Raw genomic sequence first — 43,022 nt, forward strand, 5'->3', positions numbered from 1 at the left:
CGCTGCTGAATCTGGACGAGCAGCCCGCCGAGGTGCTCGCAGAAATCCGGGAGCGGATCGCCGCCTACGAGAGCCCGCGCGACTACTACATCAAGCGTCTGGCCGAAGGGGTTGCAACCATCGCCGCCGCGTTCGCGCCGGAACCGGTGATTGTGCGGATGTCTGACTTCAAATCCAACGAGTACGCCAACCTCCTCGGCGGACCCGCCTATGAACCGCACGAGGAAAACCCGATGATCGGCTTCCGCGGCGCCTCACGGTACCTTGAACCGTCTTTCCGCGACTGCTTCGACCTGGAGTGTGAGGCCTTGTCCTTCGTGCGCAACGAGATGGGCCTGACCAACGTCAAGCTGATGATCCCGTTCGTGCGCACCGTGGACGAAGCCAGCGGCGTGATCGACCTGCTCGCGGAGAACGGCCTGCGCCGCGGCGAGAACGGCCTTGAGGTCATCATGATGTGCGAGCTTCCGTCCAACGCTCTGCTGGCCGATGAGTTCCTTGACTACTTCGACGGCTTCTCCATCGGCTCCAATGACATGACCCAGCTGACCCTGGGCCTTGACCGGGACTCCGCGATCGTGGCCGGCAGCTTCGACGAGCGCGACCCTGCCGTCAAGAAACTCCTGAGCATGGCCATTAAGGCATGCAAGGCGCGCGGCAAGTACGTGGGCATCTGCGGCCAGGGACCCAGCGACCACGCAGACTTCGCCGAATGGCTGGTCGAGGAGGGCATCGACTCCGTCTCGCTGAACCCGGACACCGTGGTGGACACCTGGATCCGGCTCGCCGGTGCGGCTTCCGCTGCCGGTGTCGGCGCCCCGGACACCGCCGACGCAGCAGTCAGCTAGGGGTTCCGGCGCCGAGGCCGCAGGACAGGTTCGGGCCTGTCCCGCGGCCTCTTTGCTGTCCGCGGTGCCCGCCCGGATTGAGGCGCAGGACTGCTCCGCTGGACTTTTGCACAGCGGAGCGTCGGCGCCGCCGTTGTTTGGTCCATTGAGGAGCGGCAGTGCAACGCGGTTAGCTGTGGGGATCAGCGTTCCGCACCAATGACGTTCAGGACACATCGTGACTTTGCAGCAGGACCGGGCCAACGGCGCCCCAGGATTTTGGACCTCCCCCACGACCAGCGTCCGGGTGGAGGAGCTGCCGGCTGACCCGCCGTGTCCGGAGGAGTGCCACTTCTGCTCCGGTCCCGAGACCGATTGACCAGGCCGGCGCCCCGGCCCGGCGGACACATTTCGCCGCCCGGGAGAAACCGCCGGTAGAATCGGGGCGACCCGCTACGCCGCGGGAGCACCATGCCGAGCCGGGAAGGGGAGGGGTCCGTGCGCACAGCTGCACCGTTCCACGCCCTGCGCACGGTTATGGTCGCGCTCACCGTCCTGTCTCTTGCCGCCGGCGCCCACGCACTGTCCGGCGGCGCCCTGCCCGCCCCCGGGATCCTGCTGGCCCTGCTGGCCCTGACCGGGCTCGCCGCCACCGCCGCGACCCGGCTGAAGCTGAACCTCCCCGTCTTGGCCGCCCTGCTCGGCGCCGGACAACTGGTGCTGCACGAGGCCCTTACCGGCTTCAGCGGCCACGCCGTGAGCGCCGCCGCAACGGCGCCGGCCGGCAGCGTCCTGCCGCACCACTTCGCCCCGGTCCCCCTGTCCGCAGACACCGGCGGCCAGCTCGCCGCGGCCGGTCGGCACGCTGGCCCGGGCATCGACTCCCTTCTGATGCTGGCCGGCCACGCGCTGGCAACGCTCCTCTGCGCGGTTCTCCTTGCCAAAGGCGAAGACGCCCTCTGGTCCCTTGCGGCGTGGCTTCGTCCGCTTCTGCGGCTTCCCGCAGCGGCGACGCCCGACGCCGTCGCGGTGCCGTTGATCACCGGCTGGCCGGCAGCGTCGGCGCCACTGCCGAGGCGGAATCTCCGGCGCGATTGCCGGCGCGGGCCACCCGCCGCCGTCGTATCTTCCTGACACCTCCTGGCCGCGGCCCTGCCTGCCGCTGACGCCTCGCGCCCGAACGCCTCGCCGATGCCGTCACCACCGCCGCGCCTCTCACCCATTTTGTGTGCCTGCCCCTGCGCGGCGCACCCCTGAAAGGCAACCCCCGTGAAGCTTTCCCGCACCTCCGCTATCCGCCGCTCCGTCACCGCCACCGCTGTGGCCGGCGGAACCGCTGCGCTGATGCTCGCCGGCATGTCCGGCGCATCGGCCCACGTCGGCGTCACCCCGGATAAAACCGACGCGAACTCCTACGCCCTGCTGACTTTCGGCATACCGCATGGCTGCGATGACTCCGGCACCACCAAAGTGACCATCACCCTGCCTGCCGAGCTCAACGACGCGCAGCCAACCGTCAACCCCAACTGGACGGCAGCGAAAGTCACTGAGCAACTTCCCGAGCCGAAGAAGCTTGCCGATGGCACGTCCATCACCAAGCGGACCAGCCAGATTGTCTACACTGCCAAGGCGCCGCTGGAGCCCTCCCTCCGCGACGCCCTGGTGCTCTCGGTGAAACTGCCCGACGCCGCAGGGCAAACGCTGTACTTCCCCACGCTGCAGAACTGCGAGGTGGGCCAGACCGACTGGTCGCAGCTCCCCGCCGAAGGGCAGGACCCGCACTCGCTCAAGGCACCGGCACCAGCGGTAACGGTCACCGCGGCCGCCGCGGCGGACGGACACGGCGTCCATGCAGCGGGTGTCCCGGACGCCACCCCGGAGGCAGTCCAGGCCGCTGCAGTGACGGACGACGGCGCCCAGGCCCGCAGCTGGGCCGGTTTGGTGGCCGGCGTCGGAGGCCTGGCCCTCGGCGGCCTCGCCCTGGCACGCAACCGGAGCAACTCCGTTCCGTCCCGCGCCTCGGCTCCTTCCTCCGCACCCAAGGACTAGCTGACCTCGATTGATGCCCGAAAATCACAATCCGGGCATCAATCGGGCGCCGCCGTCGTGGCGTCGTTGACTCAGGCCACCAACGGGATGAAGGTGGTGCAATGACGGCTCAGCGATTCACCTCCAAACTGCTCCTGACGACGGCGGCAGCCGCGGCAGCACTCGTGCTCGCCGGTTGCGGCACGGGCACCCCGCAATCCCAGACCTCCAGCACGCAGGCCTCCAGCACACCGGCGCCCAGCGCCGCGGTGTCCTCGGCCGCGGCCCCCACCAGCCAGCCCGTGGAGACCCCCACGAGCGCCGCCCCCGCCACATCGGCGCCAGCAGCCGCGGTCTCCACACCGGCCGCCGGTCCTGCGCTGTGCAAAACTGCCGGCCTGACCGCCGCCACCGATGCCACCGGCGGCGGCGCGGCCGGCAGCGTCTACATCCAGCTGATCCTGACGAATTCCGGCACCGAGGCTTGCCTGCTGAAGGGCTTCGCCGGGGTCTCGCTCACCGCCGGCCCGAACGGCGAACCGATCGGCGCCCCCGCCGCCAGGGACGCATCCACCCCCGCCGCCGGCGTACTGCTCGCCCCCGGCCAGGGCGGAACTGCCACGCTGCGCTATACGCAGGCCCGCAACTACGCCGACTGCACAGTGGTCCCGGCGGCCGGGTTCCGGATTTACCCGCCGGAGGACACGGAATCCCTGTTCATCGCCGAACCGCATGACGCCTGCAGCAATGCCGGCACCAATGTGCTGAGCATCCGGGCGTTCTCGGCCAAGTAGCACCCGCACCACCTCCGCCGGAGGGCCGGGATACCGCCCGCCAAATACTGTCGCTGCCGTAGGGCATGATGGAGGAATGAAGGGGCAGGAGCTAGCTGGCGGCACACTTGAGGCCGAGGCCATGGACCGGTTCAGCCGGCCGACCCGGGACTGGTTCCTCGGCGCTTTCACTGCGCCCACACCGGCGCAGAACGGTGCCTGGAATGCAATCTCCTCGGGCGCGCACGCGCTCGTGGTTGCCCCCACCGGATCCGGCAAGACCCTGGCCGCGTTCCTCTGGGCGCTGGACCGGCTGCTGGTGGCTGCCCCTGCCGAGCCGGAAGAGCTGCCCGGCCTGGCTCCTGCGAAGGGTGGCCGCCGGAAGGCCCCCAAGCGCAAAACCCGGGTGCTGTATATCTCGCCGCTCAAGGCGCTCGGGGTCGACGTCGAACGCAACCTGCGCGCCCCGCTGATCGGCATCACCCAGACCGCCAAACGCCTCGGCATGCCCGCGCCGCTGATCACTGTGGGCGTCCGGTCCGGGGACACCCCGGCGTCGGACCGCCGCGCCCTGCTGAGCAACCCCCCGGACATCCTCATCACCACGCCTGAATCCCTGTTCCTGATGCTCACCTCCAAGGCGCGGGAGACCCTCGCCGAGGTGGACACGATTATTGTCGACGAGGTCCACGCCGTCGCGGGCACCAAACGCGGCGCCCATCTGGCCGTATCGCTGGAACGCCTCGACGCGTTGCTCCCGAAACCTGCCCAGCGGATTGGGCTCTCCGCCACCGTGGAGCCCAAGGAACTGGTGGCCCAGTTCCTCGCCGGTTCCGCGCCGGTGGAAATTGTGGCCCCGCCCTCGAAAAAGACCTGGGACCTGACAGTTTCCGTCCCGGTGGAGGACATGTCGGACCTGCAGGGTGCCGCGGGTGCCTTCGACTCCGGCCCGGCGTCCGGACTGCAGCCGCAGGCCTCGATCTGGCCCCATGTCGAGGAGAAGATCGTAGACCTGGTGCTCGCCAACCAGTCCACGATCGTGTTCGCGAACTCCCGCCGGCTCGCCGAACGCCTTACCGCCCGGCTCAACGAGATCTACGCCGAACGGCAGCTGATGGCTGCCGCGGTCGGCGGGGAGGCTGCCGGCGCAGCACCCGGTGGCACTCCAGCAACCCCTGCCTCCACCGCGACCCCGGCGCACATGATGGCGCAGGCAGGGAGCACCGCCGGTGCAGATCCGGTTCTGGCCCGCGCGCACCACGGCTCGGTGTCCAAGGACCAGCGGGCCCTGATCGAGGACGACCTGAAATCCGGCCGCCTGCGCTGCGTCGTCGCCACGTCCTCCCTGGAACTCGGCATCGACATGGGCGCCGTGGACCTCGTCGTGCAAGTGGAGTCCCCTCCGTCCGTCGCCAGCGGGCTGCAGCGGGTAGGCCGCGCCGGGCACCAGGTGGGCGAGATCTCCCAGGGTGTGCTGTTCCCCAAGCACCGCGCCGACCTGGTGCACACCACCATCACGGTGGAACGGATGCTCGCCGGAAAGATTGAACGGCTCTACGTGCCCGCCAATCCACTGGACATCCTGGCCCAACAGACTGTGGCGGCCGCGGCCCTGGGGTCCATCGATGTGGAGGACTGGTTTGCCACGGTCCGCCGGTCAGCACCCTTCGCTTCGCTCCCCCGCTCCGCGTTCGAGGCCACCCTGGACCTGCTCGCCGGCCGGTACCCTTCCGACGAATTCGCAGAGCTGCGGCCCCGGATCGTCTGGGACCGCAACGCTGGCACGATCGAAGGCCGGCCCGGCGCGCAGCGGCTGGCCGTCACCTCCGGCGGCACCATCCCCGACCGCGGGCTTTTCGGCGTCTACATCATCGGCACCGAGGCGGAAGGCTCCGCTTCTCCCGGCACCGCAGGCGGCGACGGCCGGGCGGCGAGCCCGGCGGCGGCCGCAGCGAAAGGCGGCCGCCGGGTCGGCGAACTCGACGAGGAAATGGTCTACGAATCACGCGTCGGTGACGTGTTCGCCCTCGGTGCCACCAGTTGGAAGATCGAGGACATCACCCACGACCGGGTCCTGGTCTCGCCTGCCTTCGGCCAGCCGGGAAAGCTTCCGTTCTGGAAAGGCGACTCGCTCGGCCGCCCGGTGGACCTGGGCCGGGCCCTGGGTGCCTTCGTGCGCGAACTCGCCGCGTCCGACGTCGGGCCCGCCACGGAACGCTGCAAAGCCAGCGGACTGGACGATTTCGCCGCCAACAACCTGATCCAGTACCTGTCCGAACAGAAACTGGCCACGGAAGTGGTTCCGAGCGACACCACCCTGGTGGTGGAACGCTTCCACGACGAACTCGGCGACTGGCGGGTGGTGCTGCACAGCCCGTTCGGCATGCCGGTGCACGCGCCGTGGGCCCTCGCCGTTGGGCAGCGGCTGCACCAGCGCTATGGCATGGACGGGTCCGCGATGGCCGCTGATGACGGCATCGTGCTGCGCGTGCCCATGATGGAGGACGAACCACCCGGGGCGGAGCTGTTTTTGTTTGATCCGGAGGAACTTGAGCAGATCGTGACGGCGGAAGTGGGCGGCAGCGCCCTGTTTGCCTCCCGCTTCCGTGAGTGCGCCGCACGGGCACTGCTGCTGCCGCGGCAGACCCCCGGCAAACGACAACCGCTGTGGCAGCAGCGCCAGCGCTCCGCCCAACTGCTGGACGTCGCGCGGAAGTACCCCACGTTTCCGATCGTCCTCGAGACCGTGCGGGAATGCCTGCAGGATGTCTATGACCTTCCGGCGTTGAAGGACATCGCCGCGTCCGTCGAACGGCGCGAGCTGCGGATCCTGCAGACCACCACCCAGCAGCCGTCCCCCTTCGCCAAGTCCCTGCTGTTCGGCTACGTGGCACAGTTCCTCTACGAGGGCGATTCTCCGCTGGCCGAGCGCAGGGCAGCGGCGCTGGCGCTGGATTCGACCCTGCTCAACGAGCTCCTGGGCCGGGTGGAACTGCGCGAACTGCTCGATGCCAAGGTCATCGACGCTACCGAACTGGAACTGCAGCGGCTTGCCCCCGACCGGAAGGTCCGCGGGGTGGAGGGCGTTGCGGATCTGCTCCGCCTGCTGGGCCCGCTGACCCCGGAGGAAGTCGCGGCGCGGCTCGAGGCGGCCTCGACCGTCGCATCTGATGCCGTCGTGGCGGCTGTGCCGGCCGACGCCGGGCCGGCCGTGGGAGCGGACGCGACCGACGCCGGGCCAACCGTGGCAGCCGACGCGACCGACGCCGGGCCAACCGTGGCGGCGGACGCGGGAGCTCCGCTCGCCGATGCCGCCGGGCACCTCGCGGCACTCCGGCGTGCCAACCGCGCCATCGTGGTCAATGTCGGGGGTGCCGAGCGTTACGCCGCAGTGGAGGACGCCGCCCGGTTGCGCGACGCCATCGGCGTCCCGTTGCCTATGGGCGTTCCGCTGGCCTTTATTGAGCCGGTCGCCGACCCGCTGGGCGATCTCGTCTCGCGCTATGCGCGGACCCACGGGCCATTCACCTCGGCCGAGGCCGCCGCCCGGCTGGGACTTGGCGTCGCCGTCGTCGGCACCGCGTTGAAGAGGCTCGCCGCCGACGGTCGGGTGGTGGAAGGCGAGTTCCGGCCGCACGCCGCACCCCCGCCGGCTCCGGAAGCCGACGGCACCACCAGCGCCCCTGACCCGGATTCCACTACCACCAACGGGACCCAGCCCGCTCCCCCGGCCCCGTCGTTGACCGGTCTCAGCGAATGGTGCGACGCCGAAGTCCTGCGCAAACTCCGCCGCCGCTCGCTTGCCGCACTGCGGGCCGAGGTGGAGCCCGTGGATGCCTCTGCCTACGGCCGCTTCCTGCCGGCCTGGCAAAACGTTCGCGTGCCTGGCCAGCGCGGGCAGTCGGCGCTGCGCGGACTGGACGGAATCATCACAGCAGTGGACCAGCTGTCCGGGGTACCTATTCCGGCCTCGGCCTGGGAACCCCTTGTCCTTGCCGGCCGCATCGTCGATTACCAGCCCGCCATGCTCGACGAGCTTATGGCTGCCGGCGAAGTGCTCTGGTCCGGTGCGGGTGCCCTCCCCGGCAATGACGGCTGGGTGAGCCTCCATCTGGCTGATGCTGCCGAGTTGACCCTGAACCCCGCCATCGACTTCGAGCCGGGTGACGCCCAGCTCCGGCTCCTGGACCACCTGCGGAACAATGGCGGCGGCTACTTCTTCCGGCAACTCACCGACGTCGCCGGCGGGATGGATTCGGTACTCAGCGACCAGGACGTCGTTTCCGCGCTCTGGGACCTCGCCTGGGCGGGCCGGATCACCGGCGACACGTTCGCGCCGGTCCGGGCAATGATTGCCGGCGGCCACACTTCGCACCGGCAGGTTGCCCGCGCGCCGCGGGCACGTGCCCCGCGGCTGAGCCGGCTGGGCCGCGCCCACGGCACCGGTTTGCTCGGATCCCCCGGGCTGACCGGCGGGAAGTACGGCTCCGCAAGCGGCACCGCGCCCACTCCGCCGCTGGCCGCAGGCCGCTGGTCCGCACTCCCCGCGCCCGAGCTGGATGCCACCATCCACGCCCGGGCCACCGCTGAACTTCTCTTGGACCGGTACGGCGTCATCACCCGGGGCTCGGTCATGGCGGAAAACATCCTGGGCGGTTTCGGCCTGATGTACAAAGTCCTGGCCCGACTGGAGGAAGCCGGCCGGTGCCGCCGCGGTTACTTCATTGAGCACCTGGGCGCGGCCCAGTTCGCTGTTCCCGCCACCGTGGACCGGCTCCGCTCGTACGCCGAGGACACCCAGCTCCACAAGCCCGAGCCCGTCGCGTTGGCCCTCGCAGCGACGGACCCCGCCAACCCCTACGGCGCCGCCCTGCCTTGGCCTGCCCTCAACGTCGAGGCGGGAACCGGCCACCGCCCGGGCCGGAAGGCCGGAGCCCTGGTGGTACTGGTCGACGGCGCCCTGGTCCTGTATGTGGAACGCGGGGGCAAGACCCTGCTCGCCTTCAGCGAGGACACCGAGGTGCTCGCAGCAGCCGGCGCGGCCCTGGTGGGTGTGGTCACCCGGGGCGCGGTAGACAAACTGATCATGGAAAAAGTCAACGGCCACGGCATCCTCGATACCCCCGTCGCAGCGGCACTGGCCCATGCCGGGGCTTACTCCACGCCCAAGGGGCTGAGAATCCGTGCCTGAGGGTGATTCGGTCTTCCGCGCAGCCGCCCAGCTTCACGCGGCACTGGCCGGCCAGCAGCTGACCTCCTCCGACTTCCGAGTGCCCCGGTTCGCCACCCTCAAACTGGGCGGCTGGACCGTGATAGAGGTGATCCCGCGCGGCAAGCACCTGCTCATGCGGCTGGAAGGCCCGGCACGGCCGGGATCCAGCGGACCGGCGGAGCCGCAACGTCTGACGATTCATTCCCACCTCAAGATGGAGGGCACCTGGCAGGTGTACCCGCCGGGTGGCCGCTGGCGAAAACCCGGATTCACCGCCCGCTGCGTGCTGCGCACCGCCGCGGCGGACGCCGTCGGCTTCTCACTCGGCATCCTTGAGGTGGTCCGCAGTTCAGAGGAGGACTCTGTCGTGGGCCACCTTGGACCGGACCTGCTGGGTCCGGATTGGGACCTGGCCGAGGCGGAACGGCGGATCCGCGCCGCGCCGGACGTGCCGATCGGCGTCGCGCTGCTGGACCAGCGGAATCTGGCAGGGATTGGCAATATCTACCGCTGCGAGGCCTGCTTCCTTTCCGGCGTGCACCCGGCCACCCCGGTCTCGGACGTGCCGGACATCGCCGCCATGATCATCGACGCCAAAGTGCTGCTGGAAGCCAACCTGGGCCCCGGCCGCCGGACCACCGTCCTTAACCAGCGCGGCGCCATCGTGGGCCGCAGCTCCGGATTGCCCGGCTACTGGGTTTACCGGCGCGAACACCAGCCCTGCCTGAAGTGCCGGACACCGGTACGGCGCGGCGTCCTGGCCAAGGCCACCGGCACCGAAGAACGCGACATCTACTACTGCCCCACGTGCCAGCCGTCCCCGGGCACCGGCCCGGCACAGTAACCCCGCGACGCGGAAACGACTCCGCGACACCCTAAGTTCTGACGGCGCCCGAATACCAGTCTCGAACGGACTCGTGCGCCGCGCGGAGAACTTCGGGCATCGTCAGCATGGTGGAGGGCCGGCCGGGAAGTGGCATTCGTGCAGGGTCGCGGACCTTGGGCCTGGTGCATTTGGCCAGGACCCGGGTCGCGGACCTTGGGCCTGGTGCATTTGGCCAGGACCCGGGTCGCGGACCTTGGGCCTGGTGCATTTGGCCAGGACCCGGCGTCGTCCCACAGAAGGGCTCCGGGCAGGGCTCAGGTCGCGGCTCAGGGGACGGCGGTTGCCGGATCGGCTGCCACCCCGGCGGGCACCGCCTTCTCCGGCTCCGGCACGGTGAACCGCGGCAACAGCAATTGCACCAGCGGCCCGATCGCCAGGGCGTAGAGCACGGTTCCGATGCCGACCGAACCGCCGAGCAGCCACCCCGCGGCGAGAACGACGATTTCAATGCCGGTCCGGGACGTCCGCACGGACCAGCCCGTCCGCCGGGCGAGCCCGGTCATCAGGCCGTCCCGTGCACCGGGCCCCAACCGGGCACCGAGGTAACAGGCGGAAGCAATGCCGTTCAGCACAATGGCCCCGGCAAGCATTCCGGCCTGCCCACCGAGGTGGGAGATTCCGGGAATCACGGCGAGCCCGACGTCGGCAAAGACGCCCACCAGCACGGCGTTGCACAAGGTGCCCACCCCCGGCCACTGGCGCAGGGGAATCCACAGGAGAAGCACCAGGAAGCTGACGATCACCACCACGGTGCCGATGCTCAGCCCGGTTTTGACCGCGAGGCCCTGGTGGAACACATCCCACGGGTCCAGGCCGAGTCCGGCACGGATGAACATGGCCAGGGATATGCCGTACATGGCGAGGCCGACAAAGAGCTGAAAGAGCCTGCGGGTCATCATGCCACCCATCCTCTCCGAGAACTGGCCTTGTAATCCATAGCCAGTTTGAAATACTGGTCCTATGCCAGGATCGCTCAGTCCCCGTTCGCTAAACCGGCTGCTCGGCCGATGGAACCGCGGCACGGGCGCCGCCTACCGGGAACTCGCCGACGTCATCCGCTTGCTGGTCCTCGATGGCCGCGTGCCGCTGGACGTCGCGCTGCCCAGCGAACGGGCCCTGGCCGAAACACTCGGCACCAGCCGGACAACCGTCACCGCCGCCTACGCCCAGCTGCGCGAGCAGGGTTTCCTCAGCAGCGGGCAGGGCAGCCGCGGCCGGACATGCATCCCGCAAATCACTCTTCCGGGGGGTGGCAACGGCGGCGGGGCACACCTTAGCGGCGCCCCGGGCCTGGCCGTTCCCGACGGGATCCTCGACCTCGCCTACGCCTCGTTGCCCGCCAGCGGCGAGGTGGTCCACCGGGCCTTCGCCTCCGCCCTGACCGAGCTTCCGGCGCTCCTGCCCGGCTTTGGTTACGACGCACTCGGGGTCCGCCCGCTCAGGGACGCCATCGCACGGCACTATGCGGCGGCCGGCGTACCCACCACCGCGCAGCAGATACTCGTGACCTCCGGTGCCCAGCACGCCCTGAACATCGTGTTGCGTACACTGGCCGGACGGGCTGACAAGGTCCTGGTGGAGCATCCCAGCTACCCCAATGCGCTTGACGCCATCCGGGCCGCGGGCTGCCGGCTGGTTCCGGTGGCCATGCCGGCCGCGCGCGGCGGGACCCGGTCCGATCCGTCTTCGGGCGGCCGCCCGGGCTGGGACGTGGCGGCGATCGAAACCGCGCTCTTGCAACAGCGGCCGGCGATGGCCTACGTGGTTCCCGACTTTCACAACCCCACCGGCCGGCTGATGTCCGATCCCCAGCGCCGCCGGCTGGTCCGCGCCGCGGCCACAGCCGGAACGATTCTGGTAGCGGATGAAACCCTCCGGGCGTTGAACCTCGACGGCGCCGAGTCCACACCGCTGGCCGCCTTCAGCCCCGCCGTCGTTTCCATCGGCTCGCTCAGCAAGTCGCACTGGGCCGGCCTGCGGACCGGATGGATCCGGGCCGAGGAGCCCCTGATCCAGCGCTTCGCCGCAGCGCGCACCACCATGGACCTTGGCGGCCCGGTGGTGGAACAGCTCGCCGCGGCCCATCTGGTTAACGCTTTGTCCGAGCCGCTCCCGGCCCGGCTGGCCACGCTGCGGGAGAACCGGGACGCGCTGCTGGACCTGATCGCGGAACGCTTGCCGGGCTGGCAGAGTGAACGGCCCGACGGTGGGCTGTCCGTGTGGTGCCGGCTGCCGGCCCCCATCAGCACGGCCCTGGCGGTGGTGGCCCCGGACTTTGGCATCCGGCTGGCGGCCGGCCCCAGGTTCGGCACCGGCGGTGCCTTCGAGCACTTTCTCCGGGTGCCCTTCACGTTGCCCCCGGACCAGCTCCACACCGCGGTGGAGGCGCTGCGGGCAGCCCAGTGCCGGGTGGAAACTTCCCCGCAACTGCGCAGCAGAACAGGACCCACGCCGGCGACAGCCATCGCCTGACCCCGGGCCCACCCGCCCCCGAGCCCCCGCCCCCGCCACCACGCCCACGCCCACGCCCCGGCCCATTTCGACGGTTCCCTGCCCACCCGACGCTGAGAACCATCGAGTGCGCAGGGAACCGTCGAAGCGGCGGAGGAAACGGTGTAGGTGGGTACGGCAAAGTAGAATGGACCGGTGATGCAATCCCCTCTGCCCGTGCGCGACGGCGTCAACGCGACCCGTCTCCGCCTTCCGGACGAGGGGCCGTGGGACACCGCTCTGGACTACATGATGCACCGCTGGGGGCACATCGACCCGCAGGGCATCGAGGACCGCTTCGATGCCGGCGAGATCGTGGGCGCGGCCGGCATCCCGTTGGACCGCAGCACCCCGCTCCGGCACCACACGTTCATCTGGTACTACCGCACGCTGCCGCCGGAGACCCGCATCCCGGTGGAACTGAGGATCCTGCACCAGGACGAGAACCTTCTTGTGGTGGACAAGCCGCATTTCCTGCCCACCACCCCCGGCGGCACCTACATCCAGGAGTCGGCGCTGGTCCGGCTCCGGAACCAGCTGGGGCTGCCAGACCTGATCCCCATGCACCGGCTGGACCGTATGACGGCCGGAATCCTGCTGTTGTCCACCAATCCCGAGACCCGGGGAAACTACCAGGTGCTTTTCGAGAAGCGCCAGGTCCAAAAGGAGTACGAGTGCGTGGCCGCGGCCCACCCCGCGCCCGGACACCCTGCCGTCGACTTCCCCATAGTGGTCCGGAACCGGATGACCAAGTCCCGCAGCTACCTGCTCGCCGAGGTGATCGACGGCGAGCCCAACGCCGAGACGAGGATTGAGCAGCTGCGGACCTTCGACGGACCCGCCCCGGAAGCACCCGACGGCGGCCCCGCCCGCCGGGCCGTGTACCGGTTGGAGCCGCACTCGGGCAAGACCCACCAGCTCCGGGTGCACATGGCCTCGCTGGGGCTGGGAATCGTCAATGACGCCTTCTACCCGGAGCTGCTGGACAAGGCTCCGGACGATTACTCGAAGCCGTTGCAGCTCCTGGCCCGGGGGATCCGGTTCGTGGACCCCATCACCCGGAGGCCGGTGGAGTACCGCAGCGGACTGGAACTCAGCGAGGCCGGCTGAGGCTGCCACAAATCTGACCCGGGACGGTAAAATCCGGCATGGACCGGAGCGGAGCCGGAAGTGCGGTACCTTGTGCCCATGGACTTCGGCAACGCTGACAGCTGGGGGGACGCGATCTATTTCTGGATCATCCCGGTTGTCATGGGCGATGCCCTCTTCCCGCCCATCCCGTCCGAGATGGTGGTCATCACCGGCGGTGCGCTGTCCGCCATTGGCCGGGCCAACCCGTTCCTGGTGGTGCTCCTCGCCGCCGGAGCGTCCTGGTTCGGGGACATCCTGGTGTTCCAGCTCTTCAAACGGCGCCTGAGCCATGTCCTGGACCGCTGGCGGTGGGGCCGGGCGTTCCATCAGGCCGTCCATTCGGCTCTTGGCAAGGCGGGCCGGTCCACCACATACGGGGCCATCATCGGTATCCGCTTCATCCCGGGCGGACGGCTCGCCACGACTGCCGCCGCCGGGATCGCCAACGTCTCCACCCGCGGATTCAGCCTCTGCGCGGCTCTGGGCGGACTGCTCTGGGCCAGCTGGTCCGTCGGCCTCGGCTACGCGACCGGTGCGGCCACCGGGTTGCCGTTCTGGGCGAGCTCACTGATCGGCGTCGGCGTAGGCGTCGTGATCGGCGCCGTCGTGGGCATCATTGTCACACGCAAGCGCGGCAACCGCTCCCCCGTGGTCGACGGGCCCGACGAGGAGCTGGACTTCTAAGTCCGGCAGCCGGCTCCTAGACGGGCGCCCAGCGGCCACGGTTGCGCCGGAGGACCAGCAGGTTCCCGGTCACCGCGACGCGTTCGACGGCGTCGCGCATCATGGCTGCCGACTCCAGCGCCTGGCTGTTCTCACCGCTGTGCGAGGTGGGCTCCACGAGGAAGCGCAGGTTCAACTGCGGAACGCCGCCGGCCAGGTCCAACTGGTTCGCCTCGACATGGTGCCGCGTCTCCAGCGCTTCGACGGCGGCGGCCATAACGGCCTCGGGCAGGGTGCCCGGCTTGAGCCCGGTAATCTTCAGTCTGGTCTGGAACGACGGCATACACCTACCCTATCGGGACGTGCCGCCGGACCCTGCCCGGCCTAGCCGGTGTTGCGCAGGCCCGCCGCCACGCCGTTGACCGTGATGAGCATGGCGCGCTGGAGGCGTTCGTCGATCTCACCGTTGGGCATGTCCTCCCCGGCGGACTCGGCACGCACCCGGCGCAGGAGCTCCACCTGGAGGTAGCTGATCGGATCGAGATATTGGTCGCGGATCTCCAGTGAACGCTTCAGGGTGGGCTGCGCATCGAGCAGCAGGTTCTCGCCGGTCAGGTTCTGGATCTCGCTGACAGTCAACTCGTACTCGGCCCGGATGGCGGAGAAGAGGTGGTGCAGTTCCGCCGGCACCAGGGTGGACACGTAGTAGCCGGCGATATCCATGTCCGTCTTCGCCAGTGTCATCTCAACGTTGGAGACCACGGAGCGGAAGAAGTGCCAGCCGTCCATCATCTCCACCAGCTGGGCGGCGTTGCCTGCCTCGCGGGCGGCCCTCAGCCCGGAGCCCACACCGAACCAGCCCGGCACGATCTGACGGGACTGGGTCCAGCCGAACACCCACGGGATGGCCCGCAGGCCTTCGAGCCCGGCCCCCGAATCGGGCCGCTTGGATGGCCGGGAACCGATATTGAGCGACCCCAACTGTTCCACCGGGGTGGATGCCACGAAGTAGGCCGGCAAATCGGGGTCATCGATCAGCGTCCGGTACCGGTCGAAGGCAGCATCGGAAATGATATCCATGACGTACCCGTAGCGTTCGCGCTGATCCTCCGAGGTGCGCGGGGTGCGGTGCAACGCCGAGCCCTGCAGTACCGCCGCCAGCGATAGCTCCAGGTTCTCGCGGGCCAGCTCAGGCAGGGAGTACTTGTCCGAGATGACCTCACCCTGCTCGGTGAACTTGATCTCGCCTTCCAGCACCCCGTTCGGCTGGGCCAAGATGGCGTCATAGGTGGGCCCGCCACCCCGGCCCACGGAACCGCCGCGGCCGTGGAACAGGCGCACCCGGACGCCGTGTTTCGCCGCGATGTCCCGGAGTTTGCGCTGGGTCTTGTGGATTTCCCACTGGCTGGTCATCACGCCGGATTCCTTGTTGGAGTCCGAGTAGCCCAGCATGATTTCCTGGACGTCCCCGCGCAGCCGCACCAGCTCGCGGTAGGAGGGATCGGAGAGCAGCTCGTCCACGATCTCGGCCGAGGCCCGCAGCTCCTCCACGGTTTCCAGCAGCGGAGCGAAGCCGATCCTGGCATACGGGTCAGCGCCGAAGAGATTGACCAGCCCGGCCTCGCGGGCCAGCACGGCGGCGGCCAGGACATCGTCGGCGCCGCGGGTCATCGAGATGATGTAGGTCTCGATCACGTCCGGGCCGTAGGTGCGCAGCGCCCGCCGGATCTCGCGGAAGACGTCGTAGGTGCCGTCGGCCGCGCCGTCGAGCTTGATCGGGTGGCCGGAAAGCGGGCGGCGGGAGGCGAGCTCTGCTCCCAGCACCTCGATCCGCTCCGCCCGGCTCAGCTCGGTGTACCGGAGGCCGGGCCCGCCGAGGCGGTCCATCAGCTGCCCCACGGCGTCGTGGTGGTAATCCGCGTGTTCGCGGATGTCCAGGGTGGCCAGGTGCAGCCCGAAGGAGGCGATGGCGCGGCGGGCCCGGGCCAGGGCGCCGTCGGCGGCGAGCGCGGCGTGGTGGTTGCGGAGCGAGCGCTCCAGCAGGCCCAGCTCGGTGAGGAGCTCCGCGGTGGCGGCGTAGTCGCGGCCGGGCTCGTGCGCAGACCCGGCCGCGACGCGCCGGGCGGTGTTCAGCAGCTTGGCCTTGATGCAGGTGAGCTTGAGCCGGTACGGCTCCTGGGCGTTGAGCTCCAGGACCCGGCGGTCCAGACCCGGAAGATTCCCGAGGTCGACGTCGATCGAGTCGAGCAACGCCTGGTCCGCACCGGCGAGCGCCGTTGAGTTGGACAGGATGGAAATCAGTCCGTCAATGAGGCCGATACTGATCCGGACTGCATGCTGGTTCTGGATCTGCAGAATGTCCCGGGTGACCGCCGCGGTGACGTTGGGGTTGCCGTCCCGGTCACCGCCGATCCAGGAACCGAAACGGATGGGCGCCCGTTCTGAGGGAAGGGTGACGCCGTGTTCGCCGAGCAGATCGGAGAAGTCCGAGAGCATCTCCGGCAGGGCGTCGCCCAGGATGCCGGTGAGGTAATAGATCGCGTTGCGGGCCTCGTCCACCGGAGTGGGCCGGACCTGGCGGAGTTCATCCGTCTGCCACATTTGGTCGATCACTTCCGCCAGGTGGCGGTCCTGCCGGCGTCGTGCGGCGGTGTCCTCCGCCGTGCTCTCAGCGAGGATGTCCGAGAGCCGGCGGACCTTGTCAAGGACGGACCGGCGGGACGCCTCGGTGGGGTGCGCGGTGAAGACCGGCCGGACATCGAGTTCGTTCACAACCTCCTGCAGGACCGCCGGGCCGGCTTGGCCGGCGACGTCGGCGACGGCTTTGGCCAGCCAGCCGTCCTTTTCCTGCCGGGTGCGCAGGCCCCGGACCCGGTGTACCTGCTCGGCTGCGTTGGCCAGATGGAAGTAGAACGCAAACGCGCGGACCAGGTCGGTGGCCTGGTCCAACGGCAGCGACCCGAGCAGTTCGCGGACCTGGGCGACGACATCATAGGAACTCCACGGGCCGGTCGCATCTGCCCCGCCGCGGGCAGCTTCCTTGGATTCCTTCGTCAGCAGACGCACCTGCTCCACCAGGTCAAGAAGTTCCGGGCCGTGCTGGCGGACCAGGGATTCGCCGAGAAGAGTGGAGACCCGGCGGACATCGGCGCGCAGCTCGGCGGCAAGATCGGCGGCGGAATTCGTTGCAGTGTCGGCCATGGAAACAATCCCTCAGGGTTGGACTTGGCTCGTACACTGCGCTGGATACTGTGAGCCGGGTTACTTGTACCCATGGATGCTACCCGGCCTCCGGCCCCGCGGGGAATCCGCCCCTGTTAGCCGGGCGTCCGGCGGAGCTCGATCCGTCCCTCGCTGATCCGGGTCTCATAGGCGGGCTGCGGGCGGGTGGCCGGGCCCCGGACGACGCTTCCGTCGTCCAGACGGAACGTGCTTCCATGCCAGGGGCACGTGACGCAGCCGTCAGCAATATCCCCCTTGTCCAGGGGGCCGCCCATGTGGCTGCACACACTGTCCAGGGCCTTGATAGCGGAACCGGATCGGTACAGGAGCACCGAGACTTTGCCCACCTCAACCTTGCGGTGGCCGCCGTCGGGCAGGTCGCCGTCGTCAAGCACCGGCGTCCACTGCGACGGTCCGTTCCGGTCAGCCGTCTTGTTCACGTTCACCGCGTTGGCGTAACTGAGGTGGCCGCCGAGGAACCCGCCAAACATCAGGATGCCAAACCCTGCCAGGCCGAAAGACTTGCCGAGCCCGCGGTGTCCCGCCACGCGCGCCACCGCAGAAGCGGTATACAGGCCGAGCGCTACGGTGTTGGCCGCGGCGTGCACCAGGCCCACCCGGCGCGGCTTTCCCTGGGTATCGGACCAGTCGTTGAGGCCGGTTGCCGCCGTGGGAACAGCGCCAGCGATGCCCACCCACACGAGGAGGTCGGCTGCCGGCTCCGACGCCTTGCCGCCCACCGTATCCAGGATCGCCGCCATGCTCCAGGCGCCGATGGGAATGTCGGTGAGGAGGGGGTGGACCGGATGGCCGATGATGGTGCCGCTGAGAATGTTCCGCACAGCACGCGGGTGCACCGCTGTGCCGACGGCCCCGGACACGGCGGCCGCAAACCCGTCCAACCGGTCAAAGCGCTCAATGGAAGCGACAAGGGAATCTAGCGGGTTCATAACGGCTCCTGTGCCTTGGGGCTGGGATGGGACTGCGCAGAACGGGGTGCTCCGTGTTGTCCATCGGAGAAGTCACGGTTGGAAGGACGCGCTGCCGGGCGGCAGATGGACACAGTGTTCCACCCTCCCGCGGCGGGATCAAGGCTCAGGAGCTCACCGGGCAACTTTGAAGGTGAAGTCCGCGTTGCCGAAAGCCCCCCAGAGCCGCAGCCAGACCGGCAGCAGCATCTCCGTGCCACGGGCGGTGGTGATATCGGCCAGGTCGATGATGTCCCGGCGGCCGAGGTCCGCCAGCAGTCGGGCTGCCACCGTCTTGGTTTGCGGAGCCTGCGGCGGCCAGGGCAGGCAGGGACCCCATACCGCTGGTGGCGTTGACCATCACCTCGCTGCCGGCCTTACCGGCCGCCGCGGGATCCCGCGGGATCCCGTGGACAGACTGGTCTATGTACCATGAAGCTATGACGCCCGCCGCAGCCACAGCCTTCCTGGCCGCCGGATCCCTGGCCATGCGGACCCCGGCCGGGCAGGCCAGGGACAGGACCAAGGTGACGGCTTTCCGGCTCTTTTATGCCCACGGCCTCCGGGCAGCCGGCATCGACACAATCATCGCTGAATCCGGGGTGGCCAAGGCCACCTTCTACAAGTACTTCCCAGCCAAGGACGACCTGATCCTCGCCTACCTCGAGCAGGTGGACGGCGTCTGGACCGGGCAGTTGCATGCCGCCGCCGAGGCCGCAAGCCTGGAAGGAACCCGTGACCATCGCACCCACCGGTCCTGACGCCCGCTTCGCCCGCTGGCAGCGTTTCCGCAAGAACCGCAACGACGCCCTTGCCGGTGAGTACGGGTGGCTCACCCTGACGTCGTTTTCGTGGTTGACGGAGAGTCCGGCCGCCGTCGACCTCGTGCCAGGCGTGTGGTCCACGGACGGCACCACGGCGTTTCTCACCGCCGCCGCCGCCGACGGGCTGACGCTCGTGGACACCGGCGGCGCGGTGGACGGCACCATCAGCGCGGGGCTGTCCGACGAGGAGTCCCTGATGTGGGTGCAGTTCGGCGGGCCGGACGGCCGGCAGGTTGTGGTGGAGCTCGCCATGCGGGCCGGCCGTTACGCGCTCCGGACCCGGGATTCGCAGTCGCCGGTGTTCACCGGGTTCGACGGCGTCCCCACCTTCGACTACCGGCCCGACCTCGTCGTTGAGGCGCGTTTCCACCCCAACCCGGAGCCGGTGGACATGCCCATCGCCACCGCCAACCCGCTGGTGGACGGGGTGCACCGCTCGGTGGGCGAGCTGGTGTTCCGGCTGCCGGGCAAGGACCACGAGTTCCGGCTGCAGGCCGAGGAGGAGAAGCTCGGCGCCCTGACGGTAACGTTCCACGACGAGACCAACGGCGCAGGGCCGCCCGACAAGGCAACGGCCGAATGGCGGAAGGTCTCCACCACCCGGCCGCGCGTCGATGATCAGGGAAATCTTACGGTGATCCTGGACTTCAACCGCGCCATCAATTACCCCAGTGCCTTCACCCCCTACGGGACCTGCCCCATGCCGGTGAAGAACAACAGCCTGGACTGCCGGATCGAAGCCGGGGAAAAGGACCCAGTATCTTTCTAGTCCGCGGCTAGACGATCGCGGACACCCCGGTCACCGCCCGGCCCACGATCAGGGTGTTGATCTCATATGAACCCTCGTAGGTGTAGATCGCCTCGGCGTCGGCGAAGATCTTGGCCATGCGGTAATCGGTGACGATCCCGTTGCCGCCCAGCAGCGACCGGCCCATCGCCACCGTCTCGCGCATCCTGGCGCTCACATAGGACTTCGCCAGCGCCACCTGCGGCATGTCCGCCGCGCCGGCATCCTGCAGCTGCGCGATCCGGACCATCATCCCCATGCTCGCCACCGCGTTGCCGAGCATCGTCACCAGCTGCTGCTGGACCAACTGGAACTTCGCCAGTGGCCGCCCGAACTGCCGGCGCTCGACGGCGTACTGCCGGGCGACGTCGAATGCCGCCAGCTGCTGCCCCACACCCTGCCAGGCCACCATGATGCGTGAACCGCGCAGCAGTTCGTTGGTGTCCTCGAAGCTGTTGATCCCGGCAAAACGGTCTGCCTCGGCCACCTGGACGTTGTGAAAGACGATGTCGGCGTTCTGTACGGTGCGCAGCGCGATTTTATTCTCGATCCGGCTCCTGCTGACCCCCGGCAGGGTGGCGTCGACAATGAAACCGCGGATGCCGCCGCCGGCCTCGTCGCGGGCCCAGACAAGCATGTAGTCGCAGAACGTCCCGTTCCCAATCCACCGCTTGACGCCGTTGAGCACCCAGGTGTCACCGCCGTCGGGCGCTCCGCCGGGAACGCGGCGGGCAGTGGTCTCCATGCCGCCGGCGACGTCGGACCCATGCTCCGGCTCGGTCAGCGCAAACGCCCCGGTGGTCCGCAGGTTCGCGGCGTCCGCCAACAGGCGCGCCTTCTGCTCCTCGGAGCCGAATCCGTAGAGCGACTCAACGAAGAGATCGTGGTGGACCAGGAAGAAAGTTGCCAGCGACGTGTCCACCCGGGTGATCTCCGCGATCACCAGCCCGGCGAACAGGTTGCTGTAGCCGCGTTGTGCCGGCGCGCTGAGCTCCAGGGCCGCCAGTTTGGGCAGGATGTGCGCAGGGAACTCGGCCTTGTTCCACCAGTCCGCGGCGAACGGCGCCACCTCGCGGGCCAGGAATCCGCGCAGCTCGGCCAGCTTCGCCTGCTCCGCGGCGTTGAGCATCGACTCGAAGCCAAAGAAGTCCGCAGTGGGCAGCCCCGCAACCGGATCAGCGGCAACCGGCGGGTCACCGAGCCCGGCCTGCATCACTTCGGCCCCATCCGGATGGCCCCGTCAAGGCGGATGGTCTCGCCGTTGAGCATCGCGTTATCAACGATGTGGGCGGCCAGGTTCGCGTATTCAGCGGGCCGGCCCAGCCGGGACGGGTGCGGCACCTGGCGCCCCAGGGAATCCTGCGCCTCCTGCGGCAGCCCGGCCATCATGGGCGTCTCGAAAATACCCGGGGCGATCGTCACCACCCGGATGAGCGACCGTGCGAGTTCCCGGGCGATGGGCAGCGTCATGGCGTGCACTGCGCCCTTGGAGGCGGCGTAGGCCGGCTGGCCGATCTGGCCGTCAAAGGCGGCAACGGACGCGGTGTTGATGATGACGCCGCGCTCCGGACCGCCCAGTCCGGTCACGGCCGGTTCGGTGGCGGCCATCGCGGCGGCCGCCAGGCGGATGACGTTGAAAGTCCCCACCACGTTAATTTGGATGACCTTGTTGAAGGTTTCCAGCGGCAGCACGCCGTCACGGCCCAGGACCTTGCCGGGCGTCGCGATCCCGGCGCAGTTGACCACGATCCGCAGCGGACCGAGGGCGGCGGCGGCGTCGACGGCGGCTTGGACCTCGGCTTCGCGGGTGACATCGGCGGGCACGAAGACCGCCCGGCGGCCCGTCAGCTCCGGACTGTCGCCCCGGGGGGCCTCCGGCTTATTGCCGCCGGCGTTCGCGTCAGCAGCGGGCCCGGCATTCAGCTCCGCGGCGAGCGCATCGCCGGCGGAGCCTGGCAGGTCCACCAGCACCACCGAGGCACCGGCAGCGAACAGCCGACGCGCCGTCGCTGCCCCCAGGCCCGAGGCCCCGCCCGTAATCAGCGCAACTGTACCTTTGATGTCCATGCATCCTCCTTGATGTGGCACCGGAACCCGCCACGACACTGCGGGCAGCGTCCTGAACCGACGGGGAACGTTAGTTAGTGAATGTTAACTGGAATGGCCGCTTAAAGCACCTTTGCCCCGCAACGCACGGCCGCTACTAGGCTGGACCCATGATCCCCGCCGACCTGCCCGCCGTCCCCGACTGGTCCTTCCGGGCCGACGAGGCGGCCCGGTCGGTGACCAGATTGTTCGGGCAGCGGCTCTTCTTCCTGCCGGGCACCCATATCGCCGCAATCGAGCGACCGTCCGGCCGGGTCAGGAACCTGGGTCGGCCTTGGCACTACTGGTGGCAGGCGCACTATGTGGATTGCCTCGTGGACACCGGACGCCGCGAACTGGGCCCGGCAGGCAGCCCCGGAACGCGATTCGACGGCGCGCACCGGCCCAGCGCCGGCCGGCTTGCCTCCCGGCTGGTCACCGGTATCCGGCTCCGCAATCTCCTCACCGTCGTCAACGGCTATTACGACGACATGGCCTGGCTGGCGTTGTCCACGCTGCGCCTGGAGGGCCTCGCGAGGGACAGCCGCAAGAAAGCCGGCCGCCGCCGCAACGCCAGGGTCCTGCGGAGCCTCACGCTGCAATTCGCGTCGGCCTCCACGGACGACCTCGGGGGCGGCATCTTCTGGAGCAAGAAGCGCGATTTCAAGAACACTCCGGCCACGGCGCCGGTGGCGTTGTACTACGCCCGGACCGGCGATGCGGCCAGGGCGCAGGCCCTGCAGGACTGGCTGGACGCACGCCTGCTCGACTCCGAACAGGGCCTCTACCGGGACGGACTCCGGATCGCTCCCGGCGGCGAAGTGGTGCTGGAAAGTGCCATCTACACCTACAACCAGGGCCCCGTGCTTGGTGCGCTGCTGGAGCTCGGCGGCGCCACCAACCTGGCCAGGGCCGCCGCACTCGTGGCGTCCGTAGCGCGCTCTCTTACCCTCCCGGCGTCGGTTCTGGGCCGCCACGTCCAGGTGCTGCGCTGCGAGGGCACCGGAGACGGCGGTTTGTTCACCGGCATCCTGGGCCGTTACCTGGCCCTCGCCGCCGTCGATGGGCGGCTGCCGGCGGAGACCCGGGCGAGCGCCGCGGCCCTCGTGAACGACACGGCCGCCGCCCTCTGGGCCGGCCGCCGGGCTCTATCGGCACAGGAGCCCCTGGCCCGCGGGGGAAACCGGCTGGTGTTTTCCAGCCGCCCCGAAGTACCGGCGAGGCGCGCCTACCCGGCGGGCGCCGCCGTCGAACTATCCACCCAGCTGCAGGCCTGGATGATCCTGGAGGCCGCTGCCGCCATTGCCGGCCGGAGCAGGGGCCCGGCGGCCCGGGCGCAGGCGAAACCGCCGGAGCGGCCCGCCGGATCCGCCACCAATTAGGTCACGCAATAGTTTCGTAATTGATGTGATCCTCATCACAAATGGGCCGCTCAGCTTGGTTGCTTAGGTTTGGCTAACCTACAGTTTTTCGTAGTGAGCATGCCCTAACTTCCCCCGCTCACAGGGGGCTAGGGTTCCCAAGACCTTCCTCCAGAAAGCAGCCCCATGAAGATCCGCACCAACGCGCTGGCAGGTATCGCACTTGCCGCCACCGCCGCGCTCGGCCTGGCCGCCTGCGGCTCCGGCGCCTCCACCACTTCCGGCGGCAGCGCCGCCGCTGACGGCAAACCTGCCGGTGAGATCACGGTTTACAACGCCCAGCACGAGTCCCTGACCAAGGAATGGGTGGACGCCTTCACCGCGGAAACCGGCGTCAAGGTCACCATGCGGCAGGGCTCGGACACCGAGATGTCCAACCAGATCATCCAGGAAGGCCAGGCCTCCCCCGCCGACGTCTTCCTCACCGAAAACTCCCCGGCCATGGCCCAGGTCGAAAACGCCGGACTCTTCGCCGATATCGACAAAGCCACCGTCGACCAGGTGCCCGCCGAATTCCGCCCGTCGACCAACAAGTGGACCGGCATCGCTGCCCGCTCCACCGTACTGGTCTATGACAAGGCCAAGCTGAGCGAAGACCAGCTGCCGGCCTCCATGCTGGACCTGGCCAAGCCGGAGTGGAAGGGCAAGTGGGCGGCGTCGCCCTCCGGCGCCGACTTCCAGGCCATCGTCTCCGCGCTGCTGGAACTCAAAGGCGAAGCCGCCACCGAGGAATGGCTCCAGGGCATGAAGGAAAACTCCAAGGCCTACAAGGGCAACAGCACGGCCATGAAGGCGGTCAATGCCGGCGAAGTCGATGCAGCACTGATCTACCACTACTACTATTACGGCGACCAGGCCAAGACCGGCGAGAACTCCCAGAACGTCACCCCGCACTACTTCAAGAACCAGGATCCGGGCGCCTTCGTGTCCGTCTCCGGCGGCGGTGTGTTGAAGTCTTCCAAGAATGCCGCGGCGGCCCAGGCCTTCGTCAAGTTCATCACCGGCAAGAAGGGCCAGGAAGTCCTCAAGAACGGCACGTCCTTCGAATACGCCATCGCCTCCGACGTTCCGGCCAACGAGAAGCTTGTCCCGCTTCCGGAACTGCAGGCACCCACGGTGGACCCGGCCAAGCTCAACTCCGCAAAGGTCACCGAGCTGATGACCAAGGCGGGACTGCTGTAACCCAAGTGAGTACCAAGCTGGCGGCTCCCGCACCATCCGGGGGCACGACGACGGCGGGCAGGGGCAAAAGCCCCCGCCCGCCTTTCGGCGTTTCTGTTATCTCAGTCCTGGCGGTCCTGATCGCCCTCTTCGCGCTGATTCCCCTGGGCTATGTCATTGTCATGACCGTGGCCACCGGATGGGAAACGGCCATGGAACTGATCTTCCGGGAACGCGTCGGCATGCTTCTGCTGAACACGGTGCTGCTGATGCTGATCACCGTCCCGCTGTGCCTCATCCTGGGTGTGGGCGGCGCGTGGCTGGTGGAGCGCACCCACCTGGTGGGGCACACCTGGTGGGCCGTACTGCTCGCAGCCCCCCTGGCCATTCCGGCCTTCGTCAACAGCTACGCCTGGGTCTCCGCAGTCCCCTCGCTCGAGGGCCTGTGGTCCGGCGTGCTGATCGCCACCCTGTCTTATTTTCCGCTGGTCTACATTCCGGCCGCGGCCACGCTGGGCCGGCTGGATCCGGCCATTGAGCAGTCCGCCGCGTCCCTTGGCCTGGGCGCCTGGCGAACCTTCTTCCGCGTCGTGCTGCCGCAGCTGCGCATCGCGATGACCGGCGGGGCGCTGTTGGTGGCCCTGCACCTGCTGGCCGAGTACGGGGCGTTCGCGATGATCCGGTTCGATACCTTCACCACCGCGATCATGGTGCAGTACCAGTCCACGTTCAACGGCACCGCGGGGAACATGCTGGCCAGCGTCCTGGTGTTCCTCTGCCTGCTCCTGCTGCTCGGTGAAGTGCGCAGCCGCGGCAGCGCCCGGTATGCACGGGTGGGTTCCGGCGCCCAGGCCCGCGCCCTCCGCCTTCGGCTGCACGCCTACCAGCTCCCGTCCCAGCTGCTCCTCATTGCCCTCACCGGACTGGCCTTCGGCCTTCCGCTGACTTTCGTCCTGCGCTGGATTGTTGCCGGCGGCGCGGACATCTGGGCTGCGGACGAGTTCGTGCCGGCCCTGCTGCAGACCCTGATGTACGGCGCGTCCGGGGCCCTGGCCACCACCGTCGTCGCGTTCCCGATGGCCTACCTCGCCGTGCGCCACCCCAGCTGGTTCAGCAAGGCCCTCGAGCTGTCCAACTACATCACCAGTTCCATGCCGGGGATCGTGGTGGGCCTGGCCTTCGTGACGGTCAGCATCAAGACCGCACCCAATCTCTACCAGACCTCGGCGCTGCTCGTCGGGGCCTATGTGCTCTTGTTCCTGCCGCGCGCGCTGGTAAACCTCCGTTCCGGCCTGGCGCAGGCGCCGAAGGAACTCGACGAGGCCGCGCAAGCGCTCGGCAAGCCGCCGCTGCTGGCCTTCCTCCGGGTGACGCTGCGGCTGACAGCCCCCGCCGCGGCGGGTGGCGCCGCGCTGGTGTTCCTGGCGATCGTGAACGAACTGACGGCAACGCTCCTGCTTTCGCCCAACGGCACCCGGACGCTTGCCACCGAGTTCTGGAGCAAAAGCAGCGAAATCGACTACGCCGGCGCCGCGCCCTACGCTCTGCTGATGATCCTGATTTCGGCACCGATGACCTACCTCCTCTTCCAGCAGTCCAAGAAAGCAGCGGGACAGTGACCGATTCCAGCCCTTCCCGGCTCCCGGAACCGCGGGTCGCCGCGTCCGTCGCCACCAGCACCAACAGCCATCTGCAGATTGACGCTGTCACCAAGACCTTCGGCCCCCAGGCTGTCCTCAAGGGCGTGAACCTCTCCGTAGCCAAAGGCGGCACGACGGCGATCGTGGGGCCGTCCGGCTCCGGCAAAACCACGTTGCTGCGGTTGATCGCCGGTTTTGAACACCCGGACACCGGCAGCATCTCGCTCAACGGCGCCAAGGTGGCCGGCGACGGCGTCTGGGTCCCGGCGCACAAACGGCACGTGGGCTACGTGGCACAGGACGGCGCCCTGTTCCCGCACCTGAACGTCGGGCAGAACATTTCATTCGGGCTGGACGCCGCCAAGCTCCCCGGCGGCCACCGCGGAGCCCGGGACCGGGTGGCCGAACTGCTGGCAATGGTTTCGCTGGACCCGGCCATGGCCAGACGGCGCCCGCACCAGCTCTCCGGCGGGCAGCAGCAGCGCGTGGCCCTGGCCCGGGCCCTCGCCCGCGAACCGGAACTGATGCTCCTGGACGAACCGTTCTCCGCCCTGGACGCCGGCCTGCGCGTGGCAACCCGCCGCGCCGTGGGCAAAGTGCTCCAGGACGCCGGCGTCACCACCATTTTGGTCACCCACGACCAGGGCGAAGCGCTGTCGTTCGCGGACCAGGTCGCGGTGATGCGCGGCGGACGGTTGGCCCAGATCGGGAACCCGTTCATCGTCTACACCCGCCCCGCGGACCGGGCCACCGCAGAATTCCTGGGCGACGCCGTCATTCTGGACGCCTGGATGGAAGGTTCGCTGGCCACCTGCTCGCTTGGCGGCATCCCCGTCCGGCGGCCCCCGGCGCAGGGCCGGGTCCAGCTCATGCTCCGGCCGGAGCAGATCCGGATCGCCGAGGACGGGCCCATCCGGGGCGTTGTCGTGGACACCGATTACTTCGGTCCGGAAACCACGGTGCGGCTCAAGCTCGCCGTCCCGCCCGTCCTGGCGGCCGGTGCCGTCGCCGACCACCGCTACCCCGGCGGCGGTGAAATCATTACCATCCGGCACTGGAACGCCTCGATCGCCCGCCCCGGCACGGAGCTGTGCCTGCGCGTCGTCGGTGAGGCCGTGGCCTTCCCGATGGACGACCGGCCGTCGGCCTAGCGGCAGCGGACCCGCTGGGTGGCGTTGAGCCGGGTTGCCTCCCCGCATAGGGTGGTGCGCATGAGCATTCAGCCAGCACTCCACCGCCAGCACTGTTCCGTGGCCGCTCCCACCCAGGTGTGGCTCGACGCGGAGGGGCGGCTGGGCGGCAGCGGCGGCACGGGGGTGTCCGGTTCCTCCGGGGACGCGGGCGGCGGCTGGTTTACCGGCCTGCTGCACGGGGACACGCGGATGCTGTGCCGGGCCGAGGTCCGGGTGAACGGTCTCGAGCCGGAACCCGCCACCGTCGAAACCGAGGCCGGCGGAGTGCTGCGCGTGCGCGGCCTGGTCCGCGGCATCCCGGGACCCACCGAGGACCCCGCCGTCGAACTTCTCCAGACCTGGACGGTCACCCCCGGGGTGGTCCGGCACTCACTGACCGTGTCCACCTCCCTTGAGTCCCTCGATGTGGACCTTGAAATCCAGCTCGCCGCGGACTTCACGGACATGGCGGCCATTCGACTCAGCCGCTTCCGGGATCCCTCCGCCCCGTTCTCCGCAGACGATTCCACGCTGCGCTGGCGCGACGGCGGGCGGTCCCTGACCGTCGCCGCACCCGGCAGCGCCGCCGCGGGTGAACGGCTCCGCTGGCGCGGCACGGCCCGCCGGGGCCAAGCGTTTGAGGCGGAGTGGCAGGCGGTGCTGGTTGACACCGAGGACGCCGTGGTCGCGGCCCGGCCGGCCGGCCCGCGCCGGGTCCGGGCCGAACCATCCGGCGCCCTGGGCGCGCTGCTGGACAACTCGCTCGATGAACTCGCCGGGCTCCGCCTGGCCACCCGCAAGCTGCCCGACGCGCCGTTCGCCGCCGCTGGTGCGCCCTGGTATTTCACCCTCTTCGGACGCGACTCGTTGTGGGCAGCACGGCTGCTCCTGCCGCTCGACGGTGGGCTCGCGGCCGGAACGCTGCGGGCGCTGGCCCAGTTCCAGGGCGTACGCCACGATCCCGCCGCCGCCGAGGAGCCCGGCAAGATCCTGCACGAACTCCGGTCCAAGGAACTGGTCCTGGAAAGCCAGGGCCTGCGTCTGCCCCCGGTGTACTACGGCGCCGTGGATTCGACCCCGCTGTGGCTGTGCTTGCTGGCCGAGCTTGGCCGCGCCGGGCTCGACGACGCCGCGGTCCGTTCACTCCTGCCCAACGCCGCCCGAGCCGTCGAATGGCTGCTTGCCGCCGGCGGCGCGAGTGGAAGCGCGAACAGCGGCTTCCTCAGCTACTTGGACGTTTCCGGCCACGGGCTGAGCAACCAGGGCTGGAAGGACTCCCGGGATGCCATGCAGTTCCGTGACGGCCGGCTGGCTGACGGGCCGATTGCGCTCTCCGAAGTCCAGGGCTACGCCTATCAGGCCGCCGTGGACACCGCTGAACTCTTCGACGCCTACGGCGAACCCGGCGGGCAGGCGCTACGGGACTTCGCGGAAGCGCTCAAACACAACTTCCGCGAACGCTTCTGGGTCGAGGACGACGACGGTCCCTTCCCGGCCATGGCCTTGGACGGGCACGGTGAAGCGCTGGACATCCCCGGTTCCAACATGGGCCACCTGCTCGGCACCGGAATCCTGGATGCTTCCGAGGCCCGGCTCGTGGCGGACCGTCTGCTGAGCCCGGAACTGTTCTCCGGCTACGGCGTGCACACGATCTCCCGCCGGGCGGCCGGATTCTGGCCCTTCAGCTATCACTGCGGTTCGGTGTGGAGCCATGACACCGCGATCGCGGTCCGCGGGCTGCTCGCCGAGGGGTTCCTCGCCGAGGCCCGGACCATTGCCGAAGGCCTGCTGGCCGCCTCCGCCTCGTTCGGGCACCGCCTGCCGGAACTCTTTGCCGGGATCAGCGCCGGCGAGGCCGGCCGCGCTGTGCCGTATCCGGCGTCGTGCCATCCCCAGGCGTGGTCTTCAGCCTCGGCAGTGGTTCTCGCCCAGGCCCTGGGCGTCGGGTTTTAGCAGACGCCGAGCGTTAGGCGGGCGTCAGGGGGCGGGCGGCCGTTTGGCCTGCGGGTACGGCGTTTCCTGCCGGGCGAGCATCGCGACGAACCCCGCGATTTTTCGTTCCCTGGTGGCGGCCAGCTTGACCGCGTTGGTCCGGTAGATCAGGGCATACCGGTTGACGGAGGTCAGGACCTCAAACATGGCCTGCGCCCGGGGCTCGGCCGCGATGGCCGCGGCGAGGTCCTCGGGGACTTCCGCAGTCGCGGAGCCGGAATAGGCCGCTTCCCACCGGCCATCAGCCTTGGCGCTGTCCACCGCGGCACGGCCCGCCGGAGTCATTTTGTCTGCCGTCTCCAGGCGGCCGATCCGTGCCACGTTCCGGGCGGACCACATGCTTTTCGGTCCCCGGCGGGTCATCCGCTGGAAGGAGCTGTGCTCGTCACGCCGCCGCCCCTGGCCGTCGATCCAACCAAAACAGAGAGCTTCCTGGACGGCGGCCTCGTAATCGAGCTCCGTCACCGAGCCGCCCTTCTTGTGCAGCACCAGCCACACGCCGGGGCTGTGAGCATGGTGTTGCTGCAGCCAATCCCGCCACTGGGCAGCATCCTTGACGAGCAGTTCTTCCAGTTCAACGGCCATGGCACCATTCTGCCCCCACGTGGTTTATCCGGCACGGCCTGACCACGGACCAATGGCCCACTGACCAATCGCCCATGGACCAACGGCACTGCCCGGTGGCGCCGCTTGGTGGGACGATGTCCCTGAGAGCCGAAAACCCGTACAAACCCAAGGAGCGACCATGCTGCGTGTCCGCCCGATCCATTTCACCTCCCGCCTGGATCAATGGGAGCGGTTGCTTACCGGGCTGGGCCTGGTCAAAGTGGTCAACGAGCCCACCTGGCGGGAGTTCGATGCCGGTTCCGGCCGCCTCGCCCTGCACTTGGTCGAGGCGGGCGCCCCCGAGGACGGCACCACGTCCTTTGGCGTCGAAGTGGGCGATTTACCGGAATTTGCCCGGCGGACCGCAGAGGCAGGGGCGGCAGAGGGCGGTACCAGCGCGGAACTCATCGACGCGGACCACGGCCCCTCCTGCCGCGTCAGCGCCCCGGACGGATTCACGTTCCTTGCCGACCCGGCCGTACGTGCCGCCGACGGCAGCTGGGGAGGGACAGCGGCCGCCGACCCGGACATCACCGTCGTCCTGGTCTGGTTCGCCGGCGACGCCGTGGCGGCGGCGCACACCCTGCGCAACATCGGTGCCCGCCCCCGCCCGGTCCGGGCCCCTGGCGGCGGCAGTGGCGGCGCTGACACCAACACGGCGGAGTCCGAGACGTTCACTGCCAAGAACGGCGGTGTCCTGATGGTCGGCACGGGCGCCGGGGCCGGGCGGGCCGGTTTCGGCTTCGAATATGCCGGCGACTTCGCTGCCCTCCGCGGGCGTCTCGCCGCGGCCGGACTCGAAGCGGCAGCAGCCGGTGAGACGGCCATCCCCAACCTGCATGTAGCGAACCCCGACGCAGGCGGGCAGGCCGCACGGCCGCCGGTCTGGATCTCCGCGGCGCCGCCTGCAGGGTGAGGGCGCCGCCCGCAGGGTGAGTGGGAGCACGTCCCGGCCGCAGGGATGGGGTAGAACTTAACCATGAACGTTCGCACTCCTGACCCGAACCCCGGCTGGCTCTCCGAAGATGATTTGTTCGAGGCCCGCGGCCGGTTGCCCATGGTCTACGTCGAGGCCGTCCCGGTCCGGCTTGATCCGCTCGGGTTCGTGAACGAGGTCGGCACTTTGCTGCAGGCCGAGGAGGACGGGACGATGGTCCGTTCGCTGGTCTCCGGCCGGGTGCTGTACCGCGAGACCATCCGGGCGGCCTTGCTGCGCCACATGGAGAAAGATCTTGGTCCGCTGGCTTTTCCGCAGTTGCCCATCAGCCCTGTGCCGTTTACGGTGGCCGAATACTTTCCGTCCCCGTCCCACACCGGTTTTACCGATGACCGCCAGCACGCCGTGGCTCTGGCATACGTCATCCCGGTCACCGGCGAATGCTCCCCGCGGCAGGACGCCTTGGAACTGACTTGGATGACCCCGCAGGAAGTCATGAGCTCGGATGTCCAGCTCGAATTCAGCGGCGGCCGCGGCGCCCTGATCCGCCAGGCATTGGCGTTCGCCGGCGTCGGGAACTGACCGCCTGACGCTGGGTCCCCAACTTCGCATGCGCGCCTTTGTAGACTGGTGGGCGGACCGCAAAAGAATTTAAGGACTCCAGATGACCCACCCCCCGGCCGCCCAGAACTACATCGAACAGCAGGCTGGATCACTGCAGAGCGGCGATCGGCTGTTGCTGCCCGACGGCAACCGCTCTGCCGAAATCCAGCGCGTGGAAGTCGAAACCGATGACTTCGGTACGCCGGCCGTGGTCCTTGCAACCCTCACCGGCGGCGGTGGACTCCGCATCGCTGCCGCATCGACCGTCCTGATCCTGACCGCCCACCACGGCCCGGATGCACCGCTCGGACACGCCGGCACGCCCGGGCAGACCTTGGAACCGGACGCGGGTGCCGCCAGCGGACAGGCCGGCGCCGCGGAGCAAAAAAACACCGGTGTTGGCGACTCTGCCGGGGACCGGGACGCGGCAGCCGGCGGAGGCGCCGCTCCCGCCGTCGTGGTCCCGCCCCTGCCGCCCGCTCCGCCCGCGGTGAGCGGTCCCAGCGACGAGGATCTTGCGCTGATCCCGACGCCGGAGGGCACGCCTGAGTCCGTCGTGGAGGCTGCCGCCGGGGCGCACCCGGACTCCGGAGGGGTGCTGCTGCTCAGCGAACGTCTCGCGAAGGGCATTAACACCAAGTCGGGAAGTTGCCTCAAGGACCTCAGCGACCTCGCGCAGGAACTTTTCATCGTGCTCAAGGATGCGGAAGGTGCCCTCGCGGTCGCCGATGTGCTCAATGTGCTTCCCTTCGACGGCAACCGCGGCCGGTGGGCGTCGGTGGAGGCTGCGTTGGCCCTCTCCAGCTACATCTGCCGCCAGCTCGGCCAGGAGGAACGCGCCGCTGTCTACGAGAAGTTCCTCCGCGCCCCCGATTCCATGGAGACGGATCCGTTCAAGTCCCGGATCAACGCCAAGGTCCGGCAGCGCTCGCTCAACGAGCCCAATCTGTACGACAAGGAAATCTTCCGTGCGATCGACAACTCGAACCCGGGTGCCGAACGTGAATGGCGGCTCCTGCGGCTCGAGGCGCTGCTGTTCCTGCGCGCCCACGGCGGTTCGGAGACCATCGGCGGGGCGGAGCTGGAGCGCCGGATCGGCAACGAACTCGAGTCCGTGCGTTCCTGAGGCGTTAAGCCCCTACCCTCTTCACGGCCGGGCGTTGTAAGTTCGGCCCATGACGAACAATCTGAGCGTGGTTATCAATTCCGACGCGCAGCAGGTTTGGACGATGCTGCGCGAACCCGCCAAGGTGGCCCAGTGGCATGGCTGGGATGCCGATGACCAGGCGGCCGAGATCAATGAGATCTATTTCAGCCCCAAGGTGATCGAAGGCGCGGACCACACCTCTCTGGTGGTCGACGGCGGGGATGTGTTCACCTTGCAACCGGTCCCGTCCGGCACCGAGCTCAGCGTTACGCGGGCCGCGGTGGACCACAATTCCGAGTGGGCAGCCTGGGACGAGGACATCACCCAGGGATGGCTGACCTTCCTCCAGCAGCTGCGCTTCGCCCTGGAACGGCATCCGCACGGCAAACGGCGGACCTTTTTCTTCTCCGTTCCCGGGAACAAAGGGTCCGCCATTGAGCTGCTGGGTTTGTCCGGCGTTCCGCAGCCGGGTGAGCCGTACTCGCTCACCCTGGCTACGGGCGAGGAAGTCTCGGGAAAGGTCTGGTTCCGCAGCAACCACCAGGTGGGCATCACGGTCCACCACTATGCGGAACACGGCGAGGGCCTGGTCATTGTGGCGGACCAGCCGGCCATCAAGGATCTCCGGCCGGAGGGAGGGTCCCTGGCCATCGTCTCCATGTACGACCTCGGGGCGCACCAGCTGGAGTCCATCCGCGATTACTGGGACAAGTGGCGGGCTGAGAACTACCCCACATCCGATCCGCTGCACTAAGAGTTGGGGGCTGTTAGCTGGCACACTTGAACGGTGCCCGCCAATCCTGAAGTTCCCGTGTCATCGCTCCACCCGGCCCAGCAGTCCGAGTTTTCCTTCCGCGTGGGCAAACGCCTGAGCGAAAGCTGCTCGCCGTCGGAGGCCCAAGTCAGCTCCAACGGCGGTGAATTCCTCGGCCGCACCGGAACGCTCAGCACCCCCCACGGTGAGATCCAAACCCCGGCTTTCATCGCCGTTGGCACCAAGGCCACGGTCAAAGCGGTCCTCCCGGAGTCCGTCGCAGAGCTGGGTGCCCAGGCCGTGCTGGCCAACGCCTACCATCTTTACCTGCAGCCCGGAGCGGACATCTTGGATGAGGCCGGCGGCCTGGGGGCCTTCATGAACTGGCGCGGGCCCACCTTCACCGACTCCGGCGGGTTCCAGGTGATGAGCCTGGGCTCAGGATTCAAGAAGGTCATCGACATGAAGACCGGGCCTGTTGCGGACGCCGCCGTCCCCGACGACGCCGTCGCCCCCGGCAAGGAACGACTCGCCCACGTGGACGAGGAGGGCGTGTGGTTCAAAAGCCACCTCAACGGCGACCGGCACCGCTTCAGCCCCGAGATCTCCATGCATGTCCAACACCAGATCGGTGCGGACATCATGTTCGCTTTTGACGAGCTGACCACCCTGCAGAATTCCCGCGGGTACCAGGAGGAGTCCTTGGAGCGCACCCGGCGGTGGGCTGAACGCTGCATCACCGAGCACTTCCGCCTGACGGACGAGCGCGCGGGGAAGCCCTACCAGGCGCTGTTCGGCGTGATCCAGGGCGCCCAGTACGAGGATCTGCGCCGTAAGGCATGCCGGGATCTCGGTGCCATGAACTTCGATGGATTCGGCATCGGCGGGGCCCTGGAGAAAGAGAACCTGGGCACGATCGTGCGCTGGTGCAACGAGGAGCTGCCGGAGAACAAGCCCCGGCACCTGCTCGGCATCTCCGAGCCGGATGACATCTTCACCGCCATCGAGAACGGCGCGGATACCTTCGATTGCGTCTCCCCCACCCGGGTGGCCCGCAACTCGGCGTTCTATCACCCCACCGGCCGGTACAACCTCTCCGGCGCCATGTACAAGCGTGACTTCGGCCCGCTGCAGGAAGGTTGCGACTGCTACGCCTGCCTGAATTATTCGCGGGCTTACATCCACCACCTGTTCAAGGCCAAGGAGATGGTTTCGGCCACCCTGATCTCCATCCATAACGAGCGCTTCGTCGTGAAAATGGTCGACGACGCCCGCCTCGCCATCGAGGACGGGACCTTCTTCGAGTTCAAGGCCGAGACCCTGGGCCGGTACTACTCCTAGGCGTTCGCGTGCACCCGCCGTCGACGTCCTCCACCGATAGTTGGTTCCTCCACCGATAGTTGGTGACGGGGCCGGTTCGGATATCCTGACCGGATGCTCATCGAGATTCCTGCCGCAGACGGCACCGCCGAGGCCCTCGTGGCCCGACCCTCCGCCGGCTCGGGCCCGTTCCCGGGTGTCATCCTCTACATGGATGCCTTCGGCCTGCGCCCCCGCATCCAGGACATGGCACAGCGCATCGCCGACTGGGGCTTCGTCGTCCTGGCACCTAATGTCTTCTACCGGGAAGGCACGGCGGCCGAACTGGCACCGGACCTGGACATGACCACGCCGGAGGGCCGCGAGGCAGCCGGCGGGGCCGCATTCCCGCGGGTCGGACGCCTCACCACGGCCAAAGCGCAGCCGGACATCACAGCCTGGGTGGAAGCGCTGGGCCTGCTCGACTGCGTCGCGCCCGGCCCGATCGGCGTCGTCGGCTACTGCATGGGCGCACGGCTTGCTGTCCGGACGGCGACCGCACACCCGGACGTTGTTGCGGCCTGCGGCGGTTTCCACGGCGGCGGACTTGCGACCGACGCCCCGGACAGCCCCCATCTCGGGCTGGGCAACGCCCGGGCCCGGTTCGTGTTCGGCCACGCCGATCATGATCAAAGCATGAATTCCGACGCCGTGGCGCGGCTGGGCACGGCCCTGGACGGTGCAGGCCTGAGCGCCGCCAACGAGATCTACGCCGGCGCTCCGCACGGCTACTCCATGGCGGACACCTCGGCCTTCCACCCGGAGGCCACCGAGCGGCACTTCCGCGAACTCCGCGACCTGCTGGACGGAACGCTCAAGGTCTAACAGACGCAGGCCCGCACCCCCGCCGCCGCGGCGCCATTTCGACGGTTCCCTGCGCCCACGACGTGCAAAAGCGTCGAGGAGGCAGGGAACCGTCGAACCGGCGTTGTCCACATACCCGGCAGGGGCTCTGGGTTGCGTGGGTGTGCGGGGGTGACGCTGGTCCTATGACCTCCGGACTCCCTGCCGGCACGGACCTCTGGCGCACGGACCAGCTCCTCGCCGAGGGATTGAATTCCCGCTCCATCGCCCAACTGGCGGAGGCGGCAGAGCTCGTCCGGGTGCGCCGCGGCTGCTATGCCCGCGGAGAATGGTGGCGGCAATTGAGCAGCACCGCCCAGCGACGGCAGCTAATCTCCGCCCACGCACTGGGAACGCTGACGACCTCGTCGGGAGGGTTCGTCTACAGCCACGTCTCGGGTGCCAGCCTGCACGGGCTTCAGCTGTGGAAAGTCAATAACCGTGTGCATCTGACCCAGGAGGGCCGACCGTCCGGAATCTCGCACGGGCGCGATGTCGTGGCCCATACCCGGTTCCTGGAGAGCCGCGAGCTGTGCTTCGTGGACGGGCTTCCGAGCACCTCGTTGGAACGCACCGTCGTGGATTGCTGCCTGATGTTCACCGTGCCCCAAGCCGTGATCCTGATGGATCACGCCGCCCGGCTGGGCGCGGACCTTGGTCTCATCAAGTCCCAGTGCGGCACCCTTGCGGGCCGCAACGGAGTGGTCGCTTTGCGTCGAGCGCTCGAACTCGCCGACCCCCGCTCCGAGTCGGCCGGCGAGAGCCTCACCCGTGAATTGCTGCATCGGCTGAGAATCACCCCGCCCGTGCCGCAATACGTGGTCCGGACCCCGCATGGTGAGCACCGGCTGGATTTTGCCTGGCCCGAGCGCAAGGTGGCTCTGGAGTTTGACGGAAGGAGCAAGTACTTCGAATACGGCCCCACCGGCGACGTCCTGTTCGCGGAACGGCGCCGCGAGAAAGCGCTGATGGAGCAAGGCTGGACGATCCTGCGGATCGAGTGGAAGGCCCTGTTCAACGAGGTGGAGTTCAAGTACCGGGTGCTGCGCGCACTGAACCACGGCGGATAAGCCGGCGTCGCGCCATGTCGGCGGTTCCGCGCAGGCTCAATGCTTCGAAGCATCGAGCGGGCACGGAACCATCGAAGGGGGCGGAGTGCGAAGGGCCGCGGTGAGCGGGCCGGTTACGCGCCGTAGCTTGGTTCGCGTTTCTTTACCCAGCCGATGGCGAGCGCGGTCAGCGGCACGAAGGCGAACTCCACCAGCGTCTTATAAACAAAGCCCACCAGAACGTAATTAACGAACGCCCCGGCGTCGGTAATTCCAATTACGGAGGCGGCGATGCTGCAGAAGATCAGGGTGTCCACGAATTCGCCGACCCCCGAGGAACCCATCAGGCGGGCCCACAGCGACTTCTCCCCGGACCGTGCCTTCATCTTCACCAGGATCCAGGAGTTGATCGTTTGGCCCGCGAAAAAGGCCAGGAGTGAGGCCAGGACGATCTGTGGGACCGGCCCCAAGGCACTCTCCAGCGCGGCCTGCTTGGCAATTCCGAAGTCATCGCTGAAGCCGGGCAACGCGATGATGATCCAGTAACAGAGGGACGCGAAGACCGAGAGTGCGAAGCTGGTGACGATGGCCTTGCGCGCCACCTTGAAGCCGTAGACCTCGCTGATAACGTCGCCCAGGATGTAAGCCAGAGGAAAAAGGAAGAATCCGCCGTCGGTGATGACCGGCCCGATTGCCACGCCTTTGGAGGCCCCGATGTTGGACAGGATCAGAACCACGGCCATGACGGCGAGCATGATGCCTAAGTACGGTGAACCGATCGTGGCGAATCTGGGCGGGGCGGCAGCCGGCAGGGTCTTGGCCGAAGTCATGGGGAATCCATTCGTAGTGGTTTGCCCGGCGCCCGGGTCCGCACGCAGGCGGAGGTGGGGCGGCGAGCTGTATTAGCACTGGAGGGTCCCGGCGGGTGGCCGCCGGAACCGGACTCCATTCTCTCACCAGTTGGCGCCGGTAACACCGTCCCGCCCAACCCTTCCTGCCACGCTGTGAACGGTCCTCACGTGGTGGCAGGATGGGGCCTCATCCGGCCGAGCAGCGGGGAGGTGACCGTGCTCGGCGGGCGCGTTATTCCGGGCCACGATCCTGCAGCTCCGGTTCGCAGACAACGCTCAATAGCCCCGGACTTAGCGACGCGGACTGCCACTTCGACGGTTCCCTGCCGGGTCGACGTTGCTCAGCGTCGGGTGGGCACGGAACCGTCGAAACGGTCCGCCGCACCTTAGCGGCCCGAGGCGTCGACCAGGTCCTTGTCGTCATCCTTCGGACCCGTGGCCCCCGTGCCGGTGCCGACCGCAGCCGGTTCCCAAGCGTGTCCCTGCTCATGGTCGAGGTGCGTGGATTTCTTGTTCTTCAGCGCGAAGATGTACACCAGCAAGGAGAGGCCGATGGCCACGGTGACGTAGGTGAAGAACAGCTCCACCTGGTCGGACTTCTGCAGGGCAGCACCGATCAGCGGCACGGTGCCGCCGAAGAGAGAGTTGGCGATCGCATAGCCCAGGCCCACGCCCAGGGCACGGATTGAGGCCGGGAACAGCTCGGCTTTCACGAGGGCGTTGATGGAGGTGTAGCCGCCCACGATCAGCAGGCCGCCCATCATCAGCAGGAAGGCGATGAAAGGGTCCTTGGTGCCTGCCAGCGTCGAAAGCAGCGGCCAGGTGAACAGCACGCCGGTGATGCCGAACCAGAGCAGCAGCGGCTTGCGTCCGACCTTGTCCGAGATGATGCCGTAGACGGGCTGGAGCAGCATGAAGATGAACAGCGCCCAGAAGTTGATCACCGAGGTGTCGGTCTTGGCGATGCCGGACGTATCGTTCATGAACTTCAGGAGGAAGTTGGTGTACGTGTAGAAGCCCACCGTGCCGCCGAGGGTGACACCGATGCAGATAAGCAACGGCTTCCAATAGCTGCTGAACAACAGCTTCATGGTGCCCGGCCGGGCCGCACCGGCTGCGGCGGGAGCCTTGGCCGCCTCCACCTGCTCGGCGGAGACAGTCTCTTCCATGGAGCGCCGCAGCCACAGGACCACGAGCGCGGCCACGCCGCCGATCGCGAACGGGATGCGCCAGCCCCACTCGGTCAACTCGCCCTTGGGCATGACGTTCTGCAGGATTACGAGGACCAGCAGCGCCAGCATCTGGCCGCCAATCAGTGTGACGTACTGGAAGCTGGAGAAGAAGCCCCGGCGCTTGGAGGTGGCGGCCTCGGACATGTAGGTCGCGCTGGTTCCGTATTCACCGCCGACAGAGAAGCCCTGGATAAGCCTCACGAGGACCAGCAGGATCATGGCCCAGATGCCGATCTGCTGCTGCGTGGGCAGGATGGCGATCGCGAAGGATCCCGCGGACATCATGGTCACACTGAGCGTCAGCGCCGCCTTGCGTCCCTTGCGGTCGGCATAACGGCCGAAGAACCAGGCCCCCACCGGCCGCATCAGGAACGAGGTCGAGAAAACAGCCATGGCCTCAAGGCCCGCCTGCAGATCATCGGTGGAGTTGAAGAAGTGCGACTGGAAATATGCTGCGAATGCGGTGTAAACGTAAACGTCGTACCACTCCACAAGGTTGCCGGCAGATCCCTTGAGGATGTTGCTCACGGCTTTTCTCGTCTGCGCCGATTCGGACAGTTGGGTGCTCATCAATGAACCTTCCTGGATCCGGCGCTGCAAGAAAGCAACACCGTCCGCCACCTTAGTAGTGGTGATCGGGAACACTTCGGTTTTGTTCATATTGGTCATGTGCATAATGCGGGCAACCCCTGGGGCTGGCAGGATGGGGCCATGACCTCTGCAGTTGACTTCCCCGCGGCCGTGACTCCCGGCGCCGCCACCTCCCCCGCCGTCGCCCTCACCATCGCGGGGTCGGAAGCGACCGGCGGCGCCGGCGCGCAGGCTGACCTAAAGACCTTCCAGGAGCTCGGCGTTTTCGGCATCGCGAACCTGACCTGCATCGTCTCATTCGACCCGAAGGACAACTGGAATCACCGCTTCGTTCCGGTGGACCAGCAGGTCATCGCGGACCAGTTGGAGGCGACGACGGCGGCCTACGGTGCCGCGTCCGGCGCACCGTCGGTGCTGGACACCGTCAAGATCGGCATGCTCGGCAGCCCCGCAACCATTTCCACCGTGGCCTCGGCGTTGACCGCTGCCGCCTTCAAAAACGTGGTGCTGGATCCGGTCCTGATCTGCAAAGGCCAGGAGCCGGGGCATGCGCTGGACACTGACGAGGCCCTCAAGGCGCAAATCCTGCCGCTGGCCACGTTCGTCACACCGAACCACTTCGAGGCCGAGTCGCTCTCCGGACTCGCAATCACAGACCTGGAATCACTCAAAGCTGCAGCCGTCCGCATTCACGAACTCAGCGGCGCCGCGGTGCTCGCCAAGGGCGGCGTGCGCCTGAGCGGGCCGGACGCCGTCGACGTCTATTTCGACGGCCAGATCCTGGAGGTCCTGTCCGCCCCGAAAGTGGGCGAAGTGGCTGTCTCCGGCGCCGGCTGCTCGCTGGCTGCCGCGGTGACGGCGGAACTGGCCAAGGGTGCGACGCCGCTGGAGGCCGCCCGCACCGCAAAAGCCTTCGTGACCGCCGGCATTCACAACCGGGTGGCCTCGGGCGCACCCTTCGACGCCCTCTGGCAGGGCGGACCGCGCTAGCAGCATCCGAGGCCACGGAGGATGGCACATGGCACGGCACTTTGAGACCGTGGACCACTACATCGCGTCCCACCCCGCCGATGTCCAGTCGATCCGCCAGGAAGTACGGTGTTGCTGCCACGCTGCGGTTCCGGGCTCGGGCGAGAAGATCAGTCACGGCATCCCGACAATTACGCTCGGCGGAGCCTCTGTGGTGCACTTCGCCGGGTGGGCGCACCATGTGTCCATGCACCCCGGGCCCGACGGCGAGCCAAGGTTCCGCGCGCCCATCGCCCCCTACCGCGCCTCCAAGGGCACCTTGAGTTTTCCGCTCACGGGCCGTTTCGACGGTTCCCTGCCCACTCGACGCGTTCCGGCGTCGAACCTGCACGGAACCGTCGAAACGGCGATGGAGGCGGCGGTGGCGGTGCAGACGGTCCGGGACGCCGGCCCGGGACACGCCGTATTCAGCGCCGCGGAATGTTCCGAAGGTTGCTCCGTGCCATGCTCACGGCTTCGCCGGCGCCCCGGTTCAGGACCACCTTGGACATGGCGGTGGCGAACCCGAGGATCTGGGCGCCCTTGATTTTCGGCGGGAGAGACAGCGCCTGCGGATCGGTGATCAACTCCACCAGGGAAGGCCCCGGATGGGCGAAAGCCTCCCGGTACGCTGCCTCGATCCGGGACGGATCTGTGACCCGGACGGCGTGGAAGCCCAGTGCTTTGGCCACCTCCGCGTAGTTGGCGTCCGGCACGTCCACGCCGAAGTCGGGCAGCCCGTCCACCAGCATTTCCAGCTTGACCATGCCCAGGGTGGAGTTGTTGAACACCACCACGTTCACCGGAAGCCGGTGCGCGGCCACAGTGATCAGTTCCCCCAGCAGCATCGACAGGCCGCCGTCGCCGGAGACCGAGACCACCTGGCGCCCGGGGTAGGCCAGCTGGGCGCCGATCGCGTGCGGCAGCGCGTTCGCCATGGAACCGTGCAGATACGAACCGATCAGGCGGCGGGTGCCCAGCGGGTTGATGTACCGGGCGGTCCAAACGTTGCACATTCCCGTGTCCGCGGTGAAGACAGCGTCCTCCGCCGCCACCTGGTCCAGCAGCGAGGCCGCATATTCCGGGTGGATCGGCTCGGTCTTCTCAACCTTGCGCGTATAGGCGCCGACGGCCTTGTTCATCAGCCGGTCGTGCTTCTTGAGCATGGCATCGAGGAAGCGGCTGCTCTTCTTCGGCTTCAACAATGGCATCAGCGCAGCGAGCGTGGGCAGCACGTCCCCGTGCACAGCGACGTCGACGTCGGTCCGCCGGCCGAGGTTCTGCGCGGCACGGTCCACCTGCGCCGTCCGGGTTCCGGGCAGAAACTGGTCGTACGGGAAGTCGGTGCCCAGCAGAATCAGCAGGTCCGCGTCCTCGATCCCCTCCGCCGCAGCGCCGTAACCCAGCAGCCCTGTCATGCCGATGTCGTAGGGATTTTCGTACTGCATGAAGTCCTTGCCCCGCAGTGAGTGTCCGATCGGCGCGTTGATGGCCTCGGCCAGGGCAATGACCTCATCGTGGGCGCCTTCGACGCCGGCGCCTGCAAAGATCGCCACTTTGCCGGCGGCGTTAATGGCGTCGGCAAGCTCCCGCACACTGGCGGGGTCCGGCACCAGCACGGCAGGCCGGAACGCTGCCGGTGCGGGGCTTTCCACCGTCGCCTGAAGTCCGGCGATGTCACCGGGGAGGGTGACGACGGCGACGCCGCGGAGCGCGACGGCGTGCTGGATGGCGCTGTGCATCACGCGGGGAGCCTGCTCGGCGGTGCTGATCAACTCGGAATACACCGAGCACTCGTTGAACAGGCGGTCCGGATGCGTCTCCTGGAAGAAACTGCTGCCGATCTGTTTGCTGGGGATATGCGAGGCGATGGCCAGCACCGGCGCGCCGGAGCGGTTGGCGTCGTACAGGCCGTTGATGAGGTGAAGGTTGCCCGGCCCACAAGAACCTGCGCAGACCGCCAGGCGGCCGGTAAGTTGCGCCTCGGCCGCGGCAGCGAAGGCCGCGGCCTCCTCGTGCCGGACATGGATCCAGTCGATCCCGCCCTTCGCGGCACCGCCGGTTTTCCGGACGGCGTCGACGATCGGGTTGAGACTGTCGCCAACAATGCCGTAGATCCGCTGCACACCGGCAGCCTGGAGTTGTTCGACAAGTTGGGTGGCTAGTTCCTTGGCCATAGTGCACGCTCCCGCGGGGTGGATCGATGGTCTGTCACTGGCCAATATATAGTCTGCCCGCCGGTCGGCGCTTCCAGTTCCGGCCGTGCCCCGTCCACCGCCATGTCTGCAGCACGGATCAGCCGATGGCGGCTGTCAGTGCGGAGTCCCGGCTAAGGCTCGTGTAACCGGTCTTCGTCCCGGTAACCCGGACCTTAAGGGCACCGCCCTTGTCGCCCGCGACGAGTTTGTAGGTCTGGGCCGTGGCACCCGTAATGGCCGTGGTGCCGCGGTACCACTGGTATTTGAGGGTTACGGGCGAGGGGACCCAGGCTCCGGGGGTTGCTGTCAGCGTGCTACCCACGGTCTTGGTTCCTGCGATCGTGGGGGTTGGGCCGGTCAACGTGCCCGCGGCCACGGCCGCCGTCGCCGCGGACGACTTCGCCGCCGAGGTGAACCCGGCTTTCGACCCGGTCACCCGGACCGTGAGCGTCTTAGCCAAATCCTCCGAAACCGCCGTGTACGCAGCGGCCGTCGCTCCCGTAATAGCTACCCCGCTGCGGAACCACTGGTACCCCAGCGTCACCGGAGCCGGACCCCACAC

At 68.2% G+C, this 43,022-nt stretch carries 36 protein-coding genes and 1 pseudogene (1 of these 37 only partly in view); 25 read left to right on the forward strand and 12 right to left on the reverse strand.

The window, feature by feature from the left end:
- The 7 genes from ppsA to RCH15_RS11335 all read left to right on the forward strand — a co-directional run.
- On the forward strand, positions 1-848 hold the end of the coding sequence (gene ppsA, locus RCH15_RS11305) for a phosphoenolpyruvate synthase (RefSeq protein ID WP_326960756.1). 1,576 nt of this gene lie to the left of the window's left edge; only the last 848 of its 2,424 coding nucleotides appear in the window; its start codon lies off the left edge, out of view; the stop codon is at positions 846-848.
- A gap of 217 nt (positions 849-1,065) precedes the next feature.
- Entirely contained in the window at positions 1,066-1,206 is a 141-nt protein-coding gene (locus tag RCH15_RS11310) for a hypothetical protein (protein WP_326960757.1), read from the forward strand.
- 119 nt (positions 1,207-1,325) lie between these two features.
- Positions 1,326-1,961, forward strand: coding sequence for a hypothetical protein (locus RCH15_RS11315; protein ID WP_326960758.1), 636 nt, complete (start codon positions 1,326-1,328; stop codon positions 1,959-1,961).
- A gap of 210 nt (positions 1,962-2,171) precedes the next feature.
- Positions 2,172-2,876, forward strand: coding sequence for a YcnI family copper-binding membrane protein (locus RCH15_RS11320; protein WP_326960792.1), 705 nt, complete (start codon positions 2,172-2,174; stop codon positions 2,874-2,876).
- 101 nt (positions 2,877-2,977) lie between these two features.
- Positions 2,978-3,649 carry a DUF4232 domain-containing protein gene (locus tag RCH15_RS11325; protein WP_326960759.1) on the forward strand — a complete coding sequence of 224 codons (672 nt, stop codon included), beginning with the start codon at positions 2,978-2,980 and terminating at the stop codon, positions 3,647-3,649.
- A 76-nt stretch (positions 3,650-3,725) separates the two neighbouring features.
- Positions 3,726-8,819, forward strand: coding sequence for an Lhr family ATP-dependent helicase (locus RCH15_RS11330; protein ID WP_326960760.1), 5,094 nt, complete (start codon positions 3,726-3,728; stop codon positions 8,817-8,819).
- A complete protein-coding gene (locus tag RCH15_RS11335) occupies positions 8,812-9,684 on the forward strand; it encodes a DNA-formamidopyrimidine glycosylase family protein (protein WP_326960761.1) in 873 nt (290 codons plus the stop codon). Before RCH15_RS11330 ends, RCH15_RS11335 begins: the two co-directional genes overlap by 8 nt.
- A gap of 308 nt (positions 9,685-9,992) precedes the next feature.
- Here the strand turns inward: RCH15_RS11335 and yczE are convergent, their stop codons facing one another.
- Positions 9,993-10,625, reverse strand: coding sequence for a membrane protein YczE (yczE, locus tag RCH15_RS11340; RefSeq protein WP_326960762.1), 633 nt, complete (start codon positions 10,623-10,625; stop codon positions 9,993-9,995).
- A 61-nt stretch (positions 10,626-10,686) separates the two neighbouring features.
- Here yczE and yczR point away from each other — a divergent pair, with 61 nt between their 5' ends.
- The 3 genes from yczR (at position 10,687) to RCH15_RS11355 (ending at position 14,031) form a co-directional block, all read left to right on the forward strand.
- Positions 10,687-12,198, forward strand: coding sequence for a MocR-like transcription factor YczR (gene yczR / locus RCH15_RS11345; protein WP_326960763.1), 1,512 nt, complete (start codon positions 10,687-10,689; stop codon positions 12,196-12,198).
- A gap of 177 nt (positions 12,199-12,375) precedes the next feature.
- Complete coding sequence (locus tag RCH15_RS11350; protein ID WP_326960793.1) at positions 12,376-13,326, forward strand: RluA family pseudouridine synthase; 951 nt, start codon at positions 12,376-12,378, stop codon at positions 13,324-13,326.
- Positions 13,327-13,404: 78 nt separating this feature from the next.
- Complete coding sequence (locus RCH15_RS11355; RefSeq protein ID WP_326960764.1) at positions 13,405-14,031, forward strand: DedA family protein; 627 nt, start codon at positions 13,405-13,407, stop codon at positions 14,029-14,031.
- 16 nt (positions 14,032-14,047) lie between these two features.
- Here RCH15_RS11355 and RCH15_RS11360 read toward each other — a convergent pair whose 3' ends face one another.
- The 4 genes from RCH15_RS11360 to RCH15_RS11375 form a co-directional block, all read right to left on the reverse strand.
- Positions 14,048-14,353, reverse strand: a complete 306-nt coding sequence (locus RCH15_RS11360) for a hypothetical protein (protein ID WP_326960765.1) — start codon at positions 14,351-14,353, stop codon at positions 14,048-14,050.
- Positions 14,354-14,394: 41 nt separating this feature from the next.
- Positions 14,395-17,211, reverse strand: a complete 2,817-nt coding sequence (ppc, locus tag RCH15_RS11365; protein WP_326960766.1) for a phosphoenolpyruvate carboxylase — start codon at positions 17,209-17,211, stop codon at positions 14,395-14,397.
- Positions 17,212-17,327: 116 nt separating this feature from the next.
- A complete protein-coding gene (locus RCH15_RS11370; RefSeq protein ID WP_326960767.1) occupies positions 17,328-18,182 on the reverse strand; it encodes a Rieske (2Fe-2S) protein in 855 nt (284 codons plus the stop codon).
- Between the two features lie 153 nt (positions 18,183-18,335).
- Positions 18,336-18,491 carry a hypothetical protein gene (locus RCH15_RS11375; protein ID WP_326960768.1) on the reverse strand — a complete coding sequence of 52 codons (156 nt, stop codon included), beginning with the start codon at positions 18,489-18,491 and terminating at the stop codon, positions 18,336-18,338.
- A gap of 149 nt (positions 18,492-18,640) precedes the next feature.
- On the opposite strand from RCH15_RS11375, the gene RCH15_RS11380 reads away from it, so the two are divergent.
- Positions 18,641-18,961 (forward strand): TetR/AcrR family transcriptional regulator, encoded by a 321-nt coding sequence (locus RCH15_RS11380; protein ID WP_326960769.1) that lies wholly within the window; start codon positions 18,641-18,643, stop codon positions 18,959-18,961.
- The gene (locus RCH15_RS11385; protein ID WP_326960770.1) at positions 18,936-19,793 is read left to right on the forward strand and encodes a DUF1684 domain-containing protein; all 858 of its coding nucleotides are present in this window, start codon (positions 18,936-18,938) and stop codon (positions 19,791-19,793) included. The genes RCH15_RS11380 and RCH15_RS11385 overlap by 26 nt, the downstream gene beginning before the upstream one ends.
- A gap of 7 nt (positions 19,794-19,800) precedes the next feature.
- Here RCH15_RS11385 and RCH15_RS11390 read toward each other — a convergent pair whose 3' ends face one another.
- Both RCH15_RS11390 and RCH15_RS11395 read right to left on the reverse strand, forming a co-directional pair.
- Positions 19,801-21,024 (reverse strand): acyl-CoA dehydrogenase family protein, encoded by a 1,224-nt coding sequence (locus RCH15_RS11390; protein ID WP_326960794.1) that lies wholly within the window; start codon positions 21,022-21,024, stop codon positions 19,801-19,803.
- A complete protein-coding gene (locus RCH15_RS11395; RefSeq protein ID WP_326960771.1) occupies positions 21,024-21,878 on the reverse strand; it encodes an SDR family NAD(P)-dependent oxidoreductase in 855 nt (284 codons plus the stop codon). Before RCH15_RS11395 ends, RCH15_RS11390 begins: the two co-directional genes overlap by 1 nt.
- 149 nt (positions 21,879-22,027) lie before the next feature.
- On the opposite strand from RCH15_RS11395, the gene RCH15_RS11400 reads away from it, so the two are divergent.
- The 5 genes from RCH15_RS11400 to RCH15_RS11420 all read left to right on the forward strand — a co-directional run bounded on the left by RCH15_RS11400 (position 22,028) and on the right by RCH15_RS11420 (position 29,243).
- A complete protein-coding gene (locus RCH15_RS11400) occupies positions 22,028-23,278 on the forward strand; it encodes a glycoside hydrolase family 76 protein (RefSeq protein WP_326960772.1) in 1,251 nt (416 codons plus the stop codon).
- Positions 23,279-23,443: 165 nt separating this feature from the next.
- Complete coding sequence (locus RCH15_RS11405; RefSeq protein WP_326960773.1) at positions 23,444-24,499, forward strand: iron ABC transporter substrate-binding protein; 1,056 nt, start codon at positions 23,444-23,446, stop codon at positions 24,497-24,499.
- A gap of 5 nt (positions 24,500-24,504) precedes the next feature.
- The gene (locus RCH15_RS11410) at positions 24,505-26,097 is read left to right on the forward strand and encodes an ABC transporter permease (RefSeq protein ID WP_326960774.1); all 1,593 of its coding nucleotides are present in this window, start codon (positions 24,505-24,507) and stop codon (positions 26,095-26,097) included.
- Complete coding sequence (locus RCH15_RS11415; protein WP_326960775.1) at positions 26,094-27,269, forward strand: ABC transporter ATP-binding protein; 1,176 nt, start codon at positions 26,094-26,096, stop codon at positions 27,267-27,269. Before RCH15_RS11410 ends, RCH15_RS11415 begins: the two co-directional genes overlap by 4 nt.
- Before the next feature lie 60 nt (positions 27,270-27,329).
- Positions 27,330-29,243 carry a glycogen debranching N-terminal domain-containing protein gene (locus RCH15_RS11420; RefSeq protein WP_326960776.1) on the forward strand — a complete coding sequence of 638 codons (1,914 nt, stop codon included), beginning with the start codon at positions 27,330-27,332 and terminating at the stop codon, positions 29,241-29,243.
- A 24-nt stretch (positions 29,244-29,267) separates the two neighbouring features.
- Here the strand turns inward: RCH15_RS11420 and RCH15_RS11425 are convergent, their stop codons facing one another.
- Positions 29,268-29,867: a YdeI/OmpD-associated family protein gene (locus RCH15_RS11425; RefSeq protein WP_326960777.1), complete on the reverse strand. Its 600-nt coding sequence runs from the start codon at positions 29,865-29,867 to the stop codon at positions 29,268-29,270.
- 160 nt (positions 29,868-30,027) lie between these two features.
- Here RCH15_RS11425 and RCH15_RS11430 point away from each other — a divergent pair, with 160 nt between their 5' ends.
- The 7 genes from RCH15_RS11430 (at position 30,028) to RCH15_RS11460 (ending at position 36,601) form a co-directional block, all read left to right on the forward strand.
- A complete protein-coding gene (locus tag RCH15_RS11430) occupies positions 30,028-30,804 on the forward strand; it encodes a VOC family protein (protein ID WP_326960778.1) in 777 nt (258 codons plus the stop codon).
- 63 nt (positions 30,805-30,867) lie between these two features.
- The gene (locus tag RCH15_RS11435; protein WP_326960779.1) at positions 30,868-31,407 is read left to right on the forward strand and encodes an NUDIX hydrolase family protein; all 540 of its coding nucleotides are present in this window, start codon (positions 30,868-30,870) and stop codon (positions 31,405-31,407) included.
- Positions 31,408-31,489: 82 nt separating this feature from the next.
- Positions 31,490-32,554 carry a DUF6707 family protein gene (locus RCH15_RS11440; RefSeq protein ID WP_326960780.1) on the forward strand — a complete coding sequence of 355 codons (1,065 nt, stop codon included), beginning with the start codon at positions 31,490-31,492 and terminating at the stop codon, positions 32,552-32,554.
- 49 nt (positions 32,555-32,603) lie between these two features.
- On the forward strand, positions 32,604-33,329 hold the full coding sequence (locus RCH15_RS11445; protein ID WP_326960781.1) for an SRPBCC domain-containing protein: 726 nt from the start codon (positions 32,604-32,606) through the stop codon (positions 33,327-33,329).
- A gap of 33 nt (positions 33,330-33,362) precedes the next feature.
- Positions 33,363-34,670 (forward strand): tRNA guanosine(34) transglycosylase Tgt, encoded by a 1,308-nt coding sequence (gene tgt / locus RCH15_RS11450; RefSeq protein ID WP_326960782.1) that lies wholly within the window; start codon positions 33,363-33,365, stop codon positions 34,668-34,670.
- A 93-nt stretch (positions 34,671-34,763) separates the two neighbouring features.
- On the forward strand, positions 34,764-35,513 hold the full coding sequence (locus RCH15_RS11455) for a dienelactone hydrolase family protein (RefSeq protein ID WP_326960783.1): 750 nt from the start codon (positions 34,764-34,766) through the stop codon (positions 35,511-35,513).
- Positions 35,514-35,677: 164 nt separating this feature from the next.
- Complete coding sequence (locus tag RCH15_RS11460) at positions 35,678-36,601, forward strand: type IV toxin-antitoxin system AbiEi family antitoxin domain-containing protein (protein ID WP_326960784.1); 924 nt, start codon at positions 35,678-35,680, stop codon at positions 36,599-36,601.
- A 113-nt stretch (positions 36,602-36,714) separates the two neighbouring features.
- Here the strand turns inward: RCH15_RS11460 and RCH15_RS11465 are convergent, their stop codons facing one another.
- A complete protein-coding gene (locus RCH15_RS11465; protein WP_326960785.1) occupies positions 36,715-37,410 on the reverse strand; it encodes a queuosine precursor transporter in 696 nt (231 codons plus the stop codon).
- 407 nt (positions 37,411-37,817) lie between these two features.
- Complete coding sequence (locus RCH15_RS11470; RefSeq protein ID WP_326960795.1) at positions 37,818-39,233, reverse strand: MFS transporter; 1,416 nt, start codon at positions 39,231-39,233, stop codon at positions 37,818-37,820.
- A 141-nt stretch (positions 39,234-39,374) separates the two neighbouring features.
- Between RCH15_RS11470 and RCH15_RS11475 the strand changes: the two genes are divergently transcribed.
- Positions 39,375-40,244 carry a hydroxymethylpyrimidine/phosphomethylpyrimidine kinase gene (locus RCH15_RS11475; RefSeq protein ID WP_326960786.1) on the forward strand — a complete coding sequence of 290 codons (870 nt, stop codon included), beginning with the start codon at positions 39,375-39,377 and terminating at the stop codon, positions 40,242-40,244.
- Between the two features lie 446 nt (positions 40,245-40,690).
- Here RCH15_RS11475 and RCH15_RS11480 read toward each other — a convergent pair whose 3' ends face one another.
- Positions 40,691-42,439 (reverse strand): pyruvate dehydrogenase, encoded by a 1,749-nt coding sequence (locus tag RCH15_RS11480; RefSeq protein WP_326960787.1) that lies wholly within the window; start codon positions 42,437-42,439, stop codon positions 40,691-40,693.
- 118 nt (positions 42,440-42,557) lie between these two features.
- Positions 42,558-43,022, reverse strand: a pseudogene (locus RCH15_RS11485) (hypothetical protein); the annotation flags it as partial.

It is taken from the genome of Arthrobacter sp. MP_M4, assembly GCF_035984855.1.
Lineage (GTDB): Bacteria > Actinomycetota > Actinomycetes > Actinomycetales > Micrococcaceae > Arthrobacter.

Bases quoted from the DNA above. Each gene is read 5' to 3' on its own strand.
- RCH15_RS11460 (WP_326960784.1), top strand. From the start codon at position 35,678: ATGACCTCCGGACTCCCTGCCGGCACGGACCTCTGGCGCACGGACCAG.
- RCH15_RS11465 (WP_326960785.1), bottom strand. From the start codon at position 37,410: ATGACTTCGGCCAAGACCCTGCCGGCTGCCGCCCCGCCCAGATTCGCC.
- RCH15_RS11390 (WP_326960794.1), bottom strand. From the start codon at position 21,024: ATGCAGGCCGGGCTCGGTGACCCGCCGGTTGCCGCTGATCCGGTTGCG.
- RCH15_RS11360 (WP_326960765.1), bottom strand. From the start codon at position 14,353: ATGCCGTCGTTCCAGACCAGACTGAAGATTACCGGGCTCAAGCCGGGC.
- RCH15_RS11435 (WP_326960779.1), top strand. From the start codon at position 30,868: ATGAACGTTCGCACTCCTGACCCGAACCCCGGCTGGCTCTCCGAAGAT.
- RCH15_RS11320 (WP_326960792.1), top strand. From the start codon at position 2,172: ATGCTCGCCGGCATGTCCGGCGCATCGGCCCACGTCGGCGTCACCCCG.
- RCH15_RS11405 (WP_326960773.1), top strand. From the start codon at position 23,444: ATGAAGATCCGCACCAACGCGCTGGCAGGTATCGCACTTGCCGCCACC.
- RCH15_RS11455 (WP_326960783.1), top strand. From the start codon at position 34,764: ATGCTCATCGAGATTCCTGCCGCAGACGGCACCGCCGAGGCCCTCGTG.
- RCH15_RS11420 (WP_326960776.1), top strand. From the start codon at position 27,330: ATGAGCATTCAGCCAGCACTCCACCGCCAGCACTGTTCCGTGGCCGCT.
- RCH15_RS11445 (WP_326960781.1), top strand. From the start codon at position 32,604: ATGACGAACAATCTGAGCGTGGTTATCAATTCCGACGCGCAGCAGGTT.
- RCH15_RS11370 (WP_326960767.1), bottom strand. From the start codon at position 18,182: ATGAACCCGCTAGATTCCCTTGTCGCTTCCATTGAGCGCTTTGACCGG.
- RCH15_RS11380 (WP_326960769.1), top strand. From the start codon at position 18,641: ATGACGCCCGCCGCAGCCACAGCCTTCCTGGCCGCCGGATCCCTGGCC.
- RCH15_RS11400 (WP_326960772.1), top strand. From the start codon at position 22,028: ATGATCCCCGCCGACCTGCCCGCCGTCCCCGACTGGTCCTTCCGGGCC.
- RCH15_RS11425 (WP_326960777.1), bottom strand. From the start codon at position 29,867: ATGGCCGTTGAACTGGAAGAACTGCTCGTCAAGGATGCTGCCCAGTGG.
- RCH15_RS11355 (WP_326960764.1), top strand. From the start codon at position 13,405: ATGGACTTCGGCAACGCTGACAGCTGGGGGGACGCGATCTATTTCTGG.
- yczE (WP_326960762.1), bottom strand. From the start codon at position 10,625: ATGATGACCCGCAGGCTCTTTCAGCTCTTTGTCGGCCTCGCCATGTAC.
- RCH15_RS11395 (WP_326960771.1), bottom strand. From the start codon at position 21,878: ATGGACATCAAAGGTACAGTTGCGCTGATTACGGGCGGGGCCTCGGGC.
- ppc (WP_326960766.1), bottom strand. From the start codon at position 17,211: ATGGCCGACACTGCAACGAATTCCGCCGCCGATCTTGCCGCCGAGCTG.
- RCH15_RS11430 (WP_326960778.1), top strand. From the start codon at position 30,028: ATGCTGCGTGTCCGCCCGATCCATTTCACCTCCCGCCTGGATCAATGG.
- RCH15_RS11440 (WP_326960780.1), top strand. From the start codon at position 31,490: ATGACCCACCCCCCGGCCGCCCAGAACTACATCGAACAGCAGGCTGGA.
- RCH15_RS11350 (WP_326960793.1), top strand. From the start codon at position 12,376: ATGCAATCCCCTCTGCCCGTGCGCGACGGCGTCAACGCGACCCGTCTC.
- RCH15_RS11475 (WP_326960786.1), top strand. From the start codon at position 39,375: ATGACCTCTGCAGTTGACTTCCCCGCGGCCGTGACTCCCGGCGCCGCC.
- yczR (WP_326960763.1), top strand. From the start codon at position 10,687: ATGCCAGGATCGCTCAGTCCCCGTTCGCTAAACCGGCTGCTCGGCCGA.
- RCH15_RS11470 (WP_326960795.1), bottom strand. From the start codon at position 39,233: ATGAGCACCCAACTGTCCGAATCGGCGCAGACGAGAAAAGCCGTGAGC.
- RCH15_RS11330 (WP_326960760.1), top strand. From the start codon at position 3,726: ATGAAGGGGCAGGAGCTAGCTGGCGGCACACTTGAGGCCGAGGCCATG.
- RCH15_RS11325 (WP_326960759.1), top strand. From the start codon at position 2,978: ATGACGGCTCAGCGATTCACCTCCAAACTGCTCCTGACGACGGCGGCA.
- RCH15_RS11480 (WP_326960787.1), bottom strand. From the start codon at position 42,439: ATGGCCAAGGAACTAGCCACCCAACTTGTCGAACAACTCCAGGCTGCC.